The 57167-nt window shown below is 70.0% G+C and carries 53 protein-coding genes (1 of these 53 running past the window's edge); 25 read left to right on the top strand and 28 right to left on the bottom strand.

Annotated features, from left to right (window positions below; all coding sequences use genetic code 11):
* From CA984_RS02935 to CA984_RS02915, 5 genes are all read right to left on the bottom strand, one after another.
* Nucleotides 1-138, bottom strand: partial view of an acetolactate synthase gene (locus tag CA984_RS02935; RefSeq protein WP_086567730.1) — the beginning only. Its footprint begins 1515 nt before the window's first position; the window shows 138 of its 1653 coding nt (coding positions 1-138); its start codon is at nt 136-138; its stop codon lies beyond the left edge, outside the window.
* 151 nt (nt 139-289) lie between these two features.
* Nucleotides 290-1258: a thermonuclease family protein gene (locus tag CA984_RS02930; protein ID WP_086567727.1), complete on the bottom strand. Its 969-nt coding sequence runs from the start codon at nt 1256-1258 to the stop codon at nt 290-292.
* A gap of 86 nt (nt 1259-1344) precedes the next feature.
* Entirely contained in the window at nt 1345-2067 is a 723-nt protein-coding gene (bioD, locus tag CA984_RS02925; RefSeq protein ID WP_086567725.1) for a dethiobiotin synthase, read from the bottom strand.
* A gap of 65 nt (nt 2068-2132) precedes the next feature.
* A complete protein-coding gene (locus CA984_RS02920) occupies nt 2133-2852 on the bottom strand; it encodes a GntR family transcriptional regulator (protein ID WP_012894686.1) in 720 nt (239 codons plus the stop codon).
* A gap of 76 nt (nt 2853-2928) precedes the next feature.
* Nucleotides 2929-3606, bottom strand: a complete 678-nt coding sequence (locus tag CA984_RS02915) for an aminotransferase class I/II-fold pyridoxal phosphate-dependent enzyme (RefSeq protein WP_242675698.1) — start codon at nt 3604-3606, stop codon at nt 2929-2931.
* A 68-nt stretch (nt 3607-3674) separates the two neighbouring features.
* Here CA984_RS02915 and CA984_RS02910 point away from each other — a divergent pair, with 68 nt between their 5' ends.
* Entirely contained in the window at nt 3675-5138 is a 1464-nt protein-coding gene (locus tag CA984_RS02910) for a sensor histidine kinase (protein ID WP_086567719.1), read from the top strand.
* A gap of 58 nt (nt 5139-5196) precedes the next feature.
* Here the strand turns inward: CA984_RS02910 and CA984_RS02905 are convergent, their stop codons facing one another.
* Together CA984_RS02905 and CA984_RS02900 are read right to left on the bottom strand one after the other, a co-directional pair.
* A complete protein-coding gene (locus tag CA984_RS02905) occupies nt 5197-5451 on the bottom strand; it encodes a WhiB family transcriptional regulator (protein ID WP_012894683.1) in 255 nt (84 codons plus the stop codon).
* A 281-nt stretch (nt 5452-5732) separates the two neighbouring features.
* Nucleotides 5733-6692 carry a diacylglycerol/lipid kinase family protein gene (locus tag CA984_RS02900; protein ID WP_086567717.1) on the bottom strand — a complete coding sequence of 320 codons (960 nt, stop codon included), beginning with the start codon at nt 6690-6692 and terminating at the stop codon, nt 5733-5735.
* A gap of 92 nt (nt 6693-6784) precedes the next feature.
* Here CA984_RS02900 and CA984_RS02895 point away from each other — a divergent pair, with 92 nt between their 5' ends.
* A complete protein-coding gene (locus CA984_RS02895) occupies nt 6785-7153 on the top strand; it encodes a hypothetical protein (protein ID WP_086567715.1) in 369 nt (122 codons plus the stop codon).
* On the opposite strand, the gene CA984_RS02890 is transcribed toward CA984_RS02895, so the two are convergent.
* The 3 genes from CA984_RS02890 to sodN form a co-directional block, all read right to left on the bottom strand.
* Entirely contained in the window at nt 7150-7929 is a 780-nt protein-coding gene (locus CA984_RS02890; protein WP_197048491.1) for an RNA polymerase sigma factor SigF, read from the bottom strand. The two genes, CA984_RS02895 and CA984_RS02890, sit on opposite strands and share 4 nt — an antisense overlap.
* A gap of 17 nt (nt 7930-7946) precedes the next feature.
* Nucleotides 7947-8372, bottom strand: a complete 426-nt coding sequence (locus CA984_RS02885) for an ATP-binding protein (RefSeq protein WP_012894679.1) — start codon at nt 8370-8372, stop codon at nt 7947-7949.
* Between the two features lie 295 nt (nt 8373-8667).
* Nucleotides 8668-9069 (bottom strand): superoxide dismutase, Ni, encoded by a 402-nt coding sequence (gene sodN / locus CA984_RS02880; RefSeq protein WP_086567713.1) that lies wholly within the window; start codon nt 9067-9069, stop codon nt 8668-8670.
* Between the two features lie 31 nt (nt 9070-9100).
* On the opposite strand from sodN, the gene CA984_RS02875 reads away from it, so the two are divergent.
* Nucleotides 9101-9466 carry a S24 family peptidase gene (locus CA984_RS02875; protein WP_278248976.1) on the top strand — a complete coding sequence of 122 codons (366 nt, stop codon included), beginning with the start codon at nt 9101-9103 and terminating at the stop codon, nt 9464-9466.
* Here CA984_RS02875 and CA984_RS02870 read toward each other — a convergent pair.
* Nucleotides 9433-9966, bottom strand: coding sequence for a CGNR zinc finger domain-containing protein (locus CA984_RS02870; protein WP_086567708.1), 534 nt, complete (start codon nt 9964-9966; stop codon nt 9433-9435). The genes CA984_RS02875 and CA984_RS02870 overlap by 34 nt on opposite strands.
* Before the next feature lie 267 nt (nt 9967-10233).
* Between CA984_RS02870 and CA984_RS02865 the strand changes: the two genes are divergently transcribed.
* Both CA984_RS02865 and CA984_RS02860 read left to right on the top strand, forming a co-directional pair.
* Complete coding sequence (locus tag CA984_RS02865) at nt 10234-11436, top strand: NAD(P)-dependent malic enzyme (protein ID WP_086567706.1); 1203 nt, start codon at nt 10234-10236, stop codon at nt 11434-11436.
* A 266-nt stretch (nt 11437-11702) separates the two neighbouring features.
* Nucleotides 11703-13061: an NsdA family TPR-like regulatory protein gene (locus CA984_RS02860; protein ID WP_086567704.1), complete on the top strand. Its 1359-nt coding sequence runs from the start codon at nt 11703-11705 to the stop codon at nt 13059-13061.
* Nucleotides 13062-13293: 232 nt separating this feature from the next.
* Here the strand turns inward: CA984_RS02860 and CA984_RS02855 are convergent, their stop codons facing one another.
* The 4 genes from CA984_RS02855 to CA984_RS02840 form a co-directional block, all read right to left on the bottom strand.
* Nucleotides 13294-14823, bottom strand: a complete 1530-nt coding sequence (locus CA984_RS02855; protein WP_086567702.1) for a trypsin-like serine peptidase — start codon at nt 14821-14823, stop codon at nt 13294-13296.
* Nucleotides 14824-15928: 1105 nt separating this feature from the next.
* Nucleotides 15929-16993 (bottom strand): trypsin-like serine peptidase, encoded by a 1065-nt coding sequence (locus CA984_RS02850; protein WP_086567700.1) that lies wholly within the window; start codon nt 16991-16993, stop codon nt 15929-15931.
* A 147-nt stretch (nt 16994-17140) separates the two neighbouring features.
* A complete protein-coding gene (locus CA984_RS02845; protein WP_086567698.1) occupies nt 17141-18331 on the bottom strand; it encodes a trypsin-like serine peptidase in 1191 nt (396 codons plus the stop codon).
* 214 nt (nt 18332-18545) lie between these two features.
* Nucleotides 18546-20102 (bottom strand): trypsin-like serine peptidase, encoded by a 1557-nt coding sequence (locus tag CA984_RS02840; protein WP_242675697.1) that lies wholly within the window; start codon nt 20100-20102, stop codon nt 18546-18548.
* 316 nt (nt 20103-20418) lie between these two features.
* On the opposite strand from CA984_RS02840, the gene CA984_RS02835 reads away from it, so the two are divergent.
* Nucleotides 20419-20943 carry an SSI family serine proteinase inhibitor gene (locus CA984_RS02835; protein WP_086567693.1) on the top strand — a complete coding sequence of 175 codons (525 nt, stop codon included), beginning with the start codon at nt 20419-20421 and terminating at the stop codon, nt 20941-20943.
* Nucleotides 20944-21111: 168 nt separating this feature from the next.
* Here the strand turns inward: CA984_RS02835 and CA984_RS02830 are convergent, their stop codons facing one another.
* Entirely contained in the window at nt 21112-22227 is a 1116-nt protein-coding gene (locus tag CA984_RS02830; RefSeq protein WP_086567691.1) for a trypsin-like serine peptidase, read from the bottom strand.
* A 317-nt stretch (nt 22228-22544) separates the two neighbouring features.
* Between CA984_RS02830 and CA984_RS02825 the strand changes: the two genes are divergently transcribed.
* The 3 genes from CA984_RS02825 to CA984_RS02815 all read left to right on the top strand — a co-directional run bounded on the left by CA984_RS02825 (nt 22545) and on the right by CA984_RS02815 (nt 26191).
* On the top strand, nt 22545-24005 hold the full coding sequence (locus CA984_RS02825; RefSeq protein ID WP_086567689.1) for an acetyl-CoA acetyltransferase: 1461 nt from the start codon (nt 22545-22547) through the stop codon (nt 24003-24005).
* Nucleotides 24006-24200: 195 nt separating this feature from the next.
* Nucleotides 24201-25163: a zinc-binding dehydrogenase gene (locus CA984_RS02820; RefSeq protein WP_086567687.1), complete on the top strand. Its 963-nt coding sequence runs from the start codon at nt 24201-24203 to the stop codon at nt 25161-25163.
* Between the two features lie 149 nt (nt 25164-25312).
* Nucleotides 25313-26191, top strand: coding sequence for an oxygenase MpaB family protein (locus tag CA984_RS02815; RefSeq protein WP_086567684.1), 879 nt, complete (start codon nt 25313-25315; stop codon nt 26189-26191).
* Between the two features lie 80 nt (nt 26192-26271).
* Here CA984_RS02815 and CA984_RS02810 read toward each other — a convergent pair whose 3' ends face one another.
* The 6 genes from CA984_RS02810 to CA984_RS02785 form a co-directional block, all read right to left on the bottom strand.
* The gene (locus tag CA984_RS02810; RefSeq protein WP_086567682.1) at nt 26272-27003 is read right to left on the bottom strand and encodes a PadR family transcriptional regulator; all 732 of its coding nucleotides are present in this window, start codon (nt 27001-27003) and stop codon (nt 26272-26274) included.
* Complete coding sequence (locus tag CA984_RS02805; RefSeq protein WP_086567680.1) at nt 27000-27797, bottom strand: DUF4097 family beta strand repeat-containing protein; 798 nt, start codon at nt 27795-27797, stop codon at nt 27000-27002. The genes CA984_RS02810 and CA984_RS02805 overlap by 4 nt, the downstream gene beginning before the upstream one ends.
* Before the next feature lie 71 nt (nt 27798-27868).
* Nucleotides 27869-28045: a DUF6104 family protein gene (locus CA984_RS45830; RefSeq protein WP_086567678.1), complete on the bottom strand. Its 177-nt coding sequence runs from the start codon at nt 28043-28045 to the stop codon at nt 27869-27871.
* A gap of 67 nt (nt 28046-28112) precedes the next feature.
* The gene (locus CA984_RS02795; RefSeq protein ID WP_086567796.1) at nt 28113-31784 is read right to left on the bottom strand and encodes a multifunctional oxoglutarate decarboxylase/oxoglutarate dehydrogenase thiamine pyrophosphate-binding subunit/dihydrolipoyllysine-residue succinyltransferase subunit; all 3672 of its coding nucleotides are present in this window, start codon (nt 31782-31784) and stop codon (nt 28113-28115) included.
* Between the two features lie 170 nt (nt 31785-31954).
* The gene (locus CA984_RS02790; RefSeq protein WP_086567674.1) at nt 31955-32620 is read right to left on the bottom strand and encodes a B3/B4 domain-containing protein; all 666 of its coding nucleotides are present in this window, start codon (nt 32618-32620) and stop codon (nt 31955-31957) included.
* A 111-nt stretch (nt 32621-32731) separates the two neighbouring features.
* The gene (locus CA984_RS02785; protein ID WP_086567672.1) at nt 32732-33625 is read right to left on the bottom strand and encodes a glutathione S-transferase family protein; all 894 of its coding nucleotides are present in this window, start codon (nt 33623-33625) and stop codon (nt 32732-32734) included.
* A gap of 80 nt (nt 33626-33705) precedes the next feature.
* Between CA984_RS02785 and CA984_RS02780 the strand changes: the two genes are divergently transcribed.
* From CA984_RS02780 to CA984_RS02750, 7 genes are all read left to right on the top strand, one after another.
* Nucleotides 33706-34752: an MBL fold metallo-hydrolase gene (locus tag CA984_RS02780; protein ID WP_086567670.1), complete on the top strand. Its 1047-nt coding sequence runs from the start codon at nt 33706-33708 to the stop codon at nt 34750-34752.
* Nucleotides 34753-34965: 213 nt separating this feature from the next.
* Nucleotides 34966-35976, top strand: a complete 1011-nt coding sequence (locus CA984_RS02775) for an ABC transporter substrate-binding protein (protein WP_086567669.1) — start codon at nt 34966-34968, stop codon at nt 35974-35976.
* Nucleotides 35973-36767 (top strand): ABC transporter ATP-binding protein, encoded by a 795-nt coding sequence (locus CA984_RS02770; protein ID WP_086567666.1) that lies wholly within the window; start codon nt 35973-35975, stop codon nt 36765-36767. The genes CA984_RS02775 and CA984_RS02770 overlap by 4 nt, the downstream gene beginning before the upstream one ends.
* Nucleotides 36760-37578: an ABC transporter permease gene (locus tag CA984_RS02765; RefSeq protein ID WP_086567663.1), complete on the top strand. Its 819-nt coding sequence runs from the start codon at nt 36760-36762 to the stop codon at nt 37576-37578. The genes CA984_RS02770 and CA984_RS02765 overlap by 8 nt, the downstream gene beginning before the upstream one ends.
* Nucleotides 37578-38906 (top strand): LLM class flavin-dependent oxidoreductase, encoded by a 1329-nt coding sequence (locus tag CA984_RS02760; RefSeq protein WP_086567795.1) that lies wholly within the window; start codon nt 37578-37580, stop codon nt 38904-38906. The genes CA984_RS02765 and CA984_RS02760 overlap by 1 nt, the downstream gene beginning before the upstream one ends.
* Nucleotides 38903-39424: an NADPH-dependent FMN reductase gene (locus tag CA984_RS02755; protein ID WP_086567661.1), complete on the top strand. Its 522-nt coding sequence runs from the start codon at nt 38903-38905 to the stop codon at nt 39422-39424. The genes CA984_RS02760 and CA984_RS02755 overlap by 4 nt, the downstream gene beginning before the upstream one ends.
* Before the next feature lie 180 nt (nt 39425-39604).
* Nucleotides 39605-40111, top strand: coding sequence for a flavin reductase family protein (locus tag CA984_RS02750; RefSeq protein WP_086567658.1), 507 nt, complete (start codon nt 39605-39607; stop codon nt 40109-40111).
* A gap of 50 nt (nt 40112-40161) precedes the next feature.
* Here CA984_RS02750 and CA984_RS02745 read toward each other — a convergent pair whose 3' ends face one another.
* The gene (locus tag CA984_RS02745; RefSeq protein ID WP_133061517.1) at nt 40162-40839 is read right to left on the bottom strand and encodes a hypothetical protein; all 678 of its coding nucleotides are present in this window, start codon (nt 40837-40839) and stop codon (nt 40162-40164) included.
* A 236-nt stretch (nt 40840-41075) separates the two neighbouring features.
* On the opposite strand from CA984_RS02745, the gene CA984_RS02740 reads away from it, so the two are divergent.
* Complete coding sequence (locus CA984_RS02740; protein WP_086567652.1) at nt 41076-41432, top strand: hypothetical protein; 357 nt, start codon at nt 41076-41078, stop codon at nt 41430-41432.
* A 230-nt stretch (nt 41433-41662) separates the two neighbouring features.
* Here CA984_RS02740 and CA984_RS02735 read toward each other — a convergent pair whose 3' ends face one another.
* Nucleotides 41663-42721, bottom strand: a complete 1059-nt coding sequence (locus CA984_RS02735; RefSeq protein ID WP_086567649.1) for an NAD(P)H-dependent amine dehydrogenase family protein — start codon at nt 42719-42721, stop codon at nt 41663-41665.
* A gap of 217 nt (nt 42722-42938) precedes the next feature.
* Between CA984_RS02735 and CA984_RS02730 the strand changes: the two genes are divergently transcribed.
* From CA984_RS02730 to CA984_RS02695, 7 genes are all read left to right on the top strand, one after another.
* Nucleotides 42939-43835 carry an SDR family oxidoreductase gene (locus CA984_RS02730; RefSeq protein ID WP_086567646.1) on the top strand — a complete coding sequence of 299 codons (897 nt, stop codon included), beginning with the start codon at nt 42939-42941 and terminating at the stop codon, nt 43833-43835.
* Nucleotides 43836-44070: 235 nt separating this feature from the next.
* Nucleotides 44071-45252 (top strand): ROK family protein, encoded by a 1182-nt coding sequence (locus tag CA984_RS02720; protein ID WP_086567640.1) that lies wholly within the window; start codon nt 44071-44073, stop codon nt 45250-45252.
* Nucleotides 45249-46778: a sugar ABC transporter ATP-binding protein gene (locus CA984_RS02715; RefSeq protein ID WP_207620683.1), complete on the top strand. Its 1530-nt coding sequence runs from the start codon at nt 45249-45251 to the stop codon at nt 46776-46778. The genes CA984_RS02720 and CA984_RS02715 overlap by 4 nt, the downstream gene beginning before the upstream one ends.
* A gap of 137 nt (nt 46779-46915) precedes the next feature.
* Complete coding sequence (locus CA984_RS02710; RefSeq protein WP_242675696.1) at nt 46916-47962, top strand: ABC transporter permease; 1047 nt, start codon at nt 46916-46918, stop codon at nt 47960-47962.
* A gap of 192 nt (nt 47963-48154) precedes the next feature.
* Entirely contained in the window at nt 48155-49216 is a 1062-nt protein-coding gene (locus CA984_RS02705) for a substrate-binding domain-containing protein (protein WP_086567792.1), read from the top strand.
* The gene (locus CA984_RS02700; RefSeq protein WP_108724521.1) at nt 49216-50472 is read left to right on the top strand and encodes a Gfo/Idh/MocA family protein; all 1257 of its coding nucleotides are present in this window, start codon (nt 49216-49218) and stop codon (nt 50470-50472) included. Before CA984_RS02705 ends, CA984_RS02700 begins: the two co-directional genes overlap by 1 nt.
* Nucleotides 50469-51476 carry a sugar phosphate isomerase/epimerase family protein gene (locus tag CA984_RS02695; protein ID WP_086567633.1) on the top strand — a complete coding sequence of 336 codons (1008 nt, stop codon included), beginning with the start codon at nt 50469-50471 and terminating at the stop codon, nt 51474-51476. The genes CA984_RS02700 and CA984_RS02695 overlap by 4 nt, the downstream gene beginning before the upstream one ends.
* Before the next feature lie 58 nt (nt 51477-51534).
* On the opposite strand, the gene CA984_RS02690 is transcribed toward CA984_RS02695, so the two are convergent.
* From CA984_RS02690 to CA984_RS02680, 3 genes are read right to left on the bottom strand one after another with little or no spacing between them, the layout of a single operon-like run.
* On the bottom strand, nt 51535-52620 hold the full coding sequence (locus CA984_RS02690) for a Zn-dependent alcohol dehydrogenase (RefSeq protein WP_086567630.1): 1086 nt from the start codon (nt 52618-52620) through the stop codon (nt 51535-51537).
* Nucleotides 52621-52630: 10 nt separating this feature from the next.
* Complete coding sequence (locus CA984_RS02685; protein WP_012894631.1) at nt 52631-52825, bottom strand: ferredoxin; 195 nt, start codon at nt 52823-52825, stop codon at nt 52631-52633.
* 9 nt (nt 52826-52834) lie between these two features.
* Nucleotides 52835-53299, bottom strand: a complete 465-nt coding sequence (locus tag CA984_RS02680; RefSeq protein WP_086567627.1) for a pyridoxamine 5'-phosphate oxidase family protein — start codon at nt 53297-53299, stop codon at nt 52835-52837.
* A 77-nt stretch (nt 53300-53376) separates the two neighbouring features.
* Here CA984_RS02680 and CA984_RS02675 point away from each other — a divergent pair, with 77 nt between their 5' ends.
* The gene (locus CA984_RS02675) at nt 53377-54024 is read left to right on the top strand and encodes a class I SAM-dependent methyltransferase (protein WP_242675695.1); all 648 of its coding nucleotides are present in this window, start codon (nt 53377-53379) and stop codon (nt 54022-54024) included.
* A 2-nt stretch (nt 54025-54026) separates the two neighbouring features.
* Here CA984_RS02675 and CA984_RS45270 read toward each other — a convergent pair.
* The coding region (locus CA984_RS45270) for an SDR family NAD(P)-dependent oxidoreductase (protein ID WP_133061516.1) at nt 54027-57167 on the bottom strand (3141 nt) is incomplete at its 5' end.

Raw genomic sequence — 57167 nt, 5'->3', positions numbered from 1 at the left:
CAAGATGGGCATGCCCTCGTGGACCGCCCCGTCATACAGCGGGAAGACATGCCCGCCGGACAGGGTGAACATGGTCTCGATGCCATAGGCCTTGGAGACGGCGACCGCGATGTCGCCTGCGTGCTTTGGGGACTCCATACCGCGCAACCTACCAGTCAGTCACTTAGCCGGACAGGGATTCCTCACCCTGCCCAGATTCCTCCCGCCTAACGCTGCCAGCGCGTATTCGCGGTCACCCGGCCGCCGGAGGCCCCCGGAGCCCCCGGCCGGCGCTCCTGCGGTGGTACGCCTACAGCGGCGGGACCGACCAGCCCCTCTCCGCCCACAGGGGCGCGTGCTCGGGGTTGACGAACAACCGGTCCTCCGGGTTCGGGACGCGGTGGTAGCTCTGCGGGTGGAGCAGCTCCGAGGAACTGTCGGACAGGTCGAGGACATACCGGTCGGGCGCCCGGCGTCCGGCCAGGTAGCGCAGCTCGAAGGCGTGCAGCTTCAGCGGGTCCGCCGGGTTCCACAGCCCCAGGCCCGCCTGGCGGGCCTGCCGTACCGACTCGCGGGCCCGGCCCAGCGCGCCCGCCTCGGCCACCGTGCGGGCCGATCCGGGAGCGGGCACGGCCTGCGCCACCCGGTTCTCCTGCCGGACGAAGGGGTCGACGTTGGGCCAGATGAAGTAGGGCATGACGTGCCCGCCGGCGAGCAGCCGCTCGTTGTACGGCGCGGGCCTGGGCTTGAGCTTCTGGTCGCGGTTGACGTAGCAGAGCAGCCTGCCGTACCGGTCGAGGATCTCGTGCGCGAAGGCCAGCCGGAGCTTGAAGGTCTCACCGGTCAGGCCCTGCTCGGCGATGTCAGAGCTGATCATGTCCTTGAGGGCCTGGGTGGGCGGTCCGCCGAGCTCGGCGTGGTTGCGCGCGGTGGTCGCGTCGAGCCTGCCCAGCAGGTGGTCGTGGAGCGCGGCGCGCAGCGGCAGCGGCTCGAAGCCCGGCGCGAACGGATCGGCCAGGAAGCCGGTCCAGGCCGGGTGCGAGATCTTGACGAACCCCTTGGGCAGGTCGGGGACGATGGAACTGCGGGGCAGCTCGAAGCTGACCTCGGGGGCGTCCACGCCGAGCAGGCGCACGCCGAAGTTGCCGTCGGCGGCGATGTTGATGGTGTCGCCGTCGTGCACGAGCTTGTCGACGGGCTGCGGGACTCCTGCGGATCGCGCGAGAAGCGCGTGTCCGACGGTGATGCCGGGAACGGGCTGTTCGATCGCCTTGGCCATGTCTCACATGTTGACATCCTCCCCGGGCTTCAGCCATGGGGAGGATGTCGACACGCGCCGTCTTCCGCCCGCGCGCCGGCCGTCGCCTACGGCGAGAGCCTGAAGCTCCTCCGGAACGCCGAGGCGTCGAATCCGCCACCCAGCACGGGCCCCAGCCCGGCGCGGGCCGTACGGGCGAAGGCCTCCCGGCCGAGGGCCCCCGCGCCCTCCGGGAGCACGCCCGCCAGCGGCCGGGCGGCCAGCATCTCCAGGTCCGCCACGTTGCACCGCTCGGCCAGGCCGGGCTCGGCCGGCCAGGACCCGATCACCACCCCCGCCGGTTCCAGCCCGCGATGGGCCATCGCCTCCAGCGTCAGCGCGGTGTGGTTGAGCGTGCCCAGTGCCGCCCGGGTCACCAGGAGCACCGGCGCGGAGAGCGTCCGGGCCAGGTCGGCCAGGGTCGCCCCCTCCTCGTCGAAGCGGACGAGCAGCCCGCCCGTCCCTTCGACGATCACCAGCCGGTGCGACTCGGCCAGCTCGCCGATCCGGGCCGCCGCCCGGGGAAGGGAGAGCGGCGGCAGGCCCGCCTCGCGGGCCGCCGCCGCAGGAGACAGCGGGTCGGGGAACCTGGCGAACTCGAACGTCGAGGTGACTCCGGAGAGCCGGATGACCTCGTCGAGGTCGCCGGGTTCCGTGCCGGCCACCCCGGTCCGGGCGGGTTTCACCACCGCGACCGAGGCGCCCCGCTCCCTGGCGAGCGAGGCCACCGCGGCGGTGACGACCGTCTTGCCCACGCCGGTGTCGGTCCCGGTGACCACGAGAATGCTCACGCACCTCACCTTAGGCGGCGGTCACCTGTCACGATCCAGGCCGCCGGCCGGTCCTGTCCGGGACGTCAGGGCCGGCGCAGGCGGGTGACGAACTTGTACCTGTCGCCGCGGTAGAGGGACTGGGCCCACTCCACCGGGTTGCCGTCGGCGTCGAAGGCGTGCCGGGTGAGCAGCAGCATCGGCAGGCCGACGTCGACGCTCAGCACCTGCGCGTCGTACGGCGTGGCCAGCACGGTCTCGATGATCTCCTCGGCGTCGGTCAGCCGCACGTTGTAGGCGTTGTGCAGCGTCTCGTACAGCGAGGAGTGCACCTCCAGCTCGCGCCGGAGCCGGGGGAAGCGCCGGGCCGACAGATGGGTGGTGTCGATCGACATCGGCTCGCCGTTGGCCAGGCGCAGCCGGTGGATGCGCAGCACCCGGCCGCCGGGGTTGATCGCCAGCCGGCGGGCCAGGGGCTCGTCGGCGGTGATGTAGCTGATGTCGAGGATCTTGGTGTCGGGTTCGAGGCCGACGGTCCGCAGATCGCCGGTGTAGGACGTCAGCTGGAGGACCTGGGCGACCTTGGGGTGGGCGACGAACGTTCCCTTGCCCTGGATGCGGACCAGGCGGCCCTCGACCACCAGCTCCGACAGCGCCTGCCGCACGGTGGTGCGCGACGTCTCGAAGCGCACCGCCAGGGTCCGCTCGGGGGGCAGCGCGCTGCCCGCCGACAGGGACTTGGTCAGCGCGAGCAGACTACGTTTGACGTCGTAGTACTTAGGAATCCTGGGGGAGTCGTCCGTCACGTCGGCACCTCGCCTGACGGCTCGGAAACGGCGTGGCCGGAGGTGCCGTGCCTACCGGCTCGCCCGCTTCGCTCACTCACATGGTCACCTTCATCTCGGCCACGGCGGTGAGTGCACCCCTGATCACCGCTAGATCATCGGAACTCAGATTGGCCCGCGCGGTCAACCGCAGGCAAGAGCGGCCGGCCGGCACCGAGGGCGGCCGGAGACATCCGGCGCGCACTCCGCGTTCCGCACGGATGAGGGCGGCCCGGAGTGCGGCCCCGGTTGGGCCGAGCACGATCGGGACGACCGCACCCGCCGGATCGTCGGTCTCCAGGCCGAGTCGACGGGCCATCGAGGCCAGCTCTTTCGCTCTGGTCCGCACGCATCCGGGCAGTTCGGGCTGGTTTTGAAGGATATCCACAGCGGCGAGTGCCGTCGCCACGCTGCCGGGGAGCAGGCCGGTGTCGAGGACGAACGACCGAGCCGTGTCCATCAGGGTTTCGATCACCTCCGGGGCCCCGAGCACGGCCCCGCCCCGCGATCCCGGGGACGCGGAGAGTGTGATCGTTCTCACAACGCCCGGCTCGGCCGCCGTCGCCGCCTCGACCGGCCGTCCGTCCCCGGCCGGCCCAAGACGGTCGTCGGAGGCCAGGTCGATCAGGCCGTCGTCGTCCGGCGTCCGGGCGCGCAGGACCCGCTCCGACCCGGCCGCCCCCCGCGTGCCCGCGGCCGCGCGCGAGCGCGCCGACGGGTCTGGGGTCTGCTCCATAGCGGGCATCTTGCCAGCCAGACCCGCCCGATTCGCGTTTGGGCCCGCAAAGAACGCATGATGCACGGGTGCCGACTCTAAGCGACCTGGTGGTTCGTCATACCGCGCTCGACGATGCCGACCTCGAATGGATGCACTCGCTGGTCTCCGACTGGCAGCTCCTGGCCGACCTGTCGTTCGCCGATCTCATCCTGTGGATCCCGCTCAGGGAGGCTCCGGGGTGGATCGCCATCGCGCAGATGCGGCCCACCACGGGACCCACCGTCTACCACGACGACATCGTGGGGATGACGGTGGCCAAGGGGGAGCGGGTGCTCATCGACACCGCTTGGAACGAGCGGCGGATCTGCCGGGAGGGCGACCCCGACTGGTCCAGCGGGGTCCCGGTGCGCGAGGAGACCATCCCGGTACGGCGGGCCGACCATTTCCTGGGCGTGATCCAGCGCTCGACGAACCTGTCGTCCGCGCGCACACCCTCGCGGCTTGAGCTCACCTATCTGCAGAGCGCCTCGGACCTGGCCCAGATGGTGGCCGAGGGGCGGTTCCCGTTCTCCGGCGCCGAGCCGATCCTGGTCCGCTCGCCGCGCGTGGGCGACGGGCTGCTCCGGCTGGACCGCGCGGGCCGGGTCACCTACGCCTCGCCGAACGCGCTGTCGGCCTACCGGAGGCTGGGCCTCAACGCCGACCTGGTCGGCGCCGAGCTGGGCCGTACCACCGCCGCCCTCTGCTACTCCGACGAGCCCATCAACGAGAACCTGATGATCGTGGCGAGCGGCCGGGAACCCCGGGAGACCGAGGTCGAGTCGGGCGGCACGGTGGTGCAGCTGCGGGCGATCCCGCTGGTCGTCGGCGGCGGGCGGATCGGCGCGCTGGTGCTCATCCGCGACGTGACCGAGCTGCGGCGGCGCGAGCGGGAGCTGATGACCAAGGACGCCACCATCAGGGAGATCCACCACCGGGTGAAGAACAACCTGCAGACGGTGGCCGCGCTGCTGCGGCTGCAGGCCCGGCGGCTGCAACTGCCGGAGGGGCGCGAGGCGCTGGAGGAGGCGGTGCGCAGGGTCGGGTCGATCGCGATCGTGCACGAGACGCTGTCCCACACGCCCGACGAGCAGGTGGACTTCGACGACATCGCCGACCGGGTGATCGCCATGACGGGCGAGGTGGCGGCGCCGGAGGCACAGGTCGTGCCGCGCCGTGTCGGGACGTTCGGGGTGCTGCGTTCGGAGATCGCCACACCGCTGGCGATGGTCCTCACCGAGCTGCTGCAGAACGCGGTCCAGCACGGGCTGGCCCACCGGCCGGGCCGGCTTCAGGTGATCGTCTCGCGGGGGGCCGACCGGCTGGACGTGATCGTCTCCGATGACGGGACCGGTCTGCCCGAGGGCTTCGACCTGGAGTCGTCCACCAGTCTCGGCCTGCAGATCGTGCGGACGCTGGTCGTCGGGGAGCTGTCCGGGCGGCTGGCCATCGAGCCCCGGCAGGGCGGTGGCACGGAGGTCACCCTCGGCATTCCCCTCCCCGCGGTCTGAGCCGGGCCGGGGAGGGGGACGCGCTCTCGGGATCGGGTGTCCGCGCTGTGCTGCGGGATCAGGCGTTCGCGCGGGTGCGGGCGCGGGCCGTGCGGCGCTTGAAGGCGCGGCGCTCGTCCTCGCTCAGGCCGCCCCAGACGCCGGCGTCCTGCCCGGATTCCAGTGCCCACTTCAGGCATGCTTCACTTACAGTGCACGTACGGCAGACCTGCTTGGCCTCTTCGATCTGCATCAGGGCGGGGCCGGTGTTGCCGATCGGGAAGAACAGCTCGGGGTCCACGTCACGGCAGGCAGCGCGGTGGCGCCAGTCCATGCGTCCACTCCTTCGTAAGAGGAGCCCTTGCTGCGGCTCCGTCGGCTCACTTTGTGAAGACTTTCACTAATCGGCGCGAACGATTACCCGAGCCTGGTTCGGTCCGGGGGCAGGTCCACTTGATCGCCGGCGACCTGGGAGCGAGGTGGCCGCTCAAAGGTCCTACGTTCCGACGTCAATGTTGAGATTGGCAGCCACGCTCAGTACACGCAAGAGGTTTGGGCGAACGTTTTGCCTGATATGCATGTCGGATGCGTCACACAATGACCGCTTGTAACGAGCTAGACCAAGACTTGTAACGCGTTCGGGATAGACCGGAACGTTACGCTCTCGACTTCTCCCAGGTAGTCCCCGTCGAGCTGGAACGCCACGGGACGCTCGGCGGTCAGGGTGAACTCTCTCTCGTCGTGGAGCTGCACCAGATGGCGGCCGACGGGCAGCGTGTCGCGGACCCCCATGATCTGGGGGATGAGCCGGAGCATCGACGGCAGGCCCAGGCGCTGGAGTCCCAGGAGGTCGAGGCCCGTCTCGAAGCTCGCCCAGGGGGTCGGGCAGACCGGCTGGGAGCCCACGTAGCTCCAGGGCGAGGTGTTGGAGACGACCGCCATGAAGATGTTTCCGGCCGCGGGCACGTCCGGGCCCGCGACGGTCATGGCGGCGTGGCGTTTGTCGGTCGAGAGGTAGTGGTTCAGCGCGGTGTTCACATAGCGCGTGGGGGTGGCCTTGCGGCCGGTGCCGCGCATGCCCTCGACCGCCCGGATCACCTCGGCGTCGTACCCCAAGCCACTGCAGAAGGTGAAATATCGGCTTTCGTCTCCCCAGAGGGCCTGCCCCAGCCCGACGGTCCGCCGCCGGCCTTCACGGATCGCCTCAAGCACCGCGCCGGCCGCCTCCACCGGGCTGTTCGGCAGCCCGAGCGCGCGGGCGAAGACGTTCGCGCTGCCGCCGGGGATCACCAGCAGCGCCGGCCGGTCCGCCGCGCTCCCGTCGCTCCCGCGCTTGCCGTCCTCCGCGTCGAGCAGGCCGTTCGCGGCCTCGTTGATCGTGCCGTCGCCGCCGAGCACGGCCACCACGTCGTATCCCGAGGCGTGGGCCTTGCGGGACAGCAGGGCCGCGTGTCCCCGGTACGCGGTCTCCTCGACCTTGATGTTCATCATGGCGCTCAGCGCTCCGATGAGCACATCCCGCGTCCGCTGATTGGTCGACGTCGCTTTGGGGTTCACCAGGAGCATCGCGCGCATAATGCCAGCGTATCCGCCGAAAACGGCATCGCGGCTGCGGAAAGCGGATCGAGGTGTCCCGGCGATAGGGTTGGGATGTGTCGAATCGCCCGATGACCCTCACCGTCGCCGCCGCCGTCCTGGGGCTGGAAGGCCTCACCACCCTGCTGCTCGGCGGCTACGCCGGGGTCGAGACGGTGATCGGCCGGCCGTCCGACGTGATGAGCTCGCTCTTCGTCGCCGGATTCGGGATCCTCGTCGGCGCGGTCCTGCTCTGGGTGGGGTGGGGCATGCTGCGGACCGAACGGTGGACGCGGAGCCTGGGCGTGCTGGCGCAGATCTTCGCCACCGTGATCGGTATCACGCTGATCCAGTCCGACCAGCAGACCATCGGCGTCCCGCTGATAGCCGTGGCAGTGATCGGACTGGTCGCGCTGCTGTCCCCGCCGACGACGCACGCCCTCTACGGGGACCAGGACTAGTCTTCCGCGGTCAGACCCTCACGGAGCTGGGCGAGGGTCCTGGCCAGCAGCCGGGACACGTGCATCTGCGAGATGCCGAGCTCGGTGGCGATCTGGGACTGGGTCATGTTGCCGAAGAAGCGCAGCAGCAGGATCCGCTTCTCGCGCGGGGGCAGCCGTTCGAGCAGGGGCTTGAGCGACTCGCGGTATTCGACGCCCTCCAGGGAGTCGTCCACGATGCCGAGGGAGTCGGCCACCGCGGGCGCGTCGTCGTCACCGGAGTCGGGCGCGTCGAGGGAGACCGTGGAGTAGGCGTTGGCCGACTCAAGCCCCTCGAGCACCTCCTCCTCGCTCATCTTCAGGAACGCGGCCAGCTCGCCGACAGTGGGCGCACGGCCCTCGCGCTGCGAGAGCTCGCTGATCGCCTTGGTGAGCGAGAGCTTGAGCTCCTGCAGGCGGCGCGGCACGCGGACCGCCCAGCCCTTGTCGCGGAAGTGCCGTTTGATCTCGCCCACGATCGTCGGGGTGGCGTAGGTGGAGAACTCCACCCCCCGCCCGAGGTCGAAGCGGTCGATCGACTTGATCAGGCCGATGGTGGCGACCTGGGTGAGGTCGTCCAGCCACTCACCCCGGTTGCGGAAGCGGCGGGCGAGATACTCCACCAGGGGAAGGTGGAGCTCGACGAGCTCGTCACGGATGCGCTGGCGCCGCGAGTCGTCGGGGGTCAACTCCGCCAGTTCCGCGAAGAGCAGGCGCGCGCGCACCCGGTCGGGCACCGCGTGGTCGCTGGCGGCCATGGCACGAGTCCTTTCCGTCACGCCGGCCTCGCTGCGCCTCGGCGCTTGCGTAGCACGATCGCCATGCGGTCGGGGGAGTCGGTTACGGCATCCACGTCGTCGGCCAGCGCGGTGAGCACCATCCACGCGAAGTCGTCGCGCTTGGGCGCGGAGCTGCCGACCGTGCTGACCTCGACCCGGACCTGCATGAGCTGCCCGGTGAGCTCGAACTCGGCGATCAGATCGGTGCCGGGGACGGCCTGGGTCAACAACATCGCGCACGCCTCGTCGACCGCGATCCGCAGATCCTCGATCTCGTCGAGCGTGAAGTCCAGCCGTGCGGCCAGTCCGGCGGTCGCCGTACGTAGCACGGACAGATAGGCACTCGCAGCCGGTAGCCGGACGCTCACCACGTCACGGATCCCACCCATACCGACCGCGGGCGTCTCGGTGTGTTCGGTCACGTTCCTCCTCGCAGAGTCGCTGACTGCAACCTACAGCCCCGAGAGGGTGGTTGGCCCAATTGGACTCGCGATCGGGGCGATTTGAACACCTCAAGAACACCCTAAGGCGCTTGAATGGGGCGTCTCAACAGGTCAGGCCCCGTGTGGTCGCACTCCCCACGGGGCCTGTCGTGTCGGCCGCGACGCCGCGCGTCATGGCTCGGACGGTGGCAACGGGTGCCCCGCCTCGTCACCCGTCCGCCGGGTCGCCCCGCTCCTCAGCCGAGCTCACCGGCACGCCTGCTCGGTGATCCGTTCAGGCTGCCTTGGTCGCCCAGAAGATCTTGGAGATCTCGTCGATCTTGCCCAGGAGCTCGTCGGCCTTCGCGACGTCGACGGTGCCCTTGCCGCCCGCGGCGCCGGCCAGCTTCGTCGCGTCCCAGAAGAGCTGGTGGAGCTGCGGGTAGGTCTCCAGGTGCGGAGGCTTGAAGTAGTCGGTCCACAGCACCCACAGGTGGTGCTTGACCAGTTCTGACCGCTCCTCCTTGATGGTGAGCGCGCGGGAACGGAAGACCGGGTCCTCGTTCGCCGCGTACTTCTCCATGATGGCCTTCACGGACTCGGCCTCGATGCGAGCCTGGGCGGGGTCGTACACGCCACACGGCAGGTCGCAGTGCGCGGACGCGACGTGCCTGGGTCGCAGAAGTCGTGCGAGCATCGGAAAATCCTTCCTTGATGCTGAGATCAGCATGGTCCAGTACCGACCTTACTCGTCTCCGAAAAACCCGTGTGTGAGGGGGTTGTGCTCGATGAGAGTCCGTGTCGAGGGAGACTCGATGCTGCCCGCGCTGCGGTCCGGGGACTGGCTCTGGGTGCGGCGCGGCGCTCCGATCCGCCCCGGCGACCTGGTCGTCGCCCGGCTCCCGTCCGACCCGTCGCGGCTGATCGTCAAACGGGCCGCGTGGGAGGCGGACGGGGGATGGTGGCTGGAGAGCGACAACCAGCGGGCCTCCGGCCGCCGCGACAGCTGGGACTTCGGCGCGCTGCCGCCGTCGGCGCTGGTCGGCCGGGTGACGCTGCGCTACTGGCCGTTGACCTTCCGGCGGGCCCGGTAGGCGGCCACGTTCGCCCGGCTGGCACACCGCTCGGAGCAGTAGCGCCGGGACCGGTTGGAGGAGGTGTCGAGGTAGGCCCTGCGGCAGGGCGGCGCCTGGCAGAGGCCGAGCCGGTCCACCCCGAGGTCGGTGACCATGGTGGCCAGGCCCATCACCGCGCCCACGGCGTACTGGTCGGCCATCCGGCCGCCCTCGGTCAGGTGCATGTGCCAGCGCTCGCCGTCGTGGCCGGAGATCTGCGGCTGGACCGGATGCTGGATCAGCAGCGAGTTGAGCCGGTCGACCACGTCCTGCTCGCCGCCGCCGGCGGCGGCCTCGAACACGGTCACGAGCTCCTCGCGCAGGTCACGCAGGGCGTCGAGGTCGCCCCGGGTGATGCGGCAGCCGGGGCGGTAGCGGCCGCCCTCCTCCAGGAGGGCGCGGAGCCCTTCCAGACCGGTCAGTCGTTCGGGGCTGTTGATGAGCAGCACAGCCAGCTCGGCATAAGAGGTCAGGTCCACCGGATGATCCGTCGATGTAAGTGATGAACGGGGCTCTGAGTATTACACGTGCGGCGAGGCCCGCACCATGACAACGAAAGTAAGCGGCCTCTGTCATCGGCGGCAGTCTCAATATGTGGCACAATCGAGCAACGGGTGACCCCCGTACCCCCTCCAGGCGACCGTTCACAGCGAGCAGGCCCCGAGCGGCTACCGAAGCCGGGCCACGCCCGCGACGGCGTCTCCGAAGGAACCATCCGTCTGTCTGACTGAACTACAGGGGTCGCTGTGGCTGTTACGCCGTCCTCCATCTCCCCCGAAGCCCTCGAAGCTCTCGATCTCGATCCGGCCTTCGCCCTGCACCGCGGCGGCAAGCTGGAGACCCGCTCCACCGTCCCGGTCAACGACGCCGACGACCTGGCGCTCGCCTACACTCCCGGGGTGGCCAGGGTCTGCACCGCGATCGCCGAGCGGCCCGAGCTCGTCAACGACTACACCTGGGTGTCCAACGTGGTCGCCGTCGTCTCCGACGGCACCGCCGTGCTCGGGCTCGGCGACATCGGGCCCGCCGCCGCCATGCCGGTCATGGAGGGCAAGGCGCTGCTGTTCAAGCAGTTCGCCGACGTCGACGCGGTGCCGATCTGCCTCGACTGCACCGACGTGGACGCGCTGGTCGAGACGGTGGTACGGCTCGCGCCCTCCTTCGGCGGCATCAACCTGGAGGACATCAGCGCGCCCCGCTGCTTCGAGGTCGAGGACCGGCTGCGCGAGCTCCTGGACATCCCCGTCTTCCACGACGACCAGCACGGCACCGCGATCGTCGTGCTGGCGGCGCTGCGCAACGCGGCCCGGCTGACCGGCCGCTCGCTGGGCGACCTGCGGGCCGTGGTGGCCGGCGCCGGAGCCTCCGGCGTCGCGGTCAGCCGCATCCTGCTCAACGCCGGCATCGGCGACATCGCGGTGTCCGACTCCAAGGGCCTGATCCACCAGGGCCGCGACGGGCTCAACCCGGTGAAGGAGGCGCTGGCGCGCGACACCAACAGGGCCGGTCTCCGCGGTTCCACGGAGCAGGCGCTGGCCGGCGCCGACGTGTTCGTCGGCCTGTCGGGGTCGACGGTCCCGGAGGGGGCCATCGCGTCGATGGCGCCCGGTGCGATCGTCTTCGCGCTGTCCAACCCGACCCCCGAGGTCCACCCGGAGGTCGCCAGGAGGCACGCCCTGGTGGTGGCGACCGGCCGCTCGGACTTCCCCAACCAGATCAACAACGTGCTCGCCTTCCCCGGTGTCTTCCGGGGGGCGCTCGACGTCCGCGCCACCACCGTCACCGAGAACATGAAGGTGGCCGCGGCCGAGGCGCTGGCCGCCGTCGTCGGTGACGACGACCTGTCGGCCGACTACGTGATCCCGAGCCCGTTCGACGAGCGCGTCGCCCCCGCGGTCACCGCCGCGGTCGCCGCGCAGGCCCGCGCCGACGGAGTCGCCCGCCTCTAGACCAGTCGCGTGGGCCTCCGGGCCCCGCGACGATCTCCGGACGCATCCGCGAAGACCTCCAGACCCGTCTGAGAAGACGCCCCTCGCCCGATCGGGCGAGGGGCGTCTTCTGGTTTTGGGAAACTCAAAAAACAGTCACGGATCGTGCTATAAAAAAAGCGCTCCGTCACCTATCTGGGCAAGAGTGTGCACGAGGGACGGATACGGGCGCAGGGGGCGCGAGCTGGTTTCCAGCGCCCCCGCGGCTTCTCACGGTGAGGAGAGCGATGGAACGCGAGCCCAACCGACTGCTTCAGCGACTCATCGCTGAAGCGGGTTTCACGCACAAGGGGCTGTCCCGCAGGCTCAACGATCTCGGTGTGGCCCGGGGCCTGCCGGGTCTGAAGTACGACCACAGTTCCGTTCTGCGCTGGATCGGCGGTCAGCGGCCGAGAAATCCGGTGCCGGGACTGCTCGCAGAGATTTTCGCACTCCGGCTCCGCAGGACGGTCAGCTCGGAAGACCTCGGTCTGCCGGTCGTCGCGACACCTCTCGACCTCGGACAGGAGTTCACACACACGTGGCAGGAGGGGATCGCGACCGTGACGGCACTGTGGCGGGGAGATGTTGAGAGACGCAGGTTCCTGCTCGACTCGACCTTCGCGATCGGGGCCGGGTCGGTCGGCGCCCTACGCTGGCTGACCCTTCCCCTGGAGGGCCGTCCCGTCGCGGGCGGCGCCCGGCGGGTGGGCATGGCCGACATAGCCGCGATCCGGGAGGTCACCCGGTCCTTCGGCGAGCTGGACAACAGGTTCGGCGGCGGCAGGGTCCGCTCGGCGGTCGTGAAATATCTGGATACGGCGGTCGCGCCGCTGCTCAGTGAGGGCTCCTACGGCGAGGGCACCGGCAGGGCGCTGGCGTCCGCCGCGGCCGAGCTGACCCGGCTGGCCGGGTGGATGGCCTACGACCTGGAGCAGCACGGCCTGGCTCAGCGCTACCTGATCCAGGCGCTGCGCCTGGCCCGGGGGGCGGGGGACCACGGGCTCGGCGGGGAGATCCTCGCCGGGATGAGCCATCAGGCCCTGTATATAGGACAGCCGGCCCACGCTCTCGACCTGGCGCGGGCCGCCCAGCTGTCGGCCCGCCGCGCGGGGGTCTACGCCCTGCTGGCGGAGTCGCACGTGCTGGAGGCCCACGGCCACGCCCTGATGGACGACCGGGGGGCGTGCGGCAACTCCTTGCACGCGGCCGAGCTGGCCTTCGACCAGCGCGAGGCCGGCGAGGAGCCCGACTGGATCTCATACTTCGACGAGGCGTACCTGTCGGCCAAGTTCGCCCACTGCTTCCGCGACCTGGGCGACGGGCCGGGCACCGTACGGCACGCGACGCGGTCGCTGGACATGGACGGGCGCTACGTCCGCGGCCGCATGTTCAACCTCTCGCTGCTGTCGGCGGGGCTGCTCGGGTGCGGCGAGCTGGAGCAGGCCTGCGTGGCGGCCGGCCAGGCGCTGGAGCTGGCCGGGGGGCTGCAGTCGGCCCGGACCCAGTCCTACGCGTCCGACCTGCGGCGGCGGCTGGACCCCTTCGCCGGCGAGCCCGCGGTGAGGGAGCTGAACGAACGGACCAGGGAGCTGAGCCCCGCCTGAGGCGATGCCGCGTCTCTGAGGAGCCCGGAGGGGACGCGTTCCGCGTGGGGGAAGGGTTCCGTATGGGAGGGGTTTCGCGCGGGACGGGGCTTGCGCCGGAGAACGCTCCAGGAAGAACGCGTTTCCCGCGGAACACCGCACAAAGGCCGAGGGGCCCGGCAGATGCCGGGCCCCTCGGGTGAAGCAGGGTGAGTACGAGGTTTGGACCCCCGGACTCAGGTGATCGTCAGGACTACTTGACGATCGAGCCGGACCACACAGCGGCCGCCTTGTTGTAGATCATGGCGGTCTCACCGTCGAAGTACGGCGAGGTGATGAGGTCGTAGCGGTTGTTCTTGTCCTGGTCGCCGAAGAGGCTGGTCACGCCGTTGACGTAGCCGAGACGCTTGGCGTTGCTGTACTTGACGAGCCACGGGCCACCGTCGGCGCCGGGGGTGAAGGAGGACTTGAGGCCAACGTGCTCCTCAACCTTCTCGGCGGCGGAGACGTACACCTTGCCCGAGGTCTTGCCGTAGGTCCACTTCGGCGTAACGCCGGTGTAGGCCTTGTTGCCGTCGGGGTGAGCGTCGGCCGGGTAGCCGAACGCGAACACCGTCTGGCCGGTCTTCTGGTTCCAGGTGAAGCCCTGGCCACCGACGTTGTCGCCCAGGGCGCCAGTGTCCTTGATGAAGCCGTCGACGACGAAGTAGACGTTCTTGAAGTACTTCTTGGCCGTGCCCGGCTTGACCCACTTCTGCACGTAGTAGTGGGTAACGAAGGCGTTGGTCTTGTCGTCAACGTTGACCGTGCCGGGGAACTTGGCCGGGTTGGTCTTGTGGCCGTTGTAGTACTTGATGGCCTCTTCGTAGGTCAGCTGCTCGACCACGGGCTCGCCCAGCTTGTTGCCGTTGCCGGGGCCGGTCTTGGCGTTCTTGTAGAAGCCCTCGGTGACCTCGACCCGCTCAAGCACGGCGCCGGGGTAGTCCGGGCCGGAGACCTGAGGAGCGTTGTCCGCACCCTCGGAGAAGCAGTCGCCGAGGTTGAGGTTGCACTTCTCGAACTCAGCCTTGGTGATCTCGACCTTCTTGACTTCCTTACGACCGGTGAACTTGTCGTAGTCAGCCTTCGAGACTTCCTTGGCGGTGCCCCCACCGATCTGCACACCGTTGTAAACGGTCACGAACGCGTAGTCGCGGTCGCGGTCGTTGAAGACGCTGTAGTCGTAGTGGGTGTAGGCCTGCTTGCCGACGAAGATGCCGTAAGGGGTCTTGCCCTGGTAGTAAGCGGGGACGAAGACCCACTTGTCCATGACGCTGGCGTTCTTCTTGTCGTCGTAGACGCAGTGACCCGCGGTCGCGACCAGGTTACGGTACTTCGACTGGATCGAGGTGGCGGAGCACCACTTCAGCGCGCCCTCGGAGTCCTGGAAGAACACCTTGCCGATGGTGCGCGGCAGGTTGATGTTCTTGATCTTCGCCGCGGTCTTCTTCTCTTCGCCGATGGGGGCGATGGTGCCCGGCTTGCCGTCGGGGGTGTAGCCGCCGCCCGCGTTCAGCTTCGGCGTCGCCTTGGTCTCCCAGGTGTAGGGGGTGGCCTTGGCGAGGTTGTTGGTCTTCTGGTTGTAGTCCAGCCAGAACTCCGCGACCGCGGTGGCGGCCGGAGCGTCCTTGGCCATCGTGTCAGAGGCCCAGTCCGGGTTGGCGTTGGCGGTACCGGCCAGACCGGCGGCCAGCATGCCGGTGGCGAGGATGGCGCCGCCGGCGGGGAGGAGGATGCGCTTCAAGGGGTAACTCCTTGGTCTGATGTGGAACGCTTCTTGCGTCCCATGCGTCAGTAAAGGGATAGCCAGAACATACACGGCTGATCTTGAGGATCGGAAGCCGCTTTGAGGGGTAAGAACCCCATGCGCCGGGCCGAGATCATTCTGTGATGTTTGAACGGCCGCAGGGTGGTTGTTGCGACTGAGGGCGATGTGCTGCGTTTCCGCAGATAGGCATGATCCTGTTGCGAATGTGACCGATGTGGCGTGAGTGCCCCGATACGTTCAGTAACGATGATGATGTGACGCAGATCACATGAGTTCGATGGCACCGATTTGGCGATAGTCACGTCTAACGCGAACGGTCCAGGGCTGCCGGGGCCCCCGGAAGGCTGAAAATCAGGCCCGAGAGCCCCTGAAAATCCCCGGATCGGGGGCCGGCAAGCCCTCAGGGGGCCGGAATCGGGGCGCGCGAGGAGCCTGGGAACCCGGATTCGGGGATGTGTGAGGGCCCCGGAGCCTTGAATCGGAGGTCGGCAAGCCCTCAGGGAGCCGGATTCAGGACGCGCAAGGGTCTGGGAAGCCTGAAATCGGAGGGGTAGCACGCCCTCGGAGGCCGGAATCGGGACGGCGAGAGCCCGGAAACCCGGATCCGGGGGCCGTTGAGCCCTCGGGGAACCGGAAATTTGGACGCGCAAGGGCCCGGAACCGGGATTCGGAGACGTGCGAGGGCCCTGGAGCCTTGAATTCGGGGGCCGGCAAGCCCTCAGGGAACCGGATTCAGGGTCGGCGAGTGCCGGGGAACCGTGGGATCAAGGGCTCGGGGGAGCCTCTGAGCCTGGAATCGGGGGGCGCCGAGACGTCAGGATCCCGGATTCAGGGGCGCGGGGGAGCCTCTGAGCCTGGAACCGGGGGCGCCGAGGCGTCAGGATCCCGGATTCAGGGGCGGAGAGAGCCCCGGGAGTCCGCTGGGCGAGGCCGTAGGACTGCGAGGCCGTGGTGGTCCGGGAGGAGCCGTACGGGCACGGAGAAGCCGTACGGGCCGGGGAACGGGTGCGGGACCCGGCGCATGCGCCGGGTCCCGCGGGTGGAGCTGAGCGTCCTGACCCCTTGTGAGGGTCCGGAGGGCCTACTTGCGGACGATCGAGCCGGACCACACGTTGGCGGCCTTCTTGTAGATGTCCGCGGTCTCACCGTCGAAGTACGGCGAGGTGACCAGGTCGTAGCGGTTGTTCTGGTCCTGGTCGCCGAAGAGGCTGGTCACGCCGTTGACGTAGCCCAGGCGCCTGCCGCTGCTGTACTGCGTCAGCCACGGGCCGCCGTCGGCGCCCGGGGTGAACGCGCCCTTGAGCCCGACGTGCTCCTCGACCTTCTCGGCCGCGGAGACGTAGACCTTGCCGGACGGCTTGCCGTACAGGTACTTGGGCGTCACACCGCTGTAGGGCTTGTTGCCGTCGGGGTGCGGAGCCTGCGGGTAGCCGAAGGCGTAGACCGGCTTGCCGGTCTTCTGGTTCCAGGTGAAGCCCTGGCCGCCGACGTTGTCGCCGAGACGGCCGACGTCCTTGAGGCCGCGGTCGAAACCGATGCCGTTGTAGACCGTGACGAAGGCGTAGTCCTTGTCGTAGTCCTCGTAGACGTCGAAGTCGTAGTGCGTCCACGCCTGCTTGCCGACGTAGATGCCCCACGGCGTCTTGCCCTGGTAGTAACCCGGGACGAAGACCCACTTGTCGAGGGTCTGGCCGTTGCTGGCGGGGTCGTAGACGCAGTGGGCGGCCGTGGCGACCAGGTTGCGGTACTTCGACTGGATCGAAGTGGCCGAGCACCACTTGAACCGGCCGTTGGCGACGAAGAACACCTTGCCGATGGTCTTGGGCAGGTTGACGTTCTTGGCGAGGGACGGGGTGGGCCTCTCCGAGCCGGTGGGGGCGATGGTGCCGGGGCGCCCGTCGGGGGAGTAGCCGCCGCCGGAGCTCAGCCGGGGGGTCGCCGCTTCGGGCGCGTAGGCGGTGGCCTTCTTCAGGGCCACGTAGTTGGAGGCGGCCCAGAACCTGGCCACGGACAGCGCCGACGCGTTGCTGCCGGCCAGCTTGTCGGTTGCCCAGTCCGGTCTGGCCTGGGCGGTGCCGCTCAGGCCGGCGGCCAGCAGGCTGGTGGCGAGTGCGGCGCCACCGAGGGAGAGAAGAGAGTGCTTCAAAGACTTGCTCCTTGCGCTGCAACGTCTCCAGAAACCCTGGAAACTGCGGGACGACAAACAAATAACCTATGTAGCGGCCTACCGGGTAAATGCTGATCTAAGGCTCCCTTAAGGTGCATTTAAGGTGCCTATAAGGTGCCGCTAAGGTCAGCTCGCGTGCTGGCTGTCCGCCCACCGGTAGACGTTGTAGGTCGAGGTGATGAAGTACGGCGAGGAGATCAGGTCGTACTTGCGGTCGGTGTCGACGTCCCAGGCGAAGCTGTTGACGCCGTTGAGGTAGCCGAGACCGGTGGCGCTGTTGTAGTCGACCAGCCAGGGGCCGCCGCTCGCCCCGCCGGTGAATCCGCACTTGAGCGCGATGCCCAGCTCCATCAGGTAGGTGGGCGCGGGCCTCCTGGTGGTGCGGCCGCTGCACCACCTCAGCTTCTGGCCGTCGTACGGCCTGCTGCCGTCGATCTGGGGGGCGGCGGGGTAGCCGAAGGCGAGGGCGGCCTGGCCGACGCCGCGCTTGACCACCAGGCCCTGCCCGCCGACGTTGTCCTCCAGCTTTCCCACGGGTTCCATCTCGTAGGTGTTCGGGCTCTTGCCCGGCTTCCAGACGAACCCGTCGTGCACGTTGACGAAGGCGTAGTCGTAGTCGTAGTCACCGAGGCCGACGAAACTCTCGTGCAGGTTGAGAGAGTGGCCGACGTAGACCCCGTAGGGGGTCTCGCCCTTGTCGTAGCCCGGGATGAAGATCCAGTAGTCGGCGTGCCTGCCCTGCTTGGCGTCGTAGGCGCAGTGCCCGGCCGTGGCGACCAGGCTGCGGCTCCTGGAGGCCACCGATGAGGCGGAGCACCAGAAGTCCCTGTCACCGAGCCGGAAGAACACCTTGCCCACGGTCACGGGGGGCTTGACGGCGACCGGGGAGGGCTTCTTCGGGAGGGTGGGCCTGACGACCGGTGAGGTGGAGCCGCTACTGCTGCTGTAGTAGGCCGTCGCGGTCGCCGCCATGGTCTCACCGCCCGCCGCGGCGGTGGTCGCCGTGGCGGCGGCCGCGGTGCCGGTCCCGCCGGAAGGAACGGGCGTCGCGGTGGTGGTGCCGCTGCTGGGCTTGATCTCGGGCGTCGCCGGCGTGCCGTCCTGCGCCTGCTTGATCCTGGCCGGACTCCAGTACTCCGCGATCCGCTTCATGTCCGCGCTCGTCTTGGTGAGCGTGATGGAGGTGATGCTGCCCGGGACCGTCGTGTTGTAGGTGCCGTCGGCGCTGGCGCCCCCGGCGAACGCGGACATGGCGAGCACACCACTGGCGACGAGGGCGCCGAGTGTGGTCGCGAACCGCCGTGCGCGGGGGGACATGAAGGCCGTTTCCTTCGGGGGTCAGGGGATCAGCGGCTGAATGAGGACTGCAAGGAGTGATTTTTCCAGATCAACTTGGTTTTAGGCAGTCGGGGAGCTTGATCTGCTTTAACACCGTTACCTGGTGAAGTTTGTCCTGCGGAGCATAAGTACCCCGTCAAAGCGCGGAAGAGCGCTGTGACAGCGGCCCTTCCACGCTCACGACGTCCGCGCCTTAGCCGGGGAGCTTCCCGGTCCAGAGGTTGGCGGCGTGCTTGTAGATGCCGTAGGTCTCACCGTTGAAGTACGGGGTGGTGACCCGGTCGTAGCGGTTGTTCTTGTCGCTGTCGACCGTCAGGCTCACGACACCGTTGAGGTAGCCGGTCCGCTTGCTGCTCTTGTACTGCAGCAGGAACGGGCCGCCGCTGGCGCCCGGGGTGAAGGCGCACTTGATCGCCTGGTGCTCCTCGGCCTTGTAGGCCGGGACCACGGGGGCGGCGCCGGTGGTGCCGTAGCACCACTTCATGGTGTGCCCGGAGTACGGCTTGTTGCCGTCGGGGTGGGCGGCGGTTGGGTAGCCGAAGGTGAAGACCTTCTTGCCCAGCTTCTGGTTCCAGGTGAAGCCCTGGCCGCCGACGTTGTCCCCGAGACGACCGGCGGAGGTCACGAACGTGATGTAGTAACGGAAGATCGTGTACTTGGCGGAGGAGGTCTTCGCGATGTACTTCACCACGAAGTAGCGCGTGATGGTGAAGTTGCCGCGCGAGTCGATCTGCTTGTGACCGGGGCCCTTGTAGGCGTCGTACTCGGTCTTGGTGACGTGTTCCACACGGGGCTCCAGCTTGGAGCCGCTCTTGGGCCAGTCCGCCTGGTCCAAGACCCTGCTACCACTGGTGACCTTGTCGTCGTGCAGGCCGTAGACGTTGCCGGAGGTCTTTTCCCACGCGGCCTTGCCGGTCTCGACCGCGACGGCGAACGCGCCCTTGTACTGCGGGCCGACCTCGTCCTCCTTGTCGATGCCCTCGGCCTTGCCGAGGCCGCCCTTCTTGGTCCACTCGTCGTAGGTCTTGTGGTCGACGGACCTGGCGTCCTCGCGGCCTGCGCCACCCTTGTCGACGTGCGCCTTGTAGGTCTTGTAGTCGACCTCCTTCTCCGCCTGCTGCTTGACACCGTCGTAGACGTTGACGAAGGCGTAGTCGTAGTCGTAGTCCTCGAAGACGGTGAAGTCGTCGTGGGTGTTGACCTTGGCGCCGACGTAGATGCCCCAGGGAGCCTTCCCCTGGTAGTAGCCGGGGATGAACACGAAGTTGTCGAACGGCTTGTTCGTGTCGGTGTCGTACACGCAGTGGCCCGCCGTGGCGACCAGGTTGCGGTACTTCGACTGCACCGAGGTGCCGGAGCACCAGCGCTCCTGGCCCTTGCCGTCGACGAAGAAGACCTTGCCCACGGTGATCGGCAGGTTCAGGTTCTTCGACTTGCCCGCGGACTTGCCGCCCTCACCGGTGGGGGCGATGGTGCCGGGCTTGCCGTCGGCGGCGGCCTTGGCGGCGCCGGTCTTCGTCAGCTTGGCGGAGACGGTGGAGTCGGAGAGGTAGCTCTTCGCCGACTTGAGCTTGGAGGAGGTCCAGTAGCCCGCGATGGCCTTCGCGTTGCCGGACGAGGTGAGCGACGACGACTTGACGTCGGGCGCGGGCGCGGCCTGGGCAGCGCTTGCGAGGGGGGCGCCGATCATGGTGGTGGCTACGAGCGCACCACCGAGGGGGAGGACCAGGCGCTTGACTCGGGTGTTCAATCTAGCTCCTTCTTTGTCATGGGCCACTCGGGACGGCCCACGCATGCGTAAAGAGACAAGAGGAGACCGTACTAGGCAAAGAACGGTTAAAGTGCTACAAATCGGGCAGAAGGCTGGACCGATATGAGTTCGTTACCAAAACCGTGGAACCGAACTTTCAAGATCCGCGTCTGATCTACCCTCGCTTGACCGACCGCGTGGGCGGGTCCTGCACAAGTCCATGACCTGCGAAAACACGGGAGTCGGTCGTTGCCGGGGCGGGGCGGGTGCGCAAGGCTGAGCGGGCACTCGGCGTCACGCGAAATCGGGGGGTTCCATGCGACGTCTTCTCTGCCTGGCGGCTTCGGGGCTCTTCCTGCTCTCCGGTACGGCCGCCGCCGCGCCGCCGCCACCGCTGCCGTTGGACGGGTCGGGCCCGTCCGTCGCGGAGCCGGGTCCGCCGTGGTCCTACCGGGACTGGCTCTCCCCGGACTGGCTCACCCCGGGCGGGCCGGTTCCGGTCAGGCCGGTCGCGCGCAGGCCGGCCGTCGGGGCGAAGGCGTTCACGCTGAGCGTCGCGCGAGGGGAGAGGCCGGTGCCGGTGGCGGGCCGCGCCCTGCTCGTGTGCGATCCACCGCAGGGCACCCACCCCGTGGCGAGCGAGGCGTGCGAGGCGCTGAACAGGGTGGGGGGTGACCCCGCCCGGCTCAGGCCGTCGCCGGACCTGATGTGCACGATGCACTACGACCCGGTCACCGTGACCGCGACCGGAGTCTGGAACGGCCGCTACATCCGGTACGAGCGGACCTTCGGCAACCCCTGCTCGCTGCGCGGCACGACCGGCCCGGTCTTCTCCTTCTAGAGCCTTCCGCGGGTTCCCGGCCCTTCCGAAGTCTCCGGAAGGCCCGGGAACCCGTTGGAACATCCGGGATCCCCGTGTCGGGGGAAGGCGGAGGGGCCCGGTCCGAGGACCGGGCCCCTCGTCGCGCGGGGCCGGTCGAATGGCCTCACGGCCGGCCGTGAGGTGCGGCTACTTGGTCCAGCGGTTGGCCGCGACCTTGTAGACCTGGTAGGTGTCCCCGTTGAAGTACGGCGAGGAGATCCTGTCGTAGCGGTCGTTCTTGTCGGTGTCCCAGGCGACGCTGTTGACGCCGTTCAGGTAGCCGGTCCGCGTGGAGTTCTTGTATCTCAGCAGCCATGGGCCGCCGCTGGCGCCCGCAGTGAAGGCGCACTTGAAGCCGACGTGCTCCTGGAGGTTGTACTTCGGAGCGGCGGGCATGGCGCCGGTCGTGCCGAAGCACCACTTCATCGTGCGGCCGGTGAAGGGCTTGTCCCCGTCGGGGTGCAGGCCGGCCGGGTAGCCGAAGGAGAAGACCTTGTTCTTGACCTTCTGGTTCCAGGCGAAGCCCTGGCCGCCGACGTTGTCGCCGAGCCGGCCGACGTCCTTGATGATCGGCTTCCACTTGCCGTCGGTGCCCTTCTCCCAGTTCACCTTGAACCCGGAGTGGACGTTGACGAAGGCGTAGTCGAAGTCGTAGTCCTCCTTCACCACGAAGTCGTCGTGGGCGTTGAACCACTTGGCCGCGTAGATGCCGTAGGGGTTCTTGCCGTCCCACGCCTGGTTGCCGTCCCAGTAGGACGGAATGAAGATCCAGTTGTCGTAGAACTGGTTGGTCTTCACGTCGTAGACGCAGTGGGCCGAGGTGGCGACCAGGTTGCGGTACTTGCTCTGGACGGAGGTGCCGGAGCAGTACTTCCAGCTCCCCGGGTCCAGCGGGTTGGCGCCGGGCAGGGTGAAGAAGACGCGGCCGACGGTGTTGGGCAGGTTGACCTGCTTGCTCTTGATCGACCGGGTGCCCTCCTGGCCGATCGGCGGGACCGATCCCGCCCGCCCGTCGGGGCCGGCGGCGCTGGAGGCCTTGCCGCCCTTGACGCTGAGGTCGAGGTCGTCTGAGGCGTCGGTGGCCTTGCGCATCCGCTCGGGCGACCAGAAGGCGGTGGCCTCGCCGGCCGTCTCCGAGGCGGCCGAACTGACCACGTCGCTGGGGGCCGTACCGGCGTTGGCACCGGTGGTGGCGCCGATCACTCCGGCGATCATGAGAACGCCGGTGAGGGGGATCGTGAGGCGCCGTGCTCGGGAATTCAATGGAGCTCCTTCCGTTCTCGGCGGGGGACGGGACATCCCCTGCCAGGAAAACGATCGGAACGTTACTGAATGGATCAAGAAGTCGGCGAGGAATTGACGGGAAAAAGTCTGAAATGGTTCCCTTCGATGCGATGCTGTTATTCAAATAGCTATTAGTTATAATTTAACTAACAGGTATTTCCGCAGGTGGAAGGGGTTGCGTGCCTGTCCGTCCGGCGTCCCGTGCACCATCGGCAACAATGCTCGCCGATGGTTTCTCGGGTAACTCGGACACCTCCGGACTATTAAACCGAACATCATTCTGGTTGGATGTCCGCATGAGCGTAGATCCCCGAACCCCCTGCCTCGTCGGCGTCGCCCAGCACACGGTCCGCGCGCAGCCGGGGCCGGAACCGCTGGATCTGTGGGAGCTGGTCGCCCGTGAAGCCGCCGCCGACGCCGGGGCGCCCGGTCTGCTGGAGCGCCTCGACTCGATCCAGGTCGTCTACACCGATTCCTGGCAGTACGACGACCCGGCGGCCAGGCTCGCTGAGCGCCTGGCCGCCGAACCCCGGCACCGGGCCTACTCCCGGGTGAGCGGCACGGCCCCGCAGGTGCTGCTCGGTGAGGCGGCCCGCAGGATCGCCGCGGGAGAGATGGACGCCGCGCTGGTCGCCGGGGCGGAGGCGCTGGCCACGCGCAGGGCCCTGCGCAAGGCGGGGGAGCGGGTGGCGTGGAGTCACCCGGCCGTTCCCAAGCCGCCCTACGGATGGGAGCGCCCCCCGCACCCGGCCGAGCTGGCCCACGAGCTGTTCCTGCCGGTCCACACCTACGCGATCATGGAAACCGCCCGGCGGGCGGCGAGCCACGAGTCCCTTGAGGATGAGCGGGCCCATCGGGGCCGGATGATGGCCCCGATGACGCGGGTCGCCGCGGCCAACCCGCACGCCTGGGACCGGGAGGCCCGGACGGCGCGGGAACTGGTCGTCCCGTCGGAGGGCAACCGCCTCGTCGGCTGGCCGTACACCAGGCGCACCGTCGCGGTGCTGGAGGTGGACCAGGCCGCCGCCGCGATCCTGGTCGCCACCGGGCTCGCCGACCGGCTCGGCGTCCCCCGGGACAAGCGCGTCTACCTGCGGGGCTGGGCGTACGCCGAGGACACCTGGGAGGTCGCGGCCCGGCCGGAGCCGGGCTCCTCCCCGGCCATGGCGGCCGCGGCCCGGCGGGCCTTCGCGCGGGCGGGTGTCGGTCTCGACGACCTCGGCGCACTGGACGTCTACAGCTGCTTCGCGATCGCGCTGCGCTCGGCCTGCGCCGCGATGGGTCTCGACCCGTTCGACGGCCGGGGGCTGACGGTCACCGGCGGCCTGCCGTACGCCGGTGGGCCGGCCAGCGACTACGTCCTGCACTCCACCGCGGCGATGGCCGGCCGCCTGCGCGCGGAGCCGGGCCACGGCCTGGTCACCGGGGTCGGCATGCACCTGACCAAGCACACCTACGCGATCTGGTCCACCGAGCCGGGGGGCGTGCTCGGCGACGGCGAGCCGGTGTACACCGCCGAGCCGGTGCCGATCGTGGCCGGATACGAGGGGCCCGCCACCGTCGCCGGATACACCGTCGCGCACGGCAGGGACGGCGCGGCCGAGCGCGGCGTCGTCGTCGCCGACCTGCCGGGCGGGGGCCGGGCGCACGCCCACCTCCGTGACCGCGGCCTGATCGCCGAGGCCGAGTCACGGGAGCTCGTCGGCAGGAAGATCCGCCTGCGCGCCGACGGGCCGGTGAACGTCGCCACCTGGTGACCGCGGTGACCCCGGTCCGGAGCGGAGCCTGGTGACCGCGGTGATCCCGGTCCGGAGCGGAGCGGGTGCGGGCGCCGGGGCCGGCGGCCTCGAAGGCGGGGCGGCGGCCGCGCCTTCCCGCGGAGGGCCTGCCCGGGACACGGCCGGGGGCGGTACGGCCGATGTGACGCCGGGCGGGAGGCGTAGGGTGCGGCCATGTTCGCCGTAACCGCCACAGAGATCGATCCCGACAACCCGCTCGCCGGGCTCACGCTCGGAGAGCGCCCCGAACCCGAAGTCCCCGACGGCTGGACCACCGTCACGGTGCGGGCCGCCTCGCTCAACCACCACGACCTGTGGACCCTCAAGGGCGTGGGCATCCGCCAGGACCGGCTGCCGATCGTGCTCGGCGGCGACGCCGCCGGAGTCGACGAGGACGGCAACGAGGTCATCGTGCACTCGGTGATCGGCAGCGGAGCCGATGAGACGCTCGATCCGAAGCGGTCCCTGCTGTCGGAGAAGTACGACGGCACCTTCGCCGAGCGGGTTGCCGTGCCCCGGCGCAACCTGGTGCCCAAGCCCGCCGCGCTCAGTTTCGAGGAGGCGGCCTGCCTGCCCACCGCGTGGCTGACCGCCTACCGGATGCTGTTCGACAAGGCGGATCTGGAGCCGGGCTCGACCGTGTTGGTCCAGGGCGCCGGGGGCGGTGTGGCCACCGCGCTGATCACGCTGGGCCGGGCGGGCGGCTACCGGGTCTGGGTCACCAGCCGGTCGGAGGAGAAGCGGGCGCGGGCGCTCGGCCTCGGCGCCGACCAGGTCTTCGAGAGCGGCGCCCGGCTGCCCGAGCGGGTCGACGCGGTGATGGAGACCGTCGGCCAGGCGACCTGGGACCACTCGCTGAAGGCGCTGCGTCCCGGCGGCCGGATCGTGGTCTCCGGGGCGACCAGCGGAGCCGTCCCCCCGGCGGACCTGAACCGGGTCTTCTTCCTGCAGCTCTCGGTGGTCGGCTCGACCATGGGCACCCGCGACCAGCTGGCCCGGCTCGCCCGGTTCCTGGAGCAGACCGGCGCCCGGCCGGTGATCGACCGGACGCTCCCGCTGGCCGGGGCCCGCGAGGGGTTCGCGGCCATGCACGAGGGCGACGTGTTCGGGAAGATCGTCTTCACCGGCGCGGGCTGAGCCGGGCGCGTGCGTGACCGGTGTCCGGTGTCCGGACGGGCGTGACCGCGCGCCGATGTGATCTGGGTCACGTATGTAAGTGATGAGTTACTTCTCTGCCTTCCGGGGGATGAACACCCGTGAGCGACACATCCCCCGGGAGGCCCGCCATGACCGACGCGACCGCGCGCCCCGATCCCGAACCCTTCGGCCCCGGCGATCTGCTCTGGGAGGGCATGGGGGACCAGCGGCTGATGCTCCTGCTCGGCGGCGCCCTCGTCATGCAGGTCATGCACCCGGCCATCGGCGCCGCGGTCGGTGATCACTCGGTCTACCGGACCGACCCCTGGGGACGGCTGACCCGCTCGCTCACCTCGCTGCAGACCTGGGTGTACGGCGGGCCGGAGGCGATCCAGGAGGGCAGGCGCCTGCGGGAGATGCACAAGGACATCCAGGGAGTCGACGCCCAGGGGCGGAGCTATCACGCGCTGAGCGCCGAGCCGTACGCCTGGGTGCATCTGACCGCCTTCGAGCGGGCCGTCACCATGGCGAAGTACTTCGGACAGCCCTACTCCCCGGGAGAGGAGCGGCGCCTGTATGAGGAGATCATCCATCTCGGCCGGATCCTGCGGGTCCCCGAGCGGATGTTCCCCGCCACCGTCGACGACTACTGGCGCTACTTCCACGACATGGTCGACACCACCCTGGAGAGCCATCCGACGGCCCACGACGTGCTGCGCACGGCGCTCACCGTGGGACCTCCGCCGATCATGCCCGCGCCGCTGCGACGGCTGTGGGGTCCGCTCGGACTCACCTCAGGCCGGGTCAACCACTTCGTCACGGTCGGCACGCTGCCGCCCGCCGTGCGCCGGAAGCTGGAGCTGCCGTGGACCGCACGCGACGAGGTGCGGCTGCGCCGGCTCGGCCGGGCGGTCGCGGCGACCGTGCCGCACCTGCCCGAGCGGGCCAGATACATGCCGATCGCCTACCGTGCCAGGCAGGCCGCACGGGCCCGGGAGCGTCTCGTCCGCGCCATGCGCGTCGCCTGACCGCCGGGGTACGGCCGGCCCGGGCGCACGGGGCGGGAGCCCCGAAAGCAGGAGGGGCGGGCGCGGGCCGTACAGCAGGATCACCGGAGCGCGTCTCGGATGCGCCGGGCGGCGTCGTAGAGCGCGTCCTGCGCGGTGGCGAGGGTCTCCTCGGTCACCTGGGCGCCGGCCGCGTCCCTGCGGAGCTCCTCGACGAATTCGGCCAGCATCTGGCCGAGCCGGGCGTCCCTGTCACGCGACCCGTGGCCGGTGAAGCTGTCGGCCCAGATGCGCTTCCAGTCGTGCTTCCACTCGTGGCTCTGGCGCTGCCATTCCTGCTTCTGCCGCTGCCATTCCTGCTTCTGGCGTTGCCACTCGGCCTTCTGCTCCCGCCAGGCCTCGCGCTGCTCGTTCCTGGACCGGCTCTGCTCCTGCTTGGAGCCCTGGCGCACGTCGCGCGCCATCTGGGTGAGCTCCTCGCGCAGCGACTTGACCGTGTCGCGCACGTCCTCCTTGACCTCGCGGGCGATGTCGCGGACGGAGTCGGAGATCTCCTGCTCCAGGTCGGCGAGCTCGTCGAGCCGGGCGTTCAGCTCGTCGCGGCCCCGGTCGGTGATGGTGAAGACCTTCTTGCCCTCCAGGACCTCGTGGGTGACCAGGCCCTCCTCCTCCAGCCGGGCCAGGCGCGGATAGATCGTGCCGGGTGAGGGCGAATAGACGCCGAGGAAGCGGTCCTGGAGCAGCCGGATCACCTCGTAACCGTGGCGCGGGCTCTCCTCCAGCAGTTTGAGGAGATAGAGCCGGAGCCGTCCGTGACCGAAGACCGGACTCATGCCTGCTCTCCCTTCAGAAGAGTGACGTCCGCCGAGACGGTGGTCGCCGACAGGGACGCCATGCCGCCGCCGATCCGGCCGGTCAGCGTCCTGGCGCCGGGCTGGTTGGAGCGGCGGAGCTCGGCGAAGGCGGTGTCGAGCCTGCCGGAGGTGGAGCGGATCGTGACATCGGTCTCGACTCCGCGCGGCAGCCGGAGCATGATCTCGCCCGAGACGCTGTTCATCGTCACGTGACCGGTCGGCGGGAGCTCCAGATCGGCGGTGATCCGGCCGGAGACGGTGGTGGCGCGGAGCCGGCGGGGCGTGCCCTGGGCCACGGTCAGCTCTCCCGAGACGCTCTTGAAGGACAGGTCGCCGACCAGGCCGCGGCTCTCCACGTCGCCGGAGACGGTGTCGGCGTGGATCTCGCCGCTCACCCCGTCGAGCACGATCTCACCCGAGACGCTCTTGACCGAGGTGCGGCTCTCGAAACCGGCGACGACGGCCGAGGCGGAGACCACTCCCGCGTTGACCGGGCAGTCCTTCGGCACGGTCAGCGTCAGCGTGGTCTGGCGGCTCCCGGGGCGCAGCCAGCCGAGCAGGCCGTCCCAGGTCAGGTCCTTGTAGGCGACGGTGAGCGTGCCGTCGTCCTCGTGGGTGACGATCAGTGGCGGGTTGCCGATGTCGGCGACCTCAAGGGTGGGCGGGCCGTCGCTGGCCAGCACCGCCAGCCTGCCCGCCACGATCCGGACGTTGAGTTTTCTCACGGTGTCGAAGGTGAGCTGTTCGGGTTTCTCGATGGTCCACTGCCGCATGTTCGTGACCTCCTTCTACAAGACACGATATGTCGCGTCGTAAGGGGAGGTCAAGATATATCGCGACTGCTTCAGTCGTCCTCGTCGTCCAGCCGGGCCAGCCAGGTGGCCAGCCGTTCCACCGGGGTCTCGAACTCCGGGTTCAGGTCGACGAACTCGCGCAGCCGCTCGGCCAGCCACACGATGTTGACCTCCTCCTCGCCGCGGCGCTCGACGAGCTCCTCGATGCCCCGATCGGTGAAGTACATCGTTCTCCTCGCAGTAACGGGGAAGTCCCCCACAGGGGCTCCTGTGGGGGACTTCCGAAGGTGGTGCCTAGCTGAAGATCTCTCCCAGCATCTGCTGCAACTCCGTCTCGTGCGCGGAGTGCGAGCCCGTCGCGGGGGAGGAGTTCGCCTTGCGGGAGACCCGCTTGATCGGACGCCCGCCGAAGGTGTCGGGGTTCTCCGCCAGCTTCAGCGTCAGGAACGGCCACGGGCCCATGTTGACCGGCTCGTCCTGTGCCCACACCAGCTCGACGCCGTCGGCGTACCGGCCCAGCTCGGCCGCGAGCGGGTTCATCGGGAACGGGTAGAGCCGCTCCAGACGGACGATCGCCACGTCGGTCCGGCCCTGCCTGTCACGGGCCGCCGCCAGATCGTAGTAGATCTTGCCGGAGCAGAGCACGACCTTGCGCACCTCGGCCGGGTTCACCGTGGTGTCGCCGAGCACCGGCCGGAACGAGCCCGAGGTGAACTCGCTGACCGGCGAGACCGCCGCCTTGTGCCGCAGCAGCGACTTGGGCGTGAACACCACCAGCGGGCGGTGCCGGTTCGACTTCGTCTGCCAGCGCAGCAGGTGGAAGTAGTTCGCCGGCAGCGTCGGCTGGGCCACGGTCATGTTGTCGTAGGCGCACATCTGCAGGAAGCGCTCGATGCGGGCCGAGGAGTGGTCCGGGCCCTGACCCTCGTAGCCGTGCGGCAGCAGCAGGGTGACGCCGGAACGCTGGCCCCACTTCTGCTCGCCCGCGGTGATGTACTCGTCGATCACGGACTGGGCGCCGTTGACGAAGTCACCGAACTGGGCCTCCCAGGCGACCAGGGCCTCCGGGCGCTCCACGCTGTAGCCGTACTCGAAGCCGAGCGCGGCGTACTCGCTGAGCAGCGAGTCGTAGACGTAGAACTTGGTGGTGCCCTCGTTGAACGTCTTGAGCGGGGTGTGCTCCTCGCCCGTGACGCGGTCCACCAGCACGGCGTGCCGCTGGACGAAGGTGCCGCGCCGGGAGTCCTGACCGACCAGGCGGACCGGGTGGCCGTCGATCAGCAGCGACCCGAAGGCGAGGGTCTCGCCCATGCCCCAGTCGATGCGGTCCTCGGCGACCATCTGCCCGCGGCGCTGGATGACCGGCAGCAGGCGCGGATGGATCGTGAAGCCCTCCGGCAGGTTGAGCTGGGTGTCGACGATCCGCTTGACGGTCTCCTCGGAGATCCCCGTCGGGGTGTCCTCGTGCGACCAGGGGATGACGGAGTCCACGTCGACCGGGCGGGCGAACTCGCCGGTCGACTCCTTGGACGCCGCGCGGGTCTCGGCGAAGGCGTTCTCCAGCTTGGCCTGGTAGTCGCGGAGCGCGCCCTCGGCCTCCTCCACCGTGATGTCGCCCCGGCCGATCAGCGCCTCGGTGTAGAGCTTGCGGGTGGAGCGCTTGGCGTCGATCAGGTCGTACATCAGCGGCTGGGTGAAGCTCGGGTTGTCGGACTCGTTGTGGCCGCGGCGCCGGTAGCAGATCAGGTCGATGACGACGTCCTTGCGGAACGCCTGGCGGTATTCGAACGCCAGCTTCCCGACCCGGACCACGGCCTCGGGGTCGTCCCCGTTGACGTGGAGGATCGGGGCCTGGATCATCCGGGCCACGTCGGTGGCGTACACGCTGGAGCGCGAGGACGCGGGCGAGGTGGTGAAGCCGACCTGGTTGTTGACCACGATGTGGACCGTGCCGCCGGTGCGGTAGCCGCGGAGCTGCGACAGGTTCAGCGTCTCGGCCACCACGCCCTGACCGGCGAAGGCGGCGTCGCCGTGGACGAGCACGGGCAGGACCGTGAAGCCCTCCTCGCCCCGCTCCAGCAGGTCCTGCTTGGCGCGGACCACGCCCTCCAGGACCGGGTCCACCGTCTCAAGGTGCGAGGGGTTGGCCACGACCGAGGTCTTGAGCTTGCTGCCGTCGGGTGAGACGAAGTCACCGGTGGCGCCCAGGTGGTACTTGACGTCGCCGGAGCCGTGCGCCGTCCGCGGGTCGATGTTGCCCTCGAACTCGCCGAAGATCTGGCCGTAGGACTTGCCCACGATGTTGGCCAGCACGTTGAGGCGGCCGCGGTGGGCCATGCCGATGACGGACTCGTCGAGGTTCTCCTCCGCGGCGGCGGAGAGCACCGAGTCGAGCAGCGGGATCAGCGACTCGCTGCCTTCGAGCGAGAAGCGCTTCTGGCCGACGAACTTGGTCTGCAGGAACGTCTCGAACGCCTCGGCGGTGTTGAGCCGCTCCAGGATGCGCAGCTGCTCCTCGCGGTCGGGCTTGGCGTGGGGACGCTCCACCCGGGCCTGGATCCAGGCGCGCTCCTCGGGGTTCTGCATGTGCATGTACTCCACGCCGATGGTGCGGCAGTAGGAGTCACGCAGCACGCCGAGGATCTCGCGCAGCCTCATCAGCGGACGGCCGCCGAAGCCGCCGGTGGCGAACTCGCGCTCCAGGTCCCACAGGGTCAGCCCGTGGGACTTGATGTCGAGGTCGGGGTGCTTGCGCTGCTTGTACTCCAGCGGGTCGGTGTCGGCCATCAGGTGGCCGCGGACCCGGAAGGCGTGGATCAGCTCGATGACCCGGGCCGACTTCGCCACGTCGTCGTCGTGCGTGGTCGAGATGTCCTGGACCCAGCGGACCGGCTCGTAGGGGATCCGGAGGGCTTCGAAGATCTCGTCGTAGAAGCCGTCCTCGCCCAGCAGGAGCCGGTGGACCTGGCGCAGGAAGTCACCCGACTGGGCGCCCTGGATGATCCGGTGGTCGTAGGTGCTGGTGAGCGTCATGACCTTGCTCACCGCGAGCCGGGAGAGCGTCTCAGGAGAGGCGCCCTGGTACTCCGCGGGGTACTCCATCGCACCGACACCGATGATCGTGCCCTGCCCCGGCATCAGACGCGGCACCGAGTGGACGGTGCCGATCGTCCCGGGGTTGGTCAGCGAGATCGTGGTGCCGGAGAAGTCGTCGACGCCGAGCTTGCCGGCCCTGGCCTTGCGCACGACCTCCTCGTACGCCACCCAGAACTGGCGGAAGTCCATGCCCTCCGTCGCCTTGATCGACGGCACCAGGAGCTGACGGGTGCCGTCGCTCTTGGCGACGTCGATGGCCAGGCCGAGGTTGACGTGCTCCGGCTTGACCAGCACGGGCTTGCCGTCGGCCTCGGCGTAGGAGTGGTTCATCTCCGGCAGGGCCTTGAGGGCCTTGATGACCGCGTAACCGATCAGGTGCGTGAACGAGACCTTGCCGCCGCGACCGCGGGACAGGTGGTTGTTGATCACGATGCGGTTGTCGATGAGCAGCTTCGCCGGGACCGCGCGCACGCTGGTGGCCGTCGGGACCTCGAGGCTGGCCTCCATGTTGGCAGCCGTCCTGGCGGCGGCGCCGCGCAGTCGGACTTCCTCGGCACCGGCGGGCAACTGCGTCTCCTGCTTGGGCTTGTCCGCCGGGGTGGCCTTGGCCTTCGGCGCGGTGGTCACCGGTGCGGCGGCCGGGGTCGCCGGAGCCGCAGCCGGGGTTGGAGTGGCGGGCGCGGCTTTGGCCGCCCCCGGGGGCGCGGCTCTGCCGGACCCGGAATCAGGGGTGTAGTCAGCGAAGAAGTTCCACCAGGCACGGTCCACAGACTCGGGATCCTGGAGGTACTTCTGGTACAGCTCGTCGACAAGCCATTCGTTTTGACCAAAGGCTGCCAGCGGGTTTGTCCGCGACGACTCAGACGACACGGCGGAAATCGCCCTCTTCCGCAGATCGGCGTTGATGATAGAGAACCTGTCCAAGGCTACTCGCCTGGACCCGGACCTGCGCCAGTCTGGCCGCAGCTCGCCGCCCGATCCTCCCAGCACAGTCCAAAACAGTCACCCCCGGGGGGTCTATATGGGGGATGTGGGCCCGGTCACCCATGCGCTATGAGCCGTGACTCGACCCGGATGCCCGGAGTGACGACCTTGAGCGACTCGACCAGTTCGTCCCCCGCCGCGCTCAGTTCCTCCAGCGACATCGGCGCCAGCCGCTCCAGCAGGAACAGCGCGTCGACGGTCTCCTCGGTGATCCGGGTGCGCACGCACTGCCGCCAGTTCCAGCGCCGGCAGGTGGCGCCCCTGTCGTCGCGCCAGACCACCTCGCCGATCTCCGGGTGGTCGACGCCGGGCTCGCCCTTCTCGACGACCTCGAACGGCTCCTCGCCCGTGGCGCGGATCAGCCGGGCCGTCCCCTCGTAGTGGGCCAGGTCCTCCCCGCCGATCGGCAGCCCGTGCCTGACGCTGATCGCGTTGTAGGCGTCGACCACCAGGTTGATCTCCGGCAGCGGCATCCGCCTGACCAGCGCGTCCACCGACGGTCTGGTCCGCTGCGGCTTCGCCCCGAAGGCCCGGTAGGCCTCCCGCCACGCCTCGACCTTCGGGTCCTCGGCGCTCACCGCGCCGTCGGCCGCCCCGGCCAGCCAGGCCCGGGACCTGTCGTCGGTCGGTCCGTTGCGCAGGCCGTACACGCCCATGGCCAGGACCGCGAAGTCCGGTCTGAGCGCCGTTACGGCGGGGTCCACCCAGATGTCCTCAATCACACCCCTCAGCTTAGGCCTTGCACACCCTTCGGCCAGGAAGGAGCCGTGCGCATCGAGGCGCCCGCCTCGGCCAGGGAGGAGCCGTGCGCATCGAGGCGCCCGCCGGGACCGTCAGCCGGCCGTCCAGTCGAGCTCCGGGCCGCGCGGCACGATCCGGCTCGGGTTGATGTTGGTCTGCGTCATGAAGTAGTGCCGCTTGATGTGGTCGAAGTCGGTCGTGTCGCGGAACGCCGGGATCGCGTACAGGCGCCGGGCGTAGGCCCACAGCACCGGATAGTCGGTCAGCCGCCGGACCGCGCACTTGAAGTGGGAGTGGTAGACCGCGTCGAACCTGGCGAGCGTCGGGTAGAGCCGCACGTCGCTCTCGGTGAGCGCGTCGCCGTGCAGGTGGTCGCGGGTGGCGAGCCGCTCCTCCAGCAGGTCGAGGGTGTCGAAGACCTTGGTGACCGCCTCGTCGTAGGCCTCCTGGGAGGTGGCGAACCCGGCCCGGTAGACGCCGTTGTTGAGCCCGTCGAAGATCACCTCGTTCAGCGCGTCGATCTCCCCGCGCAGCGCGGCCGGGTAGAGGTCGGGCGCGCCCTCGGCGTGCCACGGCGCGAAGGCGGTCTCCAGCGTGAGGGTGATCTGCGGATAGTCGTTGGTGACGAGCCGTCCGGCGGTGACGTCCCAGACGCAGGGCACGGTGTAGCGGCCCTGGTAGCCGGGATCGGAGGCCAGGTAGAGCTCCGAGAGGTACTCCACGCCGGTGACCGGGTCGCCGCCGGGGATCCGCCAGCCCTTCTCGTCCCTGATCGGGTCCACGATCGTCACGCCGACGGCGTCCTGGAGGCCGAGCAGCTCGCGCACGATGAGCGAGCGGTGCGCCCAGGGGCAGGCGTAGGAGGCGTAGAGCCGGTAGCGGCCGGGCTCGGGCGGGTGCTCGCCGCCCTCCTCGATCCGCTCCGTGAACCGGTTCGGCTGCCGCACGAAGCGTCCGCCCTCGGAGATCTCGCGTCCCAGCTTCATGGATCGACGGTACGCCACCCCGAGTAGAACATGATTCGGTTCAGGGGGCAGAATGCGGGGCGACGAAGGGAGCCGGGGACATGGTGACGGCGGCGGACGAGGCACAGCGCGCGGCATGGAGAGGCGGAGGGTTTCCCGAGGTGGAACGGGTGCGGCCGGGGCTCTGGTCGATCCCGGTGCCGATCCCGATCGATTCTCTCCGCTACGTGCTGGTCTACGCCCTCGAACTCCCCGACGGGGTGGCGATCGTGGACGCGGGGTGGGACACCGACGAGGCGTACGGGGCACTGGCCGCCGGGCTCGGGGCCGCCGGATACGAGGTGACCGACGTCAAGGCCGTCCTGGTCACCCACATCCACCCCGACCACTACGGGCTGGCCGGACGGATCCGCGAGGTGTCGGGCGCCTGGATCGGGCTGCACCCGGCGGATTCCCGGCTGCTGCGCGACCGCTACGACGAGGCCGGAATCGACGACCTGGTGGCGCGGGAGCGCCTGCTGCTGGTGCGGTCCGGGGTGCCGTCGCCCCTGCTGGACGAGCTGGCCGGGGCCTCGGCGATGCTCCGGCACTACGTGACCATGGCCAGGCCCGACCGGTTGATCGAGGACGGCGACCTCCTCGGCCTGCCCGGCTGGGACCTGCGGGCGGTCTGGACCCCCGGTCACTCGCCGGGGCACGTGTGCTTCGTCGAGCAGGAGCGGCGGCTGCTGTTCTCCGGCGACCACGTGCTCCCCCGGATCACGCCCATCGTGGCGGTCCATCCGCAGTCCGCGCCCAACCCGCTCGCCGACTACCTCGAGGCGCTGGCGGCGGTGCGCAAATTCGACGTGGACGAGGTGCTGCCCGCGCACGAGTACCGGTTCCTGGAGCTGGCCGACCGGGTCGACCACGTGATCGCCCACCACGAGGAGCGGCTCGCCGAGATCGAGGCGGTGGTCGGCGCGGGGGACGGGGTCACCTGCTGGGACGCGGCGACCGGGCTGAGGTGGGCGCGCCCGTGGGAGACGATCCCGCCGTTCATGCGCCGGGGGGCGAACAACGAGACGCTGGCCCACCTGGTCTGGCTGGAGGCCAGGGGCCGGCTGCGCCGGGTCGCCGGCGAGCCCGACCTGTGGTTTCCCGTGTAATCCCTGGTGGGGTCGGGTGTCGATTCCTTCCAGAGTATTTCATGCAAAACAAGTAGGAAATATTGACTTAGCGCCGAGCCGTGCGTAACTTCTCCGGTATGGGCCTCTATCTGACCCGTTGTGCGCATGTCGACTTCTGTCGCGTGTCCAGCGCCCAGTGTCCGTGATCACGAACCGACTCCACCGTCCCCCCCATTCCTCAGGACGCCACTCGTGATCAAGCTCAGACATGTCCCCCTCTCCGTGCTGCTGGTGGGGCTCCTCACCGCCTGCGGCGCGCGGGCCGCCGCCGGACCCGGCGGCCCCGAGACCCTGGAGCTCCGCTACCAGGGCAGCGCCGGCGCCGTCACCTTCCCCGAGTTCGCCGAGGAGCTCGGCTACCTCGGCCCCGTCAAGCTCAAGTGGATCGGCAACACGATCTCCGGTCCTCAGGACATCCAGGCCGCGGCCACCGGCCAGACCGACTTCGGCGGCGCCTTCAACGGCGCCATCGTCAAGCTGGCCGCGGCCAGGGCCCCGATCAAGGCCGTGATCGGCTACTACGGCAGCGACAAGGACAGCTACATCGGCTACTTCGTGGCCGACGGCTCGCCGATCAGGGGCCCGCGCGACCTGGTCGGCAAGAAGATCGGGGTCAACACCCTGGGCGCCCACCTGGAGGCGGTGCTCAAGGAGTACCTCAAGCGCGGCGGCCTGACCCCCGATGAGATCAAGCAGGTCGAACTGGTCGTCGTGCCGCCGGTCAACACCGAGCAGGCGCTCCGCCAGGGCCGGATCGACGTGGCCGCGCTGAGCGGCATCCTCCGCGACAAGGCGCTGCTGCGCGGCGGGATCCGCCCGCTCTTCAAGGACGTCGACCTGTTCGGCCCCTTCACCGCCGGGAGCGTCGTGCTCACCGAGCGGTTCATCGAGCGGAACCCGAACACCACGAAGAAGTTCGTCGCAGCCTTCGCCAAGGCCGTCGAGTGGACCCAGACACGCTCCCGCGAAGAGGTCGTCGCCAAGGCGAAAGAGATCATCGCCAAGCGGAAGCGGAACGAGGACACCACCGCCGTCGCGTTCTGGAAGAGCAGCGGGGTGGCCAACAAGGGCGGTGTGATCGACGCCGGGGAGTTCCAGACCTGGGTCGACTGGCTGGAGCGCGAGGGCGAGATCAAGAAGGGGCAGGTCAGGGCCGAGGACCTCTTCACCAATGCCTACAACCCGTTCGGAGGCACCCGATGAAGATCCAGATCCAGGGAGTCGGCAAGGAGTTCCGTGTGCGCGGCGCCGGCCGGCCGTTCACCGCGCTCGACGACGTCACCCTCGACGTGCGGGCCGGGGAGTTCCTCACCCTCGTCGGGCCGAGCGGTTGCGGCAAGTCCACCCTCCTCGACCTGCTCGCCGGGCTGACCGAGCCGACCAGCGGCCGGATCCTCCTGGACGGCGCCCCCGTCGACGGTCCCGGCCTGGACCGGGGGATCGTCTTCCAGCAGTACGCGCTGTTCCCCTGGCGCACCGCGCTGTCCAACGTCGAGTTCGGGCTGGAGGCGAAAGCCGTACCGAGGAAGGAGCGCGCCGAGCGGGCCAGGTCCTATCTGGACCTGGTCGGGCTGCGCGGGTTCGAGGAGCGCTACCCGCACGAGCTCTCCGGCGGCATGCGCCAGCGCGTGGCCATCGCCCGGAGCCTCGCCTTCGACCCGGACGTGCTGCTGATGGACGAGCCGTTCGCCGCGCTGGACGCGCAGACCCGCGAGTCCCTCCAGGAGGAGCTGCTGCGGATCTGGGAGAAGACCGGCAAGACGATCGTGTTCATCACCCACGGCATCGACGAGGCCGTCTACCTCGGCCGGCGGGTCGCGGTCATGACCTCCCGGCCCGGCCGGATCAAGCGGATCGTCGACGTCGAGTTCGACTCCCGCGACGGGGACCTGCGGGCCGACGCGCGCTTCGGCGAGTACCGGCACCAGGTGTGGACGCTGCTCCGTGACGAGGTCGCGGCCGCCAGGGCGGAGGAGGTGGCCCCCGTTGGCTAGCCTCTCGACCGGCGTCACCGCCGCCGGTCTCCCGACCGGCGTCCCCGCCGGCCTGGGACGCCTGGCCGCGACGGCGGGCCGGCGCGTCGCCGCCCTGGGCGTGCTCGCCGCGCTCTGGGAGGGCCTGCCCCGCCTGCGTGTGGTGGACCCCACCTTCCTGACGCCGCTGTCAGAGGTCCTGGCGGCCTGGTGGGACCTGCTCCTGTCCGGGGAGCTGCTCGACCACACCCAGGCCAGCCTGATCAGGTCCCTGGCCGGGTTCGCCCTGGCGATCGCCGCGGCCATCCCCCTCGGCCTGCTGATCGGCTGGTACGAGCCGGTGGCCGACCTGCTCAACCCGGTGCTCGAACTGTTCCGCAACACCGCGGCGCTCGCCCTGCTCCCGGTGTTCGTGCTGGTCCTCGGGCTCGGCGAGACCTCCAAGATCTCGATCATCCTGTACGCCTGCGCCTGGCCGATCCTGCTCAACACGGTCGCCGGGGTGAAGAGCGTGGACCCCCTGCTGATCAAGTCGGCCCGGTCGATGGGACTCCACCCGGTCCGGCTGTTCCAGAAGGTGATCCTCCCGGCCGCGGTGCCCACGATCTTCACCGGCATCCGGCTCGCCGGGGCCTACTCGATCCTCGTGCTGGTCGCCGCCGAGATGGTCGGCGCCAAGGCCGGCCTGGGCTACCTGATCACCTACGCCCAGTTCAACTTCCGGGTGCCCGACATGTATGCCGGGATCCTCACGATCTCCGTGCTCGGACTGCTCTTCAACCAGCTCCTCGTCCGTCTGGAGCGCCGCTTCTCGACGTGGAGGACCACCTGATGGCCACCCGGAAACTGCATCTGAACGCCTTCCTGATGGGCGTCGGCCACCACGAGGCCGCCTGGCGGCACCCGCGCGCCGAACCCGCCAGGATCGCCGACGTCCGGCACTACCAGGAGCTCGCCCGGATCGCCGAGCGCGGCAGGCTCGACTCGGTCTTCCTCGCCGACGGCCTGGCCCTGTGGGGCGACGTCGGGCACAACGCGCTCGGCGGGCTGGAGCCACTCACGCTGCTGGCGGCGCTGGCCACCGTGACCGAGCACATCGGCCTGATCGCGACGGTCTCCACCACCTACAACGAGCCGTTCCACGTGGCCCGCAAGTTCGCCTCGCTGGACCACATCAGCGGCGGCCGGGCCGGCTGGAACATCGTCACCTCCGCGAGCGAGGCCGAGGCGCACAACTTCGGCGTCGAACGCCCCGCCCACAGGGACCGCTACGACCGCGCCGCCGAGTTCCTGGAGGTCGTCACCAAGCTCTGGGACAGCTGGGAGGACGGGGCGATCCTGGGCGACCGCCGTAGCGGGGACTACGCCGACACCACCAGGATCCACGCCCTCGACCACGTCGGCCACCACTTCCGGGTACGAGGCCCGCTGAACACCTCCCGCCCCCCGCAGGGCCACCCCCTGCTGGTCCAGGCCGGGTCCTCCGAGGACGGCAAGGAGTTCGCCGCCCGCTTCGCCGAGGCCGTGTTCACCGCGCAGCAGACCCTCCAGGAGGGCCGGGAGTTCTACGCCGACCTCAAATCCCGTCTCGGCCGGTACGGCAGGCGCGGAGACGAGCTGCTGATCCTCCCCGGCATCTCGCCGATCATCGGCTCCACCGAGCGGGAGGCGCTCCTGCTGGAGAAGGAGCTCGAAGAGCTGATCATCCCCGAGTACGGCGTGCGGCAGCTCTCGGGGATCCTCGGCGTGGACCTGTCGGGCCATCCGCTCGACAGTCCCCTGCCCGAGGTGCCCCCGCCGGTCGACGGCCAGCAGAGCCGGTTCAAGCTCGTCACCGATCTCGCCCGGCGTGAGCGGCTGACCCTGCGGGAGCTGATCAACCGCCTGGCCGGAGGCCGGGGGCACCGCGTGGTCACCGGCACTCCCGAGCAGGTCGCCGACCAGATCCAGAAGTGGTTCACCGGCGGCGCCGCCGACGGCTTCAACATCATGCCGCCGGTCCTGCCGAGCGGCCTGGAGGACTTCGTCGACCACGTCGTGCCCGAGTTGCAGGTCCGCGGCCTGTTCCGCACCGAGTACGAAGGCCGCACGCTGCGCCAGAACTACGGCCTGGCGCGTCCGGCATCCCGTTTCGAGCAGAAGGCGCCGGTGGCCTCATGAGCATCGTGACCGTGGTGGGCAACCCGCGAGCCGGGTCGCGCACGTATGACGTGGCCGTCCAGGCCACCCGGACCGTCGCCCGGCGGATCGGCCGCGAGGGGCCGTCCGAGATCGTCGACCTGTCCGCCCTCGCCCCCCTGCTGTCCGTGCCCGCGGCGTCGTCCGCCGTGGAGGCCGCGCTGGAGCTCCTCACCCGGGCGGACGTCCTGGTGGTGGCGAGCCCGACCTACAAGGGCGCCTACACCGGCCTGCTCAAGACCTTCCTCGACCGGCTGCCTGGGGGTGCGCTGGCCTCCACTGTCGCGCTGCCGCTGCTGGTGATGGGGGACGCGCGGCACGCCCTGGCGGTGGAGGTCCACCTCCGGCCGCTCCTGGTCGAGCTGGGCGCCACGGTCCCCACCCCGGGCCTGGCGCTGCTGGAGTCCGAGCTCCCCGACCTCGACGCCGTTCTCGGCCGCTGGGCCGGCCGGGTCGCTCCTCAGGTCGCCGCGGCGCTCAGGGAAGGAGCTCCGTCGTGATATCGGGAAGAGATGGGGTTATGAATGGGTTACCGACCATAAGCGTGTTTCACGCCGCTGAGGAGGAAACGTGATCGGGCGGAGCGAGGTAGCCGGAAGGCTGAGCACCTTGACGATGTTCGATGAGCCGCCGAGGCCCCACGAGCCCACACGTCCCCTCGGCTCCCCGAGCGAGGACTCATGACCGAGACCCTGCCCGGCCGGGCGGTCGACGGCGAGCGGTTCCGGCAGGCGCTGGCCGTCCACGCCGCCGGGGTGGTCGTGGTCACCGCGCAGTCCGAGGGGATCCCGGCCGGGCTGACGGCCACCTCGTTCTCCTCGGTCAGCCTCGCGCCCCCACTGGTCTCCTTCTACGTCGACCAGTCCTCGACCACCTGGCCCTGGCTCCGCCAGGCCGACCACTTCGCGGTGAACGTGCTGGCCAGCGACCAGGCCGAGCTGGCCTCCCGGTTCGCGCGCAAGGGCGTCGACCGCTTCGCCGCCCCGACCTCCTGGCGGCCCGGCCCGCTGGGCGTCCCCCTCCTGAACGGCGCGTCCGCCCAGCTGATCTGCTCCCCGCACTCCACCGTCGACATAGGGGACCACGTCCTCGTGGTCGGCCTCGTCACCGACACCAACCTCGACCCCGGCGGCCGTCCGCTCCTCTACCACCAGGGACGCTTCGGCCGCTTCACCCCGCACTCCTGACCCCGTGGGGGACGCCTCCCGTCCGGGGCGTTCCCCTCGCGGAGGGCGGGTCAGCGGCGGCCGCCCCTGCGGCGCCCGTTGGAACTCGACCCGTTGCAGACGCCCGTGCACCTGCGGCAGCCGATCCCGCAGCCAGTGGTGACGCGGTCGGTGTCGGTGTCGGTGTCGGTGGCCGTGTCGTTCGATCCGTCGTCCGTGTCGTCCTCTATGTCGCTGTCTTCATAGTCTTCGTAGTCGATTGCGGCTTTAGTCCCGATACCACCCTTTTGGATGGCGTTATAGGTGTCGCCGTACGGCACGCGGAACGAGCCGGCCTCGGCCTTCTCCCCGACCGCGGGGACGTGCCTGTCGATCCTGATGTAATACCAGCGGAAAATGCGTTTCCTGCCGTTACAGGCACGGTCGGAGACGCGGGTACGGGTTTCCTTCCGCACGCAGACCATGACGCGGTCCTCGACGTCCACAATGGAGACGTCGTTTCCCCGGCCGCCCTTCTTCGCGGCCCGCAGGATCTCGCCGGACGGCTTCCGGAGCGACCCCTTCCCGGCCCTCTTCCCCAAGGCGGGGACGCGCTTCTCCGCCGGGATGAAGTACCAGGAGTAGCCTCGCTCGGCGTCGTCGCAGCGCTGGTCGGCGACGCGGATCCGGTTGCCCTTCCGCACGCACACCTCGATGTAGGCCTTTTCCGCCTCGCCCTCATCCGGGACTTCCCCGTCGTCCTCCACCACGGACTGGACCGGGGGAGGGGGATTGTCGGCACGTGGAGCGGGTGCCGTACAGGCCGTAAGGGCGAAAGCGGTCACGAGAATGGAAATCAACGTACGCGGTGCGGATGTCAAAGGGCCCCTGACGTGATCGTTCTACTGATACGAGCGGAAAACGGATATCTCCCTACTGAGGTTCCGTATTTCGCATGTCAGTGAGGCGTTCCGCGTAACCGGAGATCGCGGCGTTCCCCGACGCGGTGGACATCGAACAGAAACGCTACCGCGCCATGCAGGGCTTCGCCGAGCTGACGCGACGCGCCAAGACGGCCGGGCGGCTGCGCGCCGACTTCGCGCAGGACGACCTCGCCCTACTGCTCATGGCCAATGGCGGCATCATCGCCGAATCCACCGAAGCGGCCCTGGCCTCGTCCCGACGACTCGTCGCCTACATGCTCAGCGCCTTCCGCGCCGAACAGGCCGAGCCCCTCCCACCACCCGCCCCACTCGACCTGCGTGACGTCCTGAACACACCGGCCTCCACCCTTCGTCCCGCACCGGAGGCAGGCGGAGCGGGACCGGCAGGACGCCGAGGAACCAGCGGCCGGATTCCCTGAGGCCGGAGCAGGCACGAAACCGCCGAATGCTCGCGCACCGGCAGAGTCGCGAGGAAAGCGGCACATCCGTACGCCTCGGTGTCATCCCGCGGCGGGCGGCCTGCTCTCCCGGCACCCGGCGGTGGTCACCATCCGTGACCTTCGGTTACGCGGAACACCTCGGCGCCGGTGACGCTTTCCCCGTGGCCCCCGAGCTCCACGGAGCGGATCCGCCGCCCGGGCGGGCGCGGTCAGGTGAGACGGACGGTGCCCCGGCCGGTGGCCAGAGGCAGGTCCAGGAGGGTGCGGATGCCGGGCGGGGCGGCGCAGAGGGCGGACACCGTGTTGACCGCGTGGGCGGCGGCACCGACCAGGCCGTGGGACATCTCCTCGACGGCGAGCGTCATCTGGGGGACGCCCTCGATATGGATGGTGAAGCCGGGCTCGGGCCAGCGGCGCACCTTGGTGGCGTCGGCCTTGTAGACGCACTCCACGGTCATGAAGGGGCGGCCGCGGACGAGGCCGGTGAACGTCCAGCGGGAGGCGCACACGGTGCCGACGCTGACCAGGCCCGCGGCGATCTCGAACTCCTCGGAGGCGAGCTCGAACTCGTCGCTCTCCTCGACCTCGTCGAGGGTCACGTCGAGGTTGCCCGCCACGAACTGCACACTCTCGGCGAACAGCGAGCGCTGGAAGGCGCGGAACGGGCGGACGGCGGCGGCGTAGTCCTTGGCCGAGCGGGTGAAGCCGAACAGGTCGACCACGATCTGGCGGGACGGGTGGCCCCGGAAGTCGGAGGACTCGCGGACATAGATGTGGTCGATCCGGTTGGACAGCCCGGTCAGGGCGAGGGGGAGCATGTCGCTCATGAAGCCGGGATTGATGCCGGTGCCGTGCAGGGAGGCGTTCCCGGCGCGGCAGGCGGCCTCCAGGCGTTCCACCACGCCGGGGCCGTAGCACTGGGGGTAGACGAACCCGGTCGTGGTAACGACGTTCTTGCCCGAGGCGAGCAGGGCGCAGATCGTCTCCACGTCGGTCGGGTGGTCGCCGCCGAAGTAGGACGCGGGCAGCGGCATGTGCAGCACGCAGTCGGCCTCGGTGGCGAGGATCTCGTCGACGTCGTCGGTGCAGGTGACACCGGTCGCGGGCAGTCCGACGAGCGTGCCGGCGTCCTGTCCCAGCTTGTCGGGGTCGTAGACGAGGACTCCGACGAGATTGAACTCCGGACGGGTGATCAGGGCGCGCAGTGAGTAGCGTCCAACGGCGCCCGTGGCCCATTGGATCACTCGGAGGGGCGGAGATGAGGGCATGCGTTGCCTCCAGCCCGGGTCTCTGGGCGGGGCCGTGCTGGGAGGAGTGTCGTCGTTGACCCTCGCCCTGTTCGGGGCAGAAACTTTAACAGAAATTCACGCGCCCGATCACTATCCGCGACGATCCGGCAGCCTGTCGTCTCTCGTCATGGTCCTGCGGGGGGCGACAGGCTATGGTTCAAGGAAAACAGAACTATGTTCTCGTGGGAGAGTGCGGATGTCAGAGCTGCGGTTTGACGGCAAGGTCGCGGTCATCACCGGCGCCGGGCACGGTCTCGGTCGCTCACACGCGCTGTCGCTGGCCGAGCGCGGCGCCAAGGTCGTCGTCAACGACCTCGGCGGCGCGCTGGACGGCACGGGTGCCTCCAGCGGCCCGGCCGCCGACGTGGTCAAGCTGATCAACAAGAACGGCGGCGAGGCGGTCGCCAGCACCGACAACGTCGCGACCCCGGAGGGCGCCAAGGCGATCGTGCAGGCCGCGATCGACGCCTTCGGGCGGCTGGACGTCGTCGTCAACAACGCCGGCATCCTGCGCGACAAGTCCTTCGGCAAGATGAGCGTCGAGGAGTTCGACCAGGTCCTCGCCGTCCACGTACGCGGCTCGTTCCTGGTGAGCCGCGCTGCCTTCCCGTACCTCAAGGAGCAGGGCTACGGCCGGATCGTCAACACCTCCTCGCCCGCCGGACTGTTCGGCAACTTCGGCCAGGCCAACTACTCCACGGCGAAGATGGGCCTGGTCGGCCTGACCAAGACGCTCGGCATCGAGGGCGCCAGAGCGGGGATCAAGGCCAACGCGATCGCGCCGGTCGCCTGGACCCGGATGACCGAGGCGCTGCTGCCGGCCGAGTTCGAGGCCAAGTTCACCGCGGAACGGGTCAGCGCGCTGGTGGCGTTCCTGGCGCACGAGTCCTGCGAGACCAGCGGGGAGGTCTTCAGCGTCGGCGGCGGCCGGATCGCCCGGGTCTTCGTGGCCGAGGGGCCCGGCTGGCGGCAGGACGACCACACGGTCGAGGACATCCGGGACAACTGGGAGGCCATCATGGCCGAGCAGCCGTACCTGACCCCCACCACCCTCGGCCAGCAGGCGTCCGCCTCCATGAAGGCCATGCTCTGACCGTATGACCGCAGAAAGGGCGTCCGCGCGGGTGCGGGCGCCCTTTCTGCGGTCCGGGACTCTGTGGTCCGGGTCTCTGTGGTCCGGTCTCACCCGGATCCGGTGGTCCCGCTCCGGCAGGTCCGCTGACTTTTGTGGAAATCTGCAAAAGTTGGCGGACGTTTCGCTAAAAGCCTTCACAACGTGAGCAGAAGAGGGTTAGCTTCTGCACACCAACTCCCAATGCGGAGGTGTTGTGAAGCGCGTTACCGCTCGGCCGGAGAACCCCCACCAGGCCGCGCTGCTCCGGCTGCTACGGGAACGGGCGCGGTCACGTGCCGAGCTCGGCGACGTGGCCGAGCTCTCACGCTCCCGGCTCAACCTCGAACTCGACCGGCTGGTCGAGCTGCGGCTGGTCGAGCAGGCGGGCCTGGCGGCCTCGCGCGGCGGGCGCAGGTCGGGCATGGTACGGCTGGCCGCGACCATGCGGTTCGCCGGCATCGACGTCGGCGCCACCTCGGTCGACGTGGCCGTCACCGACGGCGGCCTGGAGGTCCTCGGCCGCGCGAGCGAGCCCTGCGACGTGCGCGACGGGCCGACCGCCGTGCTGGACCGGGCCGCCGAGATGCTCGCCAAGCTGCGCGGTCAGGGACTGTTCACCCAGCTCCACGGCGCGGGGATCGGCGTCCCCGGGCCGGTCAGCTTCCGGGAGGGGATGCCGGTCGCGCCGCCGATCATGCCCGGCTGGGACCGCTACCCCGTCAGGGAGACGCTCGGGCAGGAGCTCGGCTGTCCCGTGGTGGTCGACAACGACGTCAACATCATGGCCCTCGGCGAGCTCCACGCGGGGCTGGCCAGGCAGGTCGACGACTTCCTCTTCGTCAAGATCGGCACCGGGATCGGCTGCGGGATCGTGGTGGACGGCAGGATCTACCGCGGTGTCTCCGGCAGCGCCGGCGACATCGGCCACATCCGCGTCGACGACGCCGGCCCCATCTGCGCCTGCGGCAACGCCGGCTGTCTTGAGGCCTACTTCGGCGGTGCCGCTCTCGCCAGGGAGGCCACGGCCGTCGCCGAGCGCTCGCCGTACCTCGGCGAGCGGCTCCGGCGGACGGGCGCGCTCACCGGCGAGGACGTCGCCGCGGCGGCCGAGCTGGGCGACGCCGAGGCGGTGCGGCTGATCCGTGACGGCGGGCACCGGGTCGGCCTGGTGCTGGCAGGGCTCGTCAGCTTCTTCAACCCCGGCCTTGTGATCGTCGCCGGAGGCGTGGCCCGGCTGGGCCACCTGCTGCTGGCGGAGATCAGAAGCGTCGTCTACCGCCGGTCGCTGCCCCTGGCGACGGGCAACCTGCCCATCGTGCTGTCGGAGCTCGGCGACAGCGCCGGAGTGATCGGCGCGGCCCGGCTGTGCAGCGACCACGTCTTCTCGGCCCCATGAACAACCAGCGAGGCCTCATGTCCGAAAACAGCCCCTTGTTGCTGATGAAGGGGATCGTCAAGCAGTTCCCCGGTGTCCGCGCGCTCGACGGCGTCGATCTGGAGGTGCTGCCCGGTGAGGTGCACTGCCTGCTCGGCCAGAACGGCGCGGGCAAGTCCACCCTGATCAAGACCCTCGCGGGCGCGCACCAGCCGGATGAGGGCACCATCACCCTGGGCGGTGAGCCGGTACGGCTGAGCAGCCCGATCGCGGCGATCCGGCTGGGCATCTCCACCATCTACCAGGAGCTGGACCTGGTGGAGGGACTGAGCGTGGCCGAGAACGTCTTCCTCGGTCATGAGCCGGCCCGGCTGGGGTTCGTCGGTCAGCGGGAGGCCAACCGGGCCACCCGGGCGCTGCTGGAGCGGCTGGGGCACGGGGAGATCCGGCCGACGACGCAGGTGGGGCGGCTGTCGCCGGCGGCCAGGCAGGTGGTCAGCATGGCGCGGGCGCTGTCGCACGACACCCGGTTGATCATCATGGACGAGCCGTCGGCGGCACTGGCCCATGACGAGGTGGGCAACCTGTTCCGGATCATCCGGGAGCTGACCGCCCAGGGGGTGGCGGTGGTCTACATCTCCCACCGGCTGGAGGAGATCCGCCAGATCGGTGACCGGGTGACGGTGCTCAAGGACGGCCGCACGGTGGCGGTGGGCCTGCCGGCCGGAGACACCCCGACCCGGCAGATCGTCTCCCTGATGACCGGCCGCAATGTGGAGCACGTCTTCCCGCCGCGTCGTGGCGGGCCCGCGACGGGGGAGGAGGTGCTGCGGGTGGAGGGGCTCACCGTCCCGGGCGTGTTCGCCGACGTCTCCTTCGCGGTCCGGGCGGGGGAGATCGTCGGACTGGCCGGGCTGGTCGGCTCGGGCCGTTCGGAGATCATCGAGGCGGTCTACGGGGCGCGCCGCTTCTCGGGGCGGGTGGTCGTGGAGGGCAGGCCGGTCCGCCGGGGCGGCACCGCGGGCGCGGTCCGGCTGGGCATGGGCCTGGCGCCGGAGGAGCGCAAGGCCCAGGCGCTGCTGCTGGACCAGAGCGTGACGCGCAACATCTCGCTGGCCAGCCTCGGCCGTTACTCCCGGTTCGGCTGGCTGGATCGGCGTCGCGAGGCCGAGGACGCGCGTGCTCTGGTCGAGACGCTGGACATCCGTCCGCCCGACCCGGACCGGCCGGTCAAGACGCTGTCGGGCGGCAACCAGCAGAAGGCGGTGCTGGCGCGCTGGCTGCTCAACGGCCGCAAGCTGCTGCTGCTGGACGAGCCCACCCGGGGGGTGGACGTCGGCGCGCGGGCGGAGCTGTACGCGGTGATCCGGAGGCTGGCCGAGGAGGGGGTGGGGGTGCTGCTGGTCTCCAGCGAGGTGCCCGAGGTGCTCGGCCTGGCCGACCGGGTGCTGGTGATCCGGGAGGGCACGATCATCCACGAGGCCGACGCCGGTGACCTGGACGAACATCGAGTACTGGACATGATCATGGAAGGCAGTGCGCTGTGACCGACCCGCAAGGCCAGGCCGCCGCGAGCCCGGCGGAGGCTGTCGAGAGTCCGATGGAGAGCGCGCAGGGCCCGGTAGGGGCTGCCGGGAGTCCGATGGAGAGCGCGCAGGGCCCGGTAGGGGCTGCCGGGAGTCCGGTGGAGAGCGCGCAGGGCCCGGTGGAGGCGGTGAAGCCGTCCGCCGATGAGCGTGGCCGGGGTGAGGCGTCCGGGCACAGGCACGCCGGGGCCCCCGGTTGGCCGGCCCGGCTGGGGGAGGTGCCGCATCTGGGGCTGGTGGCGGCGCTGGCGCTGCTGGCGGTGGTCGGGCTGGTGACGGTGCCGGACACCTTCGCCACCGGCTCCAACCTGGTGAGCATCCTGGCACTGGCGGCGACCATCGGCGTGATCACCGTCGGCGCGACCTTCGTGATCATCGGCGGCGGGATCGACCTGTCGGTGGGGGCGGTGATGGCGCTGGCGTCGGTGTGGGCGACCACGCTGGCCACCCAGTCCTACGGGCCGCTGGTGATGATCGTCTGTGCGGTGCTGGTCGGCGCCGGGGCGGGGCTGGTCAACGGATGGTTGATCGCCTACGGGCGGCTGGTGCCGTTCATCGCGACGCTGGCGATGCTGGTGGCCGCCCGCGGGCTGGCCCAGCGGATGTCGGACCGCAAGACCCAGCTGGTGCAGCAGGGCAACGAGATGATCGTGGAGCTGTCGACCACCCGGCTGCTGGGCCTGCCGCTGCTGGTCTACGTCTTCGCGCTGGTGGTGGTGGCCGGCTGGGTGGTGCTGAACCGCACCACGTTCGGCCGGCGCACCTACGCGGTGGGCGGCAATCCCGAGGCGGCGCGGCTGGCGGGCATCGACGTGCGGCGGCACACGGTGTGGCTGTACGCGCTGTCGGGGTTGTGCTGCGGCATCGCGGCGGTGCTGATCATGGCCAGGACCACGACCGGTTCCTCCACGCACGGCGATCTGTACGAGCTGGACGCGATCGCCGCGGTGATCATCGGGGGGACGTTGCTGACCGGGGGCCGGGGGTCGATCGTGGGGTCGATCCTGGGACTGCTGATCTTCACGGTGATCACGAATCTGTTCATCCTCAACGGGCTCAACACCAGTGATCAGTTGATCGCCAAGGGCCTGATCATCGTGGTGGCCGTGCTGCTGCAGCGGCGCAGCCTCCGCTCCTCGACCTGACGCCCCCGCCCGCCGCGGACCGGTCAGGGCCCGCGGCGCGCGGGGGCGCCCGCTCACCACCGGATCCGTCACCGTCCGGTCCCGGTCCTCGGGCCCCCGCCGGGGACGGAACCGTCCCCTTCCGAAAAAACCTTCCCGAAGCAGTCCTCCCCTCCGAAAAACCGGTCTTCCCCTCCGCGAAGGAGCATGGTCATGACAGAAAGAGTCGCCCGTCGAGGTTTCCTGGTCGGCGGAGCCGTCATCGGCGCCGGTGCGCTGGTGACCGCGTGCACCGGCAACACCCCGGCCCCCGAGGCCGCCGCCTCCGGCGCGGCACCGGCACCGGCGGCCACCGGCGGCAACGACGCCCCCGGCGACAAGGTCGTCATCGGGTTCTCGGCGCCGGCGGCCGATCACGGCTGGATCGCCGCGATCGCCAAGAACGCCGAGGCCGCGGCCAAGCAGTACACCGATGTGGAGTTCAAGCCGGTCGAGCCGACCAACGACATCAACGCGCAGATCTCGGCGGTGGAGTCGCTGATCGCGGCGAAGGTCGCCGCGCTGGTGATCCTGCCCAACGACGGCCAGCAGCTCAACCAGATCGCCCGGCAGGCCTCCGACGCGGGCATCCCGGTGATCAATCTGGACCGGGTCTTCCCCGACAAGCTGTCGTACCGGACCTGGATCGGCGGCGACAACTACGGCATGGGGGTCGCGGCCGGGCATTACATCGGCAAGACGCTCAAGGACAAGGGGGTGGCCGACCCGGTGATCCTGGAGATCCAGGGCATCGCGACGCTGCCGCTGACCCAGGATCGCAGCAAGGGCTTCGAGGACGCGTTGAAGACTTACGGGTTCACGGTGACGGCCAAGCAGGACGCGCAGTTCACGGTGGAGTCGGGCACGAAGGTGACCAGCAACCTGCTGCAGGCGCACAAGAAGATCGACGCGATCTGGAACCACGACGACGACCAGGGCATCGGGGTGCTGGCGGCGGTCAAGGAGGCCGGGCGCAGCGAGTTCTTCATGGTGGGCGGGGCCGGGTCGGCCAACGCGATGCGGGAGATCCAGGCCGACAGCGGGGTGTTGAAGGCCACCGTGACCTACAGCCCGACGATGGCCGCCTCGGCGGTGAAGCTGGCCCGGCTGATCGCGCAGGGCAAGGGAATGAGCGATCTGCTGGAGAACCAGGTGCCGCAGTCGATCACGCTGGCCTCCGAGACCATCACCAAGGACAACGTGGCGAAGTACCTGCCGCTCGGATTCGAGTCCTGATGATCGCTGACGACAGGCCGACGCTGGGGATCGGCATGGTCGGCTACGCGTTCATGGGGCGGGTGCACTCGCAGGCCTGGCGCAGTGTCGGCGCGTTCTTCGACCTACCGGTCCGGCCGGTGATGGCGGCGCTGGGCGGCCGTTCGAAGGAGGCCACCGCCGCCGCGGCCCGCGACCTGGGCTGGGCGGCGGTCGAGACCGACTGGCGTGACCTGATCGCCCGCGACGACGTGCAGGTGGTCGACATCTGCACCCCCGGCGACAGCCACGCCGAGATCGCGATCGCCGCGCTGGAGGCGGGCAAGCACGTCATCTGCGAGAAGCCGCTGGCCAACAGCGTGGCCGAGGCCGAGGCGATGGTCGCCGCCGCCCGAGCCGCGGCCGGGCGGGGGGTGCACGCCATGGTCGCCTTCAACTACCGGCGGGTGCCGGCGGTCGCGTTGGCCCGCCGGTGGGTGGCCGAGGGCCGGCTGGGCCGCCTGCATCACGTGCGCGCCCAGTATCTGCAGGACTGGATCGCCGATCCGGCCTTCCCGCTGGTGTGGCGGCTGCAGCGGGAACGGGCCGGTTCCGGCGCGCTGGGCGACATCGGCGCGCACGTCATCGACACCGCCCAGTTCATCACCGGCGAGCTGCTGGAGGGGGTGTCGGCGCTGACCGAGACCTTCGTCAAGGAGCGCCCGCTGGCCGGAGCTTCGGCCGGGCTGAGCGCCACCGGCGCCACCACCTCGGCCGACGGCACGTCGGGCGACGGCGCGCCGGGAGACGCGGCGGACAGCGCGGCGGGCGGTGCGGTGGCCACCGGCGCGGTGGACGTCGACGACGCCGCGCTGTTCATCGGCCGTTTCAGCGGTGGCGCGCTGGGCTCGTTCGAGGCGACCCGGTTCGCCACCGGCCGTAAGAACGCGCTGCGGATCGAGGTCAACGGCTCCCGAGGGAGCCTGGCCTTCGATTTCGAGGCGATGAACGAACTGTGGTTTCACGACCACACCCTGCCCGCGGCCGAGGCCGGCTTCCGCAGGATCATCGTCACCGAGGCCGAGCACCCTTACGCGGCGGCGTGGTGGCCGCCCGGACACGGGCTCGGCTACGAGCACACCTTCACCCATGAGATCAAGGACTTCGTCGAGGCGGTCGCCGCCGGCGTGGCCCCGGCGCCGTCTTTCGCCGACGGGCTGCGGGTGCAGCGGGTGCTGGCCGCGGTCGAGGCGAGCGCGGCCGACGGAAGCCGTTTCACCCCTGTGGAGGAATCGTGACCCGACCTATCACGCTGTTCACCGGCCAGTGGGCCGATCTGCCGTTCGAGGAGGTCTGCCGGCTGGCCGCCGAGTGGGGCTACGACGGCCTGGAGATCGCCTGTTGGGGCGACCACTTCGAGGTCGACAAAGCCCTGGCCGACGACTCCTACGTCGAGCGCAAGCTGGAGGTGCTGGCCAAGCACAACCTCAAGGTGTGGACCATCTCCAACCACCTGGTCGGCCAGGCCGTCTGCGACCACCCCATCGACGCCCGGCACAAGGCCATCCTGCCCGCCCGCATCTGGGGGGACGGCGAGCCCGAAGGCGTGCGCCGCCGCGCGGCCGAGGAGATCAAGGACACCGCCCGGGCCGCGGCCCGGCTGGGCGTGGACACGGTGGTCGGGTTCACCGGCTCGGCCATCTGGCACACCGTGGCGATGTTCCCGCCGGTGCCCGCCTCCATGATCGAGGACGGCTACGCCGACTTCGCCGACAGGTGGAACCCGATCCTGGACGTCTTCGACGAGGTGGGGGTGCGTTTCGCGCACGAGGTGCATCCCAGCGAGATCGCCTACGACTACCACACCACGGTGCGCACCCTGGAGGCGATCGGGCACCGGCCGGCGTTCGGGCTGAACTGGGACCCCTCGCACATGGTCTGGCAGGAGATCGACCCGGTGGGGTTCATCCTGGACTTCGCCGAGCGGATCTACCACGTCGACTGCAAGGACGCCAAGGTCCGCACCGGGGACGGCCGGCGCGGCCGGCTGGCCTCGCACCTGCCATGGGCCGACCTGCGGCGGGGCTGGGACTTCGTCTCCACCGGGCGCGGCGATGTGCCGTGGGAGGACTGCTTCCGGGCGTTGAACGCCATCGGGTACGCCGGGCCGATCTCGATCGAGTGGGAGGACGCGGGCATGGACCGGCTGGCGGGGGCGCCGGAGGCGCTGGGCGTGATCCGCGGGCTCAACGCGATCACCCCGCCGGCCGCCGCCTTCGACTCCGCCTTCTCCTCGGAGTGAGGAAGGTACGGCCCGCGCTCGCCGATCGCGCCGGCGAGGCGGGCCGTACCGGAACGGGTCAGTCCATGACGACGATCTGGCGCAGAACCTCGCCGCCCCTCAGCGCGGCCACGGCGTCGTTGAGGTCGGAGAGCTTGATGCGGGCGCTGATCATGCTCTCCAGGTCGAGCTTGCCGGCTTTGTACAGCTCGGCGAAGAACGGGAAGTCCCGGCGGACGTCCGACCCGCCGTACAGCGAGCTGAGGATGTTCTTCCCCTCGAACAGCAGGTTGAAGGCGCTCAACGGGACGATGTCGTCCATCGCGCCCGCACCCACCACGATCACGTCGCCGCCCCGGCGGGTGGCCTGCCAGGCGGTCATGATGGCGGCGGACTTGCCGACGGCCTCGAAGCCGTAGTCGAACCCCCTGCCGCCGGTCAGCGATCCGACCGCGTCCATGAGCTGGTCGGGGGTGACGGCGTGGGTGGCCCCGACCTTCTTGGCCAGCTCGTGCTTGGACTCCAGCGGGTCGATCGCCAGGATCGTGGTCGCGCCGGAGATCCGGGCGCCCTGGATCACCGACAGGCCGATGCCGCCGCTGCCGACCACGGCCACGGTCGAGCCGGCCTTCACCCGGGCGGTGTTGAGCGCCGCACCGACCCCGGTGGTGATGCCGCAGCCGATCAGTGCCGCCGCCTCGTAGGGCACCTCGGGATCGACCTTGACCGCGCCCTGCCAGGGCACGACGATCTCTTCGGACCAGGTGCCGCACCCGGCCATGCCGAACGCCGGGGTGTCGCCGCCGTAGCGGAAACGGGCGTTGACGAAGCTGTCCATGACGTAGGTCATGCACAGGAACGGCTGGTTCACCAGGCAGTTCGCGCAGGAGCCGCAGGCCGGGGTCCAGTTGACGATGACGTGGTCGCCGGGCTGGACCGTGGTCACGTGGTCGCCGACCTCGACGACCTCGCCCGCCCCCTCGTGGCCGGGGATGACCGGGAGCGGCATGGGCAGCAGCCCACTGATCACCGACAGGTCGGAATGGCAGACGCCGGTCGCCTTGATCTTGACGCGGACGTCCGTCGGGCCTGTCGGGGCGAGGGTGAAGTCGTCGCGGATGTCGAGCTTGTCGTCGCCGACGGCATGCAGAAGCGCACCACGCATGGGGGTCCTCCTAGTTCTCCTCAAGGGAGAGGGCGGCTTTGGGACAGGACCGCACGGCGTGCCGGACGCGGTCCATCATCTCCGGCGGCGGCTCAGGCAGCAGCAGGTGCAGCTGGTCGTCGTCGTCGAGCTCGAAGACCTCCGGGGCGAGTCCCGTGCAGACCGCGTTGGCCTCGCATACCAGATAGTCGACTTTGATCTTCATGTCAGCCTCCTAGACCGGGGTGGCGAGCTTACGGTGATCCCATGAGATCACTCGAGTGGGCTCCACCACGAAGGCGACCCTCTTGCGGCCGGTATAGGCGACATACTCCGTGAGAAGCTCCTCGGCGTCAGGCATTCCCGCCATCCGCCGGGCGACGTTCATGCCGATCTCAAGGATGCCCCCGGAGTCGTCGATCCGCCGGGCGATGCCGTACACCAGGACGCCGCGCAGGTCGGAGTACTCCTCCCCGGCCTCTATCAGGCAGCTCACCCGGGCGTCCCGCTGGATGTTGAGCGTCTTCTGGGCCTTCCCGTAGGTCCAGAAGGAGATCCTGCCCTCGGTCAGCCCGTAGAACATGGTCACCATGTGAGGTGTCCCGTCGGGATTGATCGTGCCGAGCTGAAGTTTCCGGGATTCACCGATGAAGGCGGTGATCTCGTCCTCGGTCATCACGATGCGGGCGCGCTGGTTCACGGTGCAAAGTAGAACACGTTCCATAAGGCCCGGCAAGGGCCGTTCGGAATGTTGTTCGGTCTGGATAGTCTGCTCGGATGAGCAACGCGACCATGCCTGCCGACCTGCTGTACGCGGCCCAGCGCGCCAAGGGCTTCATGCCCCACGCCGAAGGTCTCGCCCTGTTCGAGACCGCCGTCGAGTACGGCCCGCGCGGGCCGATCTGCGAGATCGGCACCTACTGCGGCAAGTCCGCCGTCTATCTCGGCGCGGCGGCCAGGCAGGCCGGTTCCGTCGTCTTCACCGTGGACCACCACCGGGGCTCGGAGGAGATCCAGCCGGGCTGGGCGCACCACGACCCCACGCTGGTGGACCCCCGCTTCGGCAAGATGGACTCGCTGCCCACCTTCCGCGCCACCATCGCCTCCGCCGGACTCGAGGACGAGGTCATCGCGGTCGTCGGCCGGTCGGAGCGGGTCGCCGGTCTGTGGAGAACCCCGCTGGCGATGCTCTTCATCGACGGAGGCCACTCCGAGGAGCCGGTGACCGAGGACTACGAGGGATGGGCCCCGCACGTCATCCAGGGCGGCGCGCTGGTCTTCCATGACATCTACCCCGACCCCGCCACCGGGGGTCAGGCGCCCTACCGCGTCTACCGGCGGGTCCTCGCCTCCGGCGCGTTCAAGGAGGTCAGGCAGGAGGGCTCGCTCCGGGTGCTGGAGCGGATCGGCCCCGGTATCGGCTGACCTCACCGCCGTTCCCCGGTCATGATCGAGACCGCGACCGGCTCCTCCACGCCCCTGACCCGGACCACCGTCGAGGCGATCAGGTCGGTGTCGGCCCGCAGCAGCAGCCAGCCACCCTCATGGCAGTCCACGACGGTGAGCGGCGTCGTCGGCGGGCGGCCCGCTCCGGACAGGCACTGCAGAGCCGTCCAGATCCGGGTGGTCACGGTCTCCTCGGGCTCGTCGCAGCACGGCCGCAGCTCGTCGATCAGCGAGACGGAGGCCGGTCCCAGCGTGCCCCGCGCCCGGCCCACCCGTTCCCAGGAGCAGTGGGCCGGGCCGTCCACGCCGAGCACGAGGTCGCCCAGCCGGCTGTGGGACGTCCCGCCGTCCATGGTCACGTGCAGCGCCGGATCGAGGCCGAGGGCGACCGCGGCCCGTTGCAGGTAGACGGCCAGCAGGTTCGGCGGCCACGGGTCACGCCGGGGGAGCGGGCCGACGTCCTTCAGCCGCAGCCCGGTCCAGGCCGCCACCAGCCGCCCCCGCACGTCGATGGCGGTGACGTCCCAGACGTACTCGCCTCCGTCGTGATGACGCTCGGTGGCGTGCAGCCTCACGTCCCCCTGGGACGGGCGGACCACCAGCCGCTCGCCGCCGACCGGCAGCAGCCGCCGGTGCGGCACGCACGCCTGCAGCGCGTGGATCGTGGCATCGCTCAGCCCCGGACTGCCCAGCACCGGCCTGTCCGCGAACCAGCCGTCGGGGTCGTCTCCGTGCAACTCGCCCCGGCATCCCCGCGCCTCGACGAGGGTCAGCTCCCTGACCCGCTGGAACCGGCCGGTGTGGAAGCACAGCGCGCCGTACAGCTCCCCGGCGTCCAGCGGCTCGGCGCCGTCCCGGTTCAGCTGCGGTACGGCCAGCGTCTCATCGGCCGGGTCCACCGGGAACACGGCCCTGAAATGGTCGACGCGGAATCCCGTCTCCTCGCTGCGGACCACCACTTCGACCGTCTGCTCGTGCCGGAGCGCGCACACCCGGATCGTGGTGCCGCCCTCGTCGGGCACGGCCACCGGCCGGTCGAACGTCATCTGCCCGGCCTCGTCCAGCGGCCGCCCCGCCAGCACTCCGGCGGCCTGCGCCATCGCCTCCAGCGCCACCACCGCCGGCAGTACCGCCAGCCCGTCGATCCGGTGGTCGTCCAGGTAGGAGTCGCTGCCGAGCGACAGACGGCTGTCGGCGACCAGCTCCACCCCGGGGACGTGCACGCGGACCTCGTCGAGGAACCGCCCTCCCGCCGGGCAGGGGGCCGGAGGTCCGCCCAGCCTGCCGTGGACGGCCACGCTGGGGGGCAGGTCGCCGGCCCTGAGCAGTGTGAGGAACAGCTCCGCCCCCTCCTGCGGGGTGATGGCCGTCACCTCCGCTCCGGCGGCACCCGGCCGCCGATCCGGGCCGGTCCCGGTCCACACCGGCCAGTCGACGTGCAGCCCGCCGATCCTTCTGACCCGCTCCCGCAGCAGTCCTTCGGCCAGCGCGCGGTGGCTGCCGCCCGCCAGGCCGTACCGGCCGGCCACCGATCCGAAGGTCACCACCCGCCGGGGCGCGGTCGCGGCCAGCAGGTTGTCCAGGCCGGTCAGCCTGGGCACGATGTGCCTTCCGAAGTCCTCGGCCGTGAGGCCGGCCGACCGGCCCGGCCGGTCGGCGTCCGCCGAGTGGATCACCATGGTGACCGGTCCCAGCGTGCTCTCCAGCTCCCGTACGGCGTGCGCCGCCTCCCCGGCGTCACCGACGTCCGCCGTCGCGTAGCCGTGCCGGATGCCCCTGCGGGCCAGCTCCTCCAGGACGTCCGTCAGGATCGCGTCGTGGCCCGGCCGGCCCCGCCCGAGCAGGGCCAGCGCGCACCCGCTCGCCTCGGCCAGCGCCATGGCGCAGGCGGCCGCGATCCCCTCGCCGGTCCCGCTGACCAGCACCACGTCCGCCGGGCCCACCGGGAGCGGCCCCTGCCCGTCGAGGTCGAGCGGGACCTTTCCGCATGGACGCCCGGCGTCGAGGCCGAGGTCGGGATGCTCCCGCCCCAACGACGCCAGGAACCCGGACAGGGCGTCGCCCTCGCAGAGCACGGCCAGCCCCTCGCCGCCCGCGATCGCCTCGCGGACCGCCGTGACCAGCGTCTCGACCGCCCCCGGCCGCAGCGGGTCGTCGATCTCGACCCGCCTGACCGGTCTCTCGCCGTTCTCCGTCCCCGACCGGCCGCCGGGGCGGTCCTTCCCGTTCATGGCGGGAGGGGCCTGGCCGCCGGGAAGGGTCTCCCCGCTCCCCGGGAGGACGGGCCGCTCGACGGCCGCCGGGTCGTCGGCGAAACACCTCACCCAGCGCGCCACACCGGCCACCGGCCCGGCGCCCGCCTGCTCCCGGCCCACCCTCTCGTCCGGCTCTTCCGGCTCGTCCGGGTCCTGCCCGTCCTCCACATCCTCCGCGTCCTTTCCGGCGGCTGCCTCGGAGCCCCCGTACGGCACGGGCGGGAAGGCCGTGGAGATGAAGACGCGGTCACGCCAGATGTCGAAGGGCCGGGCCGGATGATCACCGTAGAGGGCGGTGAGATCCGGGATGGCCATGGCGGCCCAGAGGGCGGCGGCGGCCTCGGCCGAGGGGATCCCGGAGGGAGGGGACGGCTCCATCCCGTCCTTCGCGTCCGGTCCGATGTACACCCCCGGCAGGGTGGCCGGCAGGCCGGGTCGGGCGCCGTCCAGCCAGTCCAGGGCGAGACCGGCCCGCTCGGCGAGCTGCTCGGCCGACCCCGCCACGATCGCGACCCGCGACGGCCCGGCGGGGGCTGTCCCCAGCGCGTACGCGAGATCGCACAGCTCCGCCTCCGACCACCGCACCGCCTGGTCCGCGACCCGCTCCAGCACCGGCCGTACGGCGTCCAGGTCCTCGCCCGAGAACGCGAACACCACCGGCTCCTCCCGCGAGGGCCCGTCGATCACCCGCCGTCGCGGCACGGCTCCCGGCACGGTGGGGCGCGCGTCCCCGCCGGCCGGCGCCGGGACGGTCAGGACGAGGTGGGCGTTGACGCCGCCGAACCCCATGGCGCTCACCCCCGCGAGGCGGGGCCCGGCGGGCCACGGTTCGGGGCCGGCCAGAACCCGCAGGGGAGCGTCGGGGGC

The sequence above is a fragment of the Streptosporangium minutum genome (assembly GCF_002149035.1).
Taxonomy (GTDB): Bacteria; Actinomycetota; Actinomycetes; order Streptosporangiales; family Streptosporangiaceae; genus Streptosporangium; species Streptosporangium minutum.
Note: the sequence above shows the minus strand (reverse complement) of the source record. Positions and strands in the feature narration are given on the sequence as shown.

Bases quoted from the DNA above. Each gene is read 5' to 3' on its own strand.
- CA984_RS02705 (WP_086567792.1), top strand. From the start codon at position 48,155: ATGACAGAAAGAGTCGCCCGTCGAGGTTTCCTGGTCGGCGGAGCCGTC.
- CA984_RS02730 (WP_086567646.1), top strand. From the start codon at position 42,939: ATGTCAGAGCTGCGGTTTGACGGCAAGGTCGCGGTCATCACCGGCGCC.
- CA984_RS02835 (WP_086567693.1), top strand. From the start codon at position 20,419: ATGCGACGTCTTCTCTGCCTGGCGGCTTCGGGGCTCTTCCTGCTCTCC.
- CA984_RS02905 (WP_012894683.1), bottom strand. From the start codon at position 5,451: ATGGACTGGCGCCACCGCGCTGCCTGCCGTGACGTGGACCCCGAGCTG.
- CA984_RS02860 (WP_086567704.1), top strand. From the start codon at position 11,703: ATGGAACGCGAGCCCAACCGACTGCTTCAGCGACTCATCGCTGAAGCG.
- CA984_RS02930 (WP_086567727.1), bottom strand. From the start codon at position 1,258: ATGGCCAAGGCGATCGAACAGCCCGTTCCCGGCATCACCGTCGGACAC.
- CA984_RS02785 (WP_086567672.1), bottom strand. From the start codon at position 33,625: ATGAAGCTGGGACGCGAGATCTCCGAGGGCGGACGCTTCGTGCGGCAG.
- CA984_RS02755 (WP_086567661.1), top strand. From the start codon at position 38,903: ATGAGCATCGTGACCGTGGTGGGCAACCCGCGAGCCGGGTCGCGCACG.
- CA984_RS02690 (WP_086567630.1), bottom strand. From the start codon at position 52,620: ATGCGTGGTGCGCTTCTGCATGCCGTCGGCGACGACAAGCTCGACATC.
- CA984_RS02715 (WP_207620683.1), top strand. From the start codon at position 45,249: ATGAACAACCAGCGAGGCCTCATGTCCGAAAACAGCCCCTTGTTGCTG.
- sodN (WP_086567713.1), bottom strand. From the start codon at position 9,069: ATGCTCGCACGACTTCTGCGACCCAGGCACGTCGCGTCCGCGCACTGC.
- CA984_RS02825 (WP_086567689.1), top strand. From the start codon at position 22,545: ATGAGCGTAGATCCCCGAACCCCCTGCCTCGTCGGCGTCGCCCAGCAC.
- CA984_RS02760 (WP_086567795.1), top strand. From the start codon at position 37,578: ATGGCCACCCGGAAACTGCATCTGAACGCCTTCCTGATGGGCGTCGGC.
- CA984_RS02750 (WP_086567658.1), top strand. From the start codon at position 39,605: ATGACCGAGACCCTGCCCGGCCGGGCGGTCGACGGCGAGCGGTTCCGG.
- CA984_RS45830 (WP_086567678.1), bottom strand. From the start codon at position 28,045: ATGTACTTCACCGATCGGGGCATCGAGGAGCTCGTCGAGCGCCGCGGC.
- CA984_RS02675 (WP_242675695.1), top strand. From the start codon at position 53,377: ATGAGCAACGCGACCATGCCTGCCGACCTGCTGTACGCGGCCCAGCGC.
- CA984_RS02770 (WP_086567666.1), top strand. From the start codon at position 35,973: ATGAAGATCCAGATCCAGGGAGTCGGCAAGGAGTTCCGTGTGCGCGGC.
- CA984_RS02815 (WP_086567684.1), top strand. From the start codon at position 25,313: ATGACCGACGCGACCGCGCGCCCCGATCCCGAACCCTTCGGCCCCGGC.
- CA984_RS02805 (WP_086567680.1), bottom strand. From the start codon at position 27,797: ATGCGGCAGTGGACCATCGAGAAACCCGAACAGCTCACCTTCGACACC.
- CA984_RS02810 (WP_086567682.1), bottom strand. From the start codon at position 27,003: ATGAGTCCGGTCTTCGGTCACGGACGGCTCCGGCTCTATCTCCTCAAA.
- CA984_RS02845 (WP_086567698.1), bottom strand. From the start codon at position 18,331: ATGTCCCCCCGCGCACGGCGGTTCGCGACCACACTCGGCGCCCTCGTC.
- CA984_RS02890 (WP_197048491.1), bottom strand. From the start codon at position 7,929: ATGGCCGCCAGCGACCACGCGGTGCCCGACCGGGTGCGCGCGCGCCTG.
- CA984_RS02895 (WP_086567715.1), top strand. From the start codon at position 6,785: ATGACCCTCACCGTCGCCGCCGCCGTCCTGGGGCTGGAAGGCCTCACC.
- CA984_RS02780 (WP_086567670.1), top strand. From the start codon at position 33,706: ATGGTGACGGCGGCGGACGAGGCACAGCGCGCGGCATGGAGAGGCGGA.
- CA984_RS02915 (WP_242675698.1), bottom strand. From the start codon at position 3,606: ATGGAGCAGACCCCAGACCCGTCGGCGCGCTCGCGCGCGGCCGCGGGC.
- CA984_RS02735 (WP_086567649.1), bottom strand. From the start codon at position 42,721: ATGCCCTCATCTCCGCCCCTCCGAGTGATCCAATGGGCCACGGGCGCC.
- CA984_RS02900 (WP_086567717.1), bottom strand. From the start codon at position 6,692: ATGCGCGCGATGCTCCTGGTGAACCCCAAAGCGACGTCGACCAATCAG.
- CA984_RS02875 (WP_278248976.1), top strand. From the start codon at position 9,101: ATGGTCCAGTACCGACCTTACTCGTCTCCGAAAAACCCGTGTGTGAGG.
- CA984_RS02820 (WP_086567687.1), top strand. From the start codon at position 24,201: ATGTTCGCCGTAACCGCCACAGAGATCGATCCCGACAACCCGCTCGCC.
- CA984_RS02700 (WP_108724521.1), top strand. From the start codon at position 49,216: ATGATCGCTGACGACAGGCCGACGCTGGGGATCGGCATGGTCGGCTAC.
- CA984_RS02685 (WP_012894631.1), bottom strand. From the start codon at position 52,825: ATGAAGATCAAAGTCGACTATCTGGTATGCGAGGCCAACGCGGTCTGC.